Source organism: Thermomicrobiales bacterium (assembly GCA_041390825.1).
Lineage (GTDB): Bacteria > Chloroflexota > Chloroflexia > Thermomicrobiales > UBA6265 > JAMLHN01.
Genome location: JAWKPF010000004.1, coordinates 1 through 57,671 on the forward strand (window position 1 = coordinate 1; position 57,671 = coordinate 57,671).

Genomic DNA, 57,671 nt, shown 5'->3' on the forward strand with positions numbered 1-57,671 from the left:
GCAGCAGCGAGCTCTGCTGGGCGAGATCGACGATGACAACACCGCGGCATTTCTCGATTGGCTGCGCGCCCCGGGAACACGCTTGCCGCTTCTGACCTGGCTCGCCCGATCGAGCGTGCTGGCAGCAATACTGGTGCTTGCGCTTGCGATTGCCGGCCAGGTCGATTCAGGCTGGCTGGCGATACCGCTCATGGCCAATCTCGTGATTGCAACCGCGTTGCATCACAAGGTCGGCCGGCAGATGGATGCCGCCATGGAGCATGGGAGCGCTATCCGTGCCTATGCCGGGTTGCTGGAACTGCTGGACGGCAAGCAACGGCAAGCCGAACTGCTCCGGGAGATCGATGCGCCTCTCCGGACGGACGGAGTTTCCTCGTCCCAGGCGGCGAGCCAGCTCGCGCAGATCCTTTCATTCGGTGTGCCACGCGGCTCACTCCAAAGTTACGTTCTGCAATTCGCCTGCGCCTGGGATGTCCATTTCTACGACCGATTGGAGCGCTGGCGGGAAACTTACGGAGCGCACGTCCCCCATTGGCTGGAAGCGATCGGCTGGTACGAGGCGCTCGGCGCGCTCGCCAACCTGGCGCATGACAACCCGGAATGGGTCTATCCTGATGTCTCCGAGACGCACGATCGTATCGCCGCCGCCCAGCTCGGGCATCCGCTGATTCCCGCGAATCGCCGGGTTTGCAACGATGTCACCGTGGGGCCCCCAGGATCGTTCCTCTTCGTGACCGGCTCGAACATGTCTGGCAAGAGCACCCTGCTACGCTCGATCGGGATCGATTCGGTGCTCGCCAACGCTGGCGCTCCCGCTTGCGCGCAAACACTTTCACTGCCACCGATCTCGCTCTGGACCAGTGTGCGCATCGTCGATTCGCTGGAAATGGGTGTCTCCTACTACATGGCCGAGCTCTTGCGTCTGAAACAGATCGTCGACGCATCGCAAACGGAGCAACCAGACGGACGCATCATCTGTTTCCTGCTCGATGAGATCCTCTCTGGCACCAACACGGCGGAGCGGCAGATCGCGGCCCGCCGGATCATCTCGCTGCTCATCGAGCGCGGCGCGATTGGCGCGGTGTCCACGCACGATCTCGATCTCTTGCTCGCCAGTGAGCTCGCCGACTCTGCGCAAGAAGTCCATTTCGCGGAAACCGTCTTCGAACGTGACGGGCAAATGGACATGACCTTCGACTATACCCTTCGCCCCGGTCTGGCCACCACGACCAATGCGCTCAAGCTGATGGAACTGGTTGGTATCCCCCTGCAAGACGCTGCCGGTTCCACGCTTTAGCAAGCGTGTCCCTCACGCCGCATACTGACGCTGCGAACCTTGGTGACAGCGAACATCGTGGAGGGCCCCTGCAATGCGAATTCGTTCAGAGATCCTGGTCAATCGCCGAACGGCCTTGAAGGGCGGGGCTGGAGCCATCGCCATTGGAGCGCTCGGTCATTCCGGCGCATTGGCTCAGGATGCCACGCCAACGCCCTCGATCCCTGATGTGCCCAGCGATTTCAAAGTCGTGCTGCATGCCGCGCAGGAGCAGGACTGGGTCTATGTCCTGTCCAATCTCGACAACCTGACCGCAGAATGGCCGGCGGCGAGTCTGCGGGTCGTGGTGGACGGAAGCTCGGTGTACACGCTTGCCAGTGACAACGACCTGAGCGCGCATTTGGGTGAGCTGACCGAAAAGGGCGTCGAGGTCTACGTCTGTCCGAACGCGCTCAAAGAGCACAAGATCGATATCGGCGAGATTCCATCCTGGGCCAAGACCGATCTCGGCGGAGTCGTTGCCCTGGTCCAGGCCATGAACCAGGGATTCCGCTACATCAAGCCGTAGTTCGGCCCGAGCCCCAGAGCCCTTCACTCAGCTCAGGACCCTGGACTCCGGACTCCGGACTCTGAACTCCGGACTCCGGACTCTGGACTCTGGACTCTGGACTCTGGACCAAGAATCTCGTCCTACTTCGCCAACCGCTCCAGGTAGGCCACTGTGGCAATAGTGCCGTTGCGGAAGTCTTCGATCCGGAAGAACTCGTTCGGCGCATGGGCGTTGCAGGTCTCCAGGCTGAACGCATAGAAGACCATCTCCGCGCCAAGATGATGCTTGAACACTTCGGCAATGGGGATCGTGCCGCCCGTGCGAACGTAGACCACGTCCTTCCCACCGATCTCGGTCAACGTCTCGGCGGCGGCCACCATATATGGGTTGTCGCGCGAAATCGAGAACGGCCGCGCGGTGCCCGTCTTGAGCTGGAATTCGGCTCGCGCTCCGGCTGGCAGGTGCTGCTCGACATGCAGTCGAATCAGATCGTTGATCTCGTCGGGGTCTTGATCGGGCACCAGGCGACAGGTGATTTTGATGTGCCCCTGCGCCGGAGTGACTGTCTTTGAGCCCGCGCCCTGGAAACCGCTCCAGATGCCGTTGATATCGATTGTGGGGCGCATCCAGAGACGCTCGAGCGTGGTGTAGTCTGCCTCGCCGGTGGGCACCGTGACGCCAATCGAGCCCAGGAACGCCTTCTCATCGAACGGAACGTTCTCGATATCGGCAGCTTCCTGCTCGGTGATGGGCAAGACCTTGTCATAGAAACCTTCGACCGCCACCTTGCCGTTGGCATCGTGGAACGACGAGGCAATGCGGGCGGTGACGCGGGCGGCATTGGCAACACCACCGCCGTAGATGCCGGAATGCGCGTCCGAATCTGCGGTGACGATGTCGATCTGACCGCCGGCCATACCCTTTGACGAGAGGATGAGGGAATACTGATCCTCACCCCACATCATGCCATCGGCGCTGATGACGACATCCGCGGCGAACCTGTCGGCATGCGCGGTCAGATAGGGCGAGATCGATGGGCTGCCAATCTCTTCCTCCCCTTCGTAGAAGAAGACGAGGTTGATTGGCGGTTGGCCGTGTTTCCTGGCGAACGCCTCGATCGCCAGCAGCGTGATGTAAAGACCGGCCTTGTCATCGCCAGAACCACGGGCAAAGATCTTGCCGTCGCGCACGGTTGGTTCGAAGGGAGGCGTCTCCCAGAGATCGATCGGATCAGGCGGCTGGACATCGTAGTGGGCATAGATCAGCGCGGTTGGTTTGCTGTCATCGACATGCCACTTGCCATAGACGAGCGGGTGTCCGCCGGTTTCCAGCACCTCGACCTCAGGGATGCCCGCTGTTTCCATGCGCGCGGCCACCCATTCCGCGGCGCGGCGCACATCGCCGGCGTTCTCCGGCAGTGCGCTCACACTCGGAATGCGCAGGAAGTCGTAGAGCTCCTCGAGATTCGCCTCCTCCTGCTCGGCAAAATAGGCGCGCCAATCGACAGCGGTCATGGAACCTCCAGCTGGGTATACGGCATCGTCGAAACACGACAGAACCGGGGCCCCATGCCCCGGTTCCAAACGATGTCAGGCGAATTGACGGAAGATGAACTGCTCGATGAATTGCAGCAGGATGATCAGAATGATCGGCGAGAAATCGATGCCACCCATCGAGGGCAACGCCCGGCGAATCGGCCCCAGAAAGGGCTCGGTGATATCGACCAGAATTCGCCCGACAGGAGATCGCATCCCGGGATCGACCCAGGAAAGCAGCGCTCGCGCGATGACAATCAGCGTAAGCGCGTTGAACAGATAGCTGATGAGCGTCAGGATGTTATCCGGCATGCTGCGGCCTCATGTGAGAGCAGGAAAGACTACTTCGCCGCGCTCGCCTTCGATTCGAGACAACTGAAAAACTGGCCAACGATCTGCCGGGCAGCCGGCTGGATCATGCGGGCGCCCACGCGGGCGATCGTGCCGCGAATGTTGGCATCCCCGTTGTATCGCACCGTGGTCTGGTCGTCCTGCATGATCAGCTCGAGCGTGCCAGTTCCCGAGACCTGGCCCTGCGGACCGCTCCCCTCGACTTCCATGCGATAGGACGTCGGCTCCACCTTGTCGAGAATCTTCACCTTTCCGGTGAAGGTGCCCTTGATCATCGCGATTCCCACCTTCATGGTGGCGGTGTACTCGTCCGGACCGACCTCGGTCATCCCCTCGGCGCCGGGCAGACAGGCCTCCAGCACGGCCGGATCCATCAGAAAATCCCAAACGACTTGACGCGGGGCATCGAAGGTATATTCCCCAGAGAGTTGCATTGGTTCCTCTTCCTAACCGGTCAAAAACCGCCGGAAATACACAGGTTTGAAGTGTAACAGGATGGGTCATGCGTCCTGCATCATGGGAAGTGAGACGCACCGTGTGACCGACGCAACGCTCGCGACCGATCTCTCAGATCGAGCTGCTCCAGGATATCGATGTCATGTCGAAACGCGAGATCGGGAAGGGCGTCCGTGGGAAACCAACCGAGTTCGATCACATCGTCGGCTGGCGCTTCCGCGCCAGAGACGATCGACCCTGTATAGACGGCGAGAACGACGATCTCGCCTGGCGAGGATATCAGGGCGATTAGCGGTCCAAGCTCGATCGAGTACCCGGTCTCCTCGCGCACTTCGCGGACAGCGGCATCCTCGACCGGCTCTCCCCGTTCGACAAACCCAGCCGGGAAGCTCCACTTCCCGGCGGCGCGCGCGCCCGGACCGCGCTTCCCCAGCAACACCTTTCCATCCCGTTCCAGAACGACCGCAACCGCCAGCTTGGGATCGAGATAGATCACAAGCCCGCAGGCACGGCAGACTGGGCGTGTCCGCCCGTCGGTCAATCGCTCCTCGGTCAATCCGCCGCATCGATGGCAGTGCAACGTCTCTCCGTCCATGATGATGGCAATGGTGCACCATCACCCGGTTGCTATGCTTGCGAGACGCGAAGGGCCCGACGGTCCATGTTCATCTCTCATCAGAATGGAAGTCTTGTGGCGCGCACCATCGACCGTGACGATCTCGAACGCCTCGCAATAGGCGCCGGCATTCTTGGCACTGGCGGGGGCGGCAATCCCTATCTCGGCAAGCTGCAAGCACGAAGTCTCCTCGAGCAAGGCAGGACAATCGAGGTTATCTCCGCTTCCGACGTGCCGGATGACGCACTGGTGACGACGGTTGGCTCGATCGGAGCGCCAGTAGTCAGCAATGAGCGCCCCAAGCAGGGTGAGGAGTTTCTGGTCTCGTTGCGCGCGCTTGAAAGGCACCTCGGGCGCCCGATCACCCATGTCACCTGTGCGGAGATCGGCGGTTCGAACAGCATGTCGCCTATGATCGTCGCCGCGCAGGCGAATCTGCCGGTGGTGGACGGCGACGGAATGGGCCGTGCCTTTCCCGAGCTGCAGATGGACACCTTCATGATTTACGGCATCGAGCCGACTCCGGTGGTGATCTCCGATCCACGCGGCCATGTAGCCATCTTCGACAATCTCGGCGATCCGCTCACATTGGAGCGCTATGCGCGTACCGTGACCGTGCAAATGGGTGGTTCAGCGGGTGCAGCGGGGCCGGCCATGAGCGGTCAAGACATGAAGCGGGTGCTCATCCGCGACACCATTACGCTGGCAATCGAGATCGGCGAAGCGGCGTTGAGCGCGCGCGCCGCCCACACCAATGCCGTCGATGCCGTCCTGAGTGTGGCTGGTGGCCAACGGCTCTTCCGCGGCAAGATCATCGATGTCGATCGTCGCCTGGTGGGTGGATTTGCGCGAGGTGAGCTCTCGGTCGAAGGAATCGGCCCAAACGACGGAGAAACCCTCAAGATCGACTTCCAGAACGAGAATCTGATCGCGCGGACGGGCTCCGGTCAGGTGCTTGCGGTCGTGCCCGACTTGATCTGCATCGTGGATGCGGAGTCTGCCGAGCCGATCACAACCGAACTCCTCCGGTATGGTTTGCGCATCGAGGTCATCGGCATTCCTGCGCCGGAAGCGCTCAAGAGCGCAGCTGCCCTGCGTTTTGTCGGCCCAGCGGCGTTTGGCTACCGGGATGTCGAATACATGCCGCTGCCAGGGTGTTTCGCGAATCGGCCGGGAGCGTTCGACCTGGACGCTGCCATGGAGTTGCGGGCATCGCGTTCGTGAGATAAGCCGCTCCCCGGGGCGTGGTACGCTGGACAACGGTACGAGCACGCCAATTCGTGCCAAGCCCACGAACTATTCGAGGAACGACGAGATGGAAATGACCGAAGCCGCGCAACTGGGCTATGCCCAATTTTGGAAGCGCATGTCGATGCATATTGGCCTGAGTGAAGCTGCGAAAGCAATCGGCGGTATCAAAGCCTCGCAACTCAGCGCATTCGAACAGGGCAAGGAACATGCGCTGACCGACGAGGAAATCCAGCGATACATCGCGTACCTCGACCAGCGAAAGGCCGAGGCGCCGCCCCACATTCCGACGGACGATGAGCTACCCGTCTTCGAGGACGAGGATTAAGTTCGGCAGGCGGCACGCGACTGTCCGGTGACAGAAAGTGACGCACGCAAACGGCTCCGGTACAGACTGGGAGCCGTTTCACATTTCACCCGCGCTCTGGCAATCGCAAGTGCCACACCGGGCGATCGCGGTGTGCAATTTCACTCGTCAAGTTCCGTGTCGTTCGCTGTGTTTTGGTCGTGTCCGGCCGTAGCTGGTTTGCGCTGACACACGCTATCGCTTTCGACAATACGCAGGGCTTGGTCGAAGTTCCACAGAAGTGTCATCCCCGGAAGAAGGCCAGCAAGCCCGGGGTTCGACTCAGCGAGCTTCTCTCCGTCGCGGTCGCGCGAGACGCTCGTCAACCCATACCCCCAGAAATCGACGATCTTGCCGTGGAGGATTTCTGTGCTGATCCTCGCACGGTGTTCAGCACGATCCCGGCAGTTTCCATAGTCCCGCAACGTTCTTGTAACCCTGTAGTTCCAAATTCCGGCGCCATTCTCATGCCGTGTTCCTTATGTTCATAGTGATGAACACGGAACTCACCGCCGTCTAGTCGAAAGGGAGTGGCACGATGAGCACCCGAGCTCCGATTTCTCTGCAACCGACGCGACCAGTTGACCGCTACCGGTTGCCACGGCCACCGGATGCGCTGATTGCATTCTGGAGCCAGCCGATCCTGAGGGTTGCAGGTGCGATTGGCATTGCCCTTGCCATCGCAGTTGCCCTCGGTATCGCAATGCCAAGGGGTCCGGTCGATTCTGGCGAAGCGCTGTTGTTGATGGCCCTGTCAGTATTGGGCGGCGTTGCCGCTGGATTCGTCATGCGCTCTGGTTGGGCAGTCGTTGCTGCGCTACTTGCGTTTCTGCTGGCGTATGAGTTCGTTCGCCGCGGCGAACAGGGGCCGTCGGTCGATGGTATTCACCTCGACACGGCATTCGGCATTCTCGGATTGCTCGTTGGGCGTGGCGTCTTTGTGCTGCTCGGGTTGATTCCGATGGCACTGGGCTGCGCATACGGCGCATGGTTGGCCGGTCTCCTGCTGGAGCAGTCGGGAATCTCGCAGCAGCGTGCTCATACCCGATTCCGGCGGCTGCGTTATGCAGTCACTGGATTGGCGACCTTGGTCGTTGTCGGACTTGCGGTCTGGGTGGCGCTCCCGGCAAGCGTGCCCGCAGTCAAGGGGCCAGATGGCAACCCAGCAGTTGGAGGCATCGCAGAACTGGTAGAGGTCGATCTGAACGGACACCAGCAATGGATCCAGATTCGAGGAGCGAATGCTGAGAATCCGGTCGTTCTTTATCTGAACGGCGGACCTGGTCAGAGCGATCTGGCGATGTCGCGGGTCTTGCTCGAACCCCTGCACCAGAATTTCACCGTTGTGGGTTGGGACCAGCGAGGTACGGGGAAATCCTATGGCTCGCTCGATCCGGAAACCCTCACGCTGGACGGGATCGTAGACGACACCATAGCGTTGACGAACTATCTGCGCGATCGATTCGATCAGGAGAAGATCTTCCTGCTGACGGAGTCCTGGGGTTCGGTGCCAGGAGTGCTTGCCGTGCAGCGACATCCCGAGCTCTATCATGCCTACATCGGCAGCGGGCAGATGGTGGATCTTCTGGAAACCGACCGCATCATCTACGAGGACCTTCTGGCTGACGCCAAGCGGCGCGGTGATGACGGTCTGGTTCGCACCTTGCAGGGATTCGGCCCACCACCGTATGGTGACATCTGGGACTATGCCTTCGTGGTGCAACACTACGAATTGATCGAGGACGACTACGATCCGCCCGCCGCGTATGTGGATCGGTATGAGTCTTCGGGGATCGGATTCTGGGGAATCATGGGCAGCGAATACACCCTCATCGACAAGACCAACGTGATACGTGGCTTGCTCGATATGGCGTCGGTCATGTATCCCCAATTGCAGGAGATCGACTTCCGGCAACAAGCAGCATCGCTCGAGGTACCGGTGTACCTCTTCCTGGGGGAACACGAGCTGCGTGGTCGACAGGAGCTGGCTCAGGAATGGTTTGACATGCTCGATGCGCCGGTGAAACATCTGTACACCTTCGCCAATGCAGGTCATGCCCCTGCGTTCGAGTATGCCGACGATCTGCATCGAATCCTGCTGGAAGAGATTATTCCGCAAACCGCGCTGGCTACCTGAACCCAATCTGGGATTGCAGTTGCGGGAGAGACAATTCAGCCGGTCCCTAGAATCGGGACCGGCTGACGTCCATATCCGAATTTGCGCCGAGACCTCACCTGGCAGGAGCGTCGTAGGGAAGGGCGAGATTCCCGCGTACGCTCGCCCGCTCTTCAGCGCTCATTTGCGTGTGAGCACCGCGTCATACCGGGGGGCTATGCGCCAGGTTCCAGACCGTATTTCACGAGAAATGCATCGATTGCAGCCACGGCATCGGGTGAGAACTCCAGGTCGGGGTTTGCGTAGTCCACAGCCGGGTTCGCTTCTCCTTCGATGATTCGCAAGCTGTGATCGGCCTTTGGCAGCGCCACGAAGGTGACACTCGAGTTCCCGGCTTCCTTAAACCCATCGAGCAAGTGCCGGACTTGATCTCCGGTTATCTGCGCGTCTTTGGCGCCGAGCAGCACCAGCACCGGAATGTCCGACGGTAGCCCAGCCGCAAGCGCGCCGGGATCGATCTGATCGATCTGGCTCAGGAACGCGGTCGATTCAGGATTGAAAAGCGCTGCCAATTGAGGCGACCCAATCGTCTCGGGCAGCTCGCCGGTAGTCCGTAGGCTCTCGACAATTGCCGCCAGTTCATCCGCCAGGGCGGTCGCGTCTGCCTCCGTCATGCTGCCGCTATCGACGGCTGCCTTCAACTGAGCTGTCATCTGATCGGTGATCAGGTCGAGATAGCGCACCGAAAGCGGGGCCACAAGAATCAACCCAGCGGGCGGCGTGCCAGCCTTCGTGAGCTCATCGGCCAGCGCCAACGCGAAAAGCGCCCCTTCGCTGTGCCCGACAATGATGAGCCTGGTGGGATCGACTCCAGGTTGCTCCGCCAGATATGCGGCTGCGTCCGAGGCTTCCTGCAGGAAGAGTTGGTAGTCGACGCTGCTTGGGTCGGCATGAGAACCAAGCCCGGTTTGACCCGAACCGAGTTTGTCGTAGCGCAGTGATGGGATACCAGCTTCCGCGAGCGTGATCGCGAGATTGCGGTTCGTCCCGAGCGGCAATCCGGAGCTGACGCCGTCCCGATCAGTTGCGCCGCTGCCGGAGATGATCAAGGCTGCCGGGGACGATTCACTGGTCGAGAAGCTAGCCGGGGCCATGATCGAACCGTAAATGGTGTCCTCTCCGCTGGTGAAAGACACCTGGGTATCGGTGAGCCCATCTGGGAGATCAGCCGCTTCCGGGGTCGCAGCCGGTGCTCCCGGGGAGACGAGGAATCCGGTCAGCAACTCCGTTTCCGGATCGATCTTCAGTGAAACGTTGAACGTCTCGCCGTTGGCGCCAACGATCGAGTACCGCATATTGGTCGGCGGCTCGTTGGCGGTCATGATCATGGAATCCGGTTCGAGCGTGAAGGGGCCGTACATCTCCTGCAGCTGCACCAAACCGGTAGCGATCTGATCGGCGCTGGCTACCGCGAGCAACGACGGCGCAACATGCGCTTCGATCTCGCTGGCGTCCACGGCGACCCCGCCATTGGTCAACAGCGACCATGTCCAGGCTGCTTGCTGGCCCAGCGCGTTGTCGGGGAAAAGCGCGGCATCGGCTGACTCGACCGCTTCAGGCGAAGCAGCTGGCGATCCCTCAGCCGGCGATGCGATCGGCGAAGCAACATCAGTCGCGGCCACAACAACTGTTTCCGTTGGAGCCTCTGTTGGCGTCTCCGTTGGCACTTCAGTTGGTGTGTCCGTCGGGACCGGAGTCGGCGTCTCTGTCGGGACGTCGGTCGGTGTTTCCGTCGGCGTTTCGGTCGGCGTTTCGGTCGGCGTTTCGGTCGGCGTGTCGGTCGGAACCGGAGTCGGCGTTTCGGTCGGCACTTCAGTGGGTGTGTCCGTCGGGACCAGGGTTGGCGTCTCGGTCGGAATTTCGGTCGGTGTATCTGTCGGCACCGGAGTTGGCGTCTCGGTCGGCACTTCAGTTGGTGTGTCGGTCGGAACCGGAGTCGGCGTCTCGGTTGGAACTGAGGTTGACGTTTCCGTGGGCGGAACCGCGGTGGCAGTATCCGTCGGGAGAGCGGTTGCGGTCTCCGTTGGAGCCACGGTCGCGCTAGCCTCCTGCGTGGGCGCTGGCGCCAGCGGCGCGGAGAACCAGAGCGAACTGATCATCCCGGATACCGGGTCGACCGTCAGCGATGTCGGAATCCGGGTTCCATTAGCGGCGATCAGCGTGAAGTTCGCGACCGTTGGAGGAGCGTCCATCGATGTTGCGATGGCGCTCGAATCGACACTCACCGGTGCGTAAGCCGCCCGGTACTCGCTCAGGATTGCCTGGAGCTGGTCAGCCGGAACATCGGCCAGCACTGCCGGTGTGAATACGGTGGTGAGGTCGACCGCCGCCGCCTCGTCCTCAGGCAGATTGAGGTAATCGACGAGCCATTGAATTCGCTCGCCGAGCGGCCCTTCCGGCAACCCTGCGGTCGTTTCCGGGGTTGCATCCTGCGCAATGATTCCCGTGGGCGCGCCCGTCATGAATCCGGCAAGCGCCAAAATGAGCAGCGCGATGCCGCTTCGTACGAAGAAATTCCGCATCGATCGGGTCCTTTCACGGCGAGCCCGCGGGAGCTCGTTCACCTCGTTCTGATGGCAATTCTAGATTGCAAACGAAGCTGGGATGTGCATGTGAAGAGCTGACGATCAACGATCGGGATCGCCAGGCACTCCGTAGGCGGGCGCCGATGCGGGATCGAGCGCGCGGGTGACGTAGTCGTTTCGCAGTGGCCGCCAGAGACGCCACAACGCCGCGAGATCGTGAATCGGGTTCTCTGACCAGTCGACCCGCAGGTCGGTTTCCGGCCAGGGAACGCGGTCGACCACCTTCATCCCGGCGGAATGCACGGGACCTTCCTCACCACCGAGCGCCAGGGCCGCATTCATTGCCGCCAACAGGCGATCCTCCAGGTCCTTGTCCGGCTGCGCGAGAAACGCTTCCACCATGCGGCTTGGGATCGTCTGATCCTTGAGCAGGTTCCCGGCTGTAACCACATGCGGTCCACGCGCAATGTCGTAGACCCCCAGCACTTTTTCGCCGCTGAACGCCGCGCTGCCGCCGGAACCGTCGACCACGCTGATCTGGCGATATGCGATCAATTCGGTTTCATTCACCACCTGGGCCATCGCTTCGTCGGCGTTGCGGCCCAACGCGACGAGATCGAGCAATCGATCGCCCAGCCGCGGGTCGGTGATATTCTGGCTGCAGGCCGCGCCGATTCCCGCGCGCACGAAGCTGCAACGCGCCGCAACTGCCGGACTGGACGACGAGACTGCTACGCCAAACCGGCCGGTACGAGCGCAATGTCCCGCAATCGAAAAAGTCATGACACAACCCGATCGTCAGGAATCACGGCGGTGACATCGACTTCCACCACCCATTCCGGCCGCGCGAGCGCGGTTACGACGATTCCGGTGGAAACGGGGAACACGCCTTTCAACCAGCGGCCGATGACGGGATAGACCGCATCCCGATAACGCGCATCGGTCAGATAGATGACGATCTTGACGATGTCTCCCAACTCGGCGCCGGCTTCCTCGAGCAGCATGGCGATGTTACGCATCGCCTGTTCGGTTTGCGCCGCCGGGTCGCCGATACCAACCGATTCGCGTGTTTCCAGATCCTGTCCCACCTGACCACGGAGATACACCGTATTGCCAGCGACAACTGCCTGGCACAAGTCGTTGTCGAGCTTTTGCTCGGGATACGTGTCTCTCGTATTGAAGGGCCGGATGCGTCGATGAGTGGGCATTGGGTCACGCTTGCACTTTCTGTCGCTTCTTCGGAAGCACCGACGGCGATAGACCGGCCGCTTGTTGCACCTTCTGCAGCGGACCGTCCCAATCGAACGCGCGATAAACGGCTGCCAGATTGGCAAATGGAGGCGATTGCGCGAAGAGCTGGAAGGTCAACCGGTGTCCGGCGTAGTCGGAATTGATCAGATCGCGCGCAAAGGCAAGCAGCTTGCGGCGATCCTCGGCATCCCAGTCTTCATTGATCGTATAGAACTTCTCCAGCCAGGGGGCAGTGGCCGGGTCTTCGAACGCGGCGACATCCGGGGTCACGCAGATCTGCCCGCCACAGAGCTCACGCGCGATATGCATCATCGCCGGGAGCTGCGATGTCGCCAATACGCGTCCGGTGTAAAGGAGCGATTGATTCGGCATCAGAAGGCCGCCCGGACTCTCCTCCGCCTGTTCGATAGCAGCGGTTAGGTGAGCGTTGATTCCTTCCCGATAGCCTGCCAAAGCTGCCAGTTTCTCCTGCACCGCTTGCTGCTTGTCGAGTCCCGTCTGGCGAACGTTGAAAAGCGCGGCGCCGATCAGCAGATCGGCCATGCGCAGGGCGCGCTGCGTGAAGGGGAAAGCGCTGTAGCGATGCACCGTCGCGCGAATATAGGCGGCGGCGCGGGTGTGCCGGTAGAAGAGCACATTCTCCCAGGGGATCTCCACGTCGTCGAAGATCACGAGCGTGTCGACCTCGTCGAAGCGGTTCGAAAGCGGATAGTCGGCGGCCGGTTCTCGTCCTGCGAACCCGGTGCGGCAAATGTGCTTGATCCCCTTCTGCCCCATCTGCGCGATGAAGCCGACCGCATAGTCCGAGAGCTCGTCATCTCCCCAGTTGGCGATGGTCGGCTTGACGAACGCCTGGTTTGCATAGGCGGCGGCCGTCTCGTATTTCGCGCCCCGCACCACGATGCCGTTTTCCGTCTCCCGCACGACATGCAACAGCATGTCAGGATCCTGATCTTGTGGCCGCTTCGAGCGGTCCCCCTTGGGATCGGTATTCGCCGAGACATGGAACGGATCGGCGCGGACCGCGTAGGCGACGTGGTTGCGAATGTTCTCCGCGAACTGGGGATCGACCTCGTTGAGCACGTCTTGCCCGTCATAGAGCGACCACATTTCGCCTACGGTCTCATCGCCCACGCGGGTAACGATCCCTTTGACATCGTCCAGCACGGTATCGACCGCCAGCCGCTTGGCACGCCAGTCATCGCGTGTGCGCGGCAGTTTGGGACCGACAGCATTGCGCTCGCCGGTGCGCGGATCGACATAGGACATCACGTCCTGGGTCTGCGCCTCGTGCGCAAGGTCGTAGATGCGCGCGCGAATGTCGACGATCGGCTTGAACACGGGGTGCTCTGTCACGTCGGCGATCTTCTCGCCGTTCATGTAGACCTCGCGACCGTCTCGCAGCGACTCGCGATATTCCTCACCAGTGCGGATCATGCGTCGATCTCCTCCCGTGTTTCCGAGTATTCAGTCCGGAGCCCTGCAAAGACTGGCAACCGCCGGCGCCTGAGGCTCTGGCCTCGGTTCACTACAAATCGGGCTCGTCCCAAACAGGTGGAAGCAGCTCGTCTGGCGCCTCATACCTGGCCGGCAACTGCACCAACTCGCCGAAGGAACGCCGCCCATAGATGAGCGGTGTACCCGGTTCGGCCCCGGCCGCGACCACCCGCCCAATGGCGATGGTATGTGTGCCGACATGGTGCGCTGCGATCAGGACGCAATCGAACCAGGCCACTGCCCCACTCAAGAGCGGCGCGCCCGTTTGTTCGAGATGCCAGTTTCCTGCCTGAAAATCATACGGGTTCCCACGGCGAGGCCGCCCGGCAAAGGTTTCCGCCACCCAACGCTGATCAGCCCGCAGGGCGTTGACGCCAAAGACGCCATTCGCGCGGATGGCGGCATCCATCGGGTTGCGCCGATTGACGCACACCAGCAGCGTGGGCGGGTCGGCGGTTACCGACGACATGGCGCTCACCGTCAACCCAAATCTGCCAGCGTCGCCATCGGTGGTGACGATGGTGACACTGGTTGCCACCCGGCTCATACCGTCGATAAAGGCGCCGCGCAGACCGGCATCGGTCACCGTGTTGTCCACCGAGTGCGTCGCATCCTCTCTCACGACGTTGCGTTCGCCTTCTTGCCGCTCGACTCGCGTTCCTCGGCTTCTTTCTCTTGCTGGCGTAGCATGTTGATTTCCGCCAGTTGCGTCTTGCCAAGCGCTTCCAACGAGTTCATCCAGGTCTTCTTGTATGGCCGCAACGCGTCCACCAACTGTTGCGCCACGGCCAAATCGCGATACCACTTGCGATCTGCCGGAACGACGATCCACGGCGCGGCCTTGGTGGAACAATTGGTGAGCGCCGCTTCATACGCTGTCTGGTACTGACGCCAATACTGGCGCTCCACCCAGTCGCCAGCCGAAAGTTTCCAGGCCTTGATCGGATCCTCCTCTCGTTTCATCAGCCGTTCCTTCTGCTCATCTTTGCTGATGTGGAGAAAGAACTTGAGCAGGATGGTGCCCGACTCGGTCAGAAGCTCTTCGAATTCGTTGATCTGATCGTAGCGTTTGCTCCAAACCGCTTTGGGGACGAGCTCCTTCACCCGAACGATGAGCACATCCTCATAGTGCGATCGGTTGAAGACCGTCATCATCCCCTTTTCTGGCACCTTGTTGTGGATGCGCCAGAGAAAATCGTGCGAGAGTTCGAGCGGAGTAGGCGTCTTGAACGGCCAGACCCGGCAACCCAGCGGATTCACGCTCTCCAGCACGCTGCTCACCGTGCCATCCTTGCCGCTGGTGTCCATCCCTTGCAGGACGATGAGCACGGAATTCTGGGACGCGGCGTACATCAGCGACTGCAAGTCGCGAATCTCGTCCTTGAGCGGTTGGAGCAGATCGTGGGCGGCTTCTTTGTTCAGTCCGGCGGTCTCATTGGTGGGATAGTCAGAGAGCTTGACCTTGGTTCCCGGTTTGACGGTCAACGCGTACGGCATCGAGGTCCTTTCCTCCTATCGTCCGGGCACGGCTCCCGGCCTCGGTTCCTGATCGGGAGCTTCGCCCAATGTTTCCCGAGCCACGTCCAATTCGATCGGACGGCCGGGCGAACCTCCGCGCAATGGCCACGCCTGTCAGCGCCACTGCGCCACCGATCACTTGAGCCGCTCCCAGCCGCTCACCGCGGAAAATCACCGAAAAGACTCCGGTGAAGACTGGTATGAGGAAAAGATACGGCACCGAGCGCCCAGCGCCGGCGCGCGCGATCGCCCATCCCCAGAGGGAGTAACCGATCATGACCGAGACAATGGCCGCCCAGGCAATGGAAAACCACTCGAAGCCGGTCACATCGCCCCACTGCTCCTGGCGCAGCGTACTGGCAGTGAACGGCAGGACCGCCACCAGTCCAACCACGACCGCCCAGGCCGTGGTCGTTTCCGGACCGTAACGCAAGACCAGCGGACGAGTGGTCAGGCTGTAGATCGAGAAGCTCAACGCCGCAATCACATTCAGCAGGTCGCCAGTCGCGGGCTCGCCGGCCAGCAGCTTGTCTCCGATGAAGATCGCGACGCCCAGAAAGGAAACGGCCACTCCAATCCATTGCAACCGCTGCACTGGTTCCAATCCGAAGACGGCCGAGAGCAGGAGCATGAAGATGGGCGCGAGCGACACGAGGATCGCCGCGGAGAATGCCGACGTGTGCGAGAGGCCGACGACGTAGAGCAAGTTGTACAGCGCGAATCCGCAGAGTCCACCGCCAACGAAACGGGGAATGTCTGCCCGCCGGATGCGCAGCGAGACACCGCGCGCCCACAGGTACGGAAACAGCAAGACCGCAACCAGCGCGAACCGCAGCACGATGTAGAGCAACGGCTCGAGGCCGCGGTCGAGCGCGGCTTTCGTGATGACGTTGTTGGATGCCCAGAGGACGGCAACGGTGAGCATGGCCGCATCGGCCAATTCGATCGACTTGGTGCGAGATTCGCTGGAACCGGGCATCGATTGCCGGCCCTCGCAGCCGGCAGGGGTGGATCACGCTCGATCGGCGGCGTGTGGCCGTCACGGAGAGTCTACGAGACAAGCACCCCGGATGGGAGCAGCGCACCCTCGATCGTGAGGAGGTCGGCCTTGATATCGACGCCGCCGGTGTACTTGCCAATCGAGTGATCCGCAGGCACAACGCGATGACACGGGAGGATGATGGGGATCGGGTTGCGGCCGAGCGCGTTGCCAACGGCGCGTGAGGCGCCGGGGTTGTCGATCCTGCGCGCGATCTCGGAATAGGTGGCTACTCCTCCGAAGGGAACCGCCGCGGTCGCCTGCAACACGTTCTTCGCAAACGGGCTAAGGCCGGAAAAATCGACCGGAACATCGAAGGTGTTCCGGCTCCCCTGAAAGTATTCAGATAGCTGCTGTACGACGGGCTGGATGGCTGCCTGGTCGGGAACCGGGTCGTAGCCACGGTCGATGACACGGGCCAGGAACGCCTGGGTGGTCGAATTGCGGCCAAAGGAGATTTCGGTCACTCCAGCGTCCGATACAGCGATCATCAGCGGGCCGAGCGGGCTGTCCATCGTGCCGTACCGGGCAACCTCTCGCGTGCGCTTGGCAAAGGCCGGGGCCGTGACGTCGGAGCAGCACTCCTGCTCATACTCGAAGAGGAGATGATCGAGCCGCTGGAATCCGGTGAGCTGCCGCTGGCAATAGGTGCAATGGGCGGTGTGATCGTCGATCCATTGTCTGTCGATGACCTTCAAGTCGCCGCAGACATAGCCTGGCATGGCATCGCAGCAAACATCGCACGGGTCGACATTGGGGCGGCTCGCTTCCTGAGCGAGGTTGACGATTGCGGGAGGCTCGGTATCGTTCGCGTTCACCGCGCCATCGTCCGCTGCTGAAAACTGCTGAATGCCCATTGCTCTTTTCTCCCGCTCACAGGCGGTCTCCGAAACAATTGCGGAGCTTGCGCAGCGCTTCGTAGACATTGGCGCGCGCTGCTTCTTCCGAACTATTCAATGTTTCCGCGATGCCAGCGTAGTCGAGCTCGTGATACTTGCGGAGGATCAACGCAACGCGCTGCTTCTCCGGCAGGTTCTGCACAAAGACCTCGACTTCGGCCAACAAGTCGCGGGCGTCCATCGATGCGGGCTGATCCGGATTGGTAACGGCCAGATGGTCGTCGAGCACCGGATCGAGCGGCCGCTCGCGTTTCTCCTTCCGCTTTTGCGAAAGGAAGGTGTTGGTGGCGATGCGGTAGAGCCAGGCGCGGTAGTTCGAATCTGGTCCGAGCCTGCCAAACGCGCGATACGCCTTGAGCATCGTCTCCTGATAAAGATCGTCCGCATCGGTCGTGTTCCGCGTGAGCTGAACCGAATAGCGGAAGATCTCGTTCTGATACCGTTCGAGAAGTTCGTCGAAGCAGAGCGGGCGCGTTGACACGTCCGGCTCCGCCGTCCTCCCGGATGGGCGCACCTCTGCCTGTACGGCTGTTTGACTCATTCCTTCGACCATCCCAATGGCGCCGTTTCCCCCGCAGCGCCAGAACATCGAACCTCTCTCACCTGGTTCAACGCATGTCGCTAGTTTATGTGAGACGGGGTGTTTTCGAAAGACCTGTGCCGGCTCCCCGACCTTGCCCGTACTCGTCGTAACTCGCTCGAACAACGCGCCACACCCGGTTGCGGATGTGGCGCGCCAAGCGCTATTGGTTGTTCGGCGAAGGAACGCTTCCGGGCGCTCCCGGCCGCGCTATGCGCTCGCAGGATCGAGCGGATCCGTGCCGTTGAACAGCTCGTCGAGATCGTTCACTCCATCGCCATCCGAATCGGCGACATTTGGATTCGTCCCAAATGCCGCTTCTTCATCATCGAGGAGACCGTCGCCATCGGTGTCAGCAGCCACGCCCCCATTGGCCTGCCCGCCGCCTGCATTGTCATCGCTGGGATCGAGCGGGTTCTTGCCATTGCTCCACTCATCTCCATCGCCAACACCACCGCCATCGGTGTCGAACACGGTGGGATCGGTGCCAGCCAACGCGTTCTCCGATTCGTCGAGCAACCCATCTCCGTCGCTGTCGGTCATGGCGCCACCGGTTGTGTTGCCAGCCTGGCCCGTCTGCCCATTGCCAGTGGTTCCGTCTTGACCAGGTTGCCCTGCCTGGCCGGCTTGTCCGGCTTGACCGGTCGTGGCGCCCTGCGTCTGGCCGCCAGCACAGGCAGCATCCACCACATCGCCAAACGTGGTCGTCCAATACCAGCCAAAGTCTGAGTTTGGATCGAATGCTCGGCCGATGCCGATCGCGGTGAAGGCCGGGTTGAGCATGTTCGCGTTGTGCCCCGGACTGTTCCGCCAGGACTCCATCGCGCCGGCGGCGCTTTGGTCGCCCGCGAAGATGTTCTCCGCCGTCGTGCCGCCGGGATATCCGGCCGCCGCGATTCGCGATGCGAAGGTGGAACCGTCCTGCCCCACGTGGTCGAAATAGTTCTTGGTCGCCATATCCTGGCTGTGCCCTTTGGCTGCTGACGTCAACGTCGGGCTCATTGCCAACGGCGGTACGCCATTGGCCGCCCGGTACTCGTTGATCGATGCCAGGAACGCCAGTTCCTCCGCGTCTCCGCACGCCGGGGCGGCGTTAGCGCCAGTCGTCGTAACCGCCGCTTCACCGCCGATCGTGGCATTCCCGTTGCCGTTTGCGGGCGCAGGCTGCGCTTCCGGTTGCGTGGTGTTGCCAACGGTATCCGCGGGCTGCGCTTCCTGATCGGCGGCCGGCGGTGCTGCGCCAGCGTCTGCTGGAGCCGCTTCCTGACCGGCAGCTGGCTGATTCGTGGCGCCAGCCGGGTCCGCGGGCTGCAATTCCTGGCCAGCGGGTTGTTGCGGTGCGTTCCCGGTCGCGCCGGCTGGTTGCTCTGCCGGTGCGGCAGCTACCTGGGGCGCGCCCTGAACAACCGCGGCAACGCCATCGCCGGTGCAGGCGGCGCCGTCGACAGTCGCTCCGAAGGTCGTCGTCCAATACCACTTCCAGGTGGAGTTAGGGTTGTTGACGCGTGCGATGCCGATCGCCTTGGCGGTTGGGCTCAGCATGTTGGCGTTGTGCCCCGGGCTGTTGCGCCAGGATTCCATCGCGCCTGTGGCGACGTCGCTTCCCGCAAAGATGTTCTCTGCAGTGTTGCCAGGATCGGGGTACCCGGCAGCCGTGATCCTGTCGACGAAGGTCGAACCGTTGGACCCCGTATGGCTGAAAAAATCGTTGGTCGCCATATCGAGGCTCAAGGTTTCCGCGGCGACGCTCAACGTCTGACTGAACGCGAGGGGAGGCAATCCGTTTTGCGCGCGATAGTCATTGATGAGTTGCAAGAATGCAGATTCTTCGCCATCGGCGCAGGTTTGCGCCGGTCCAGCCGCTGCCTGATCTTGCGCTGAAAGACGGTCGGAATGAGAGACGAGCATGCCGAACGAAAGGGCCATGCTCAGCAATATCGCCAGGGTCCGTTTCATCTCGCGAGTTCCTCCTGATCATACGGACGAGAGTCGAACGGGCAGATGGGCGGTGGCGACGCCATGAGGCAGCGTCAGGCGTAGATCTCGATGCGCGGTTCGCCTTCGACCCCAGCACGCTGCATGGCAGCCTGAACTTCGCGATTGGTCAGGAAGCCCTGCGCCTGGGCAACCGTCGCGAAGTGGCGAATGATGAGGACGACATCTGGCGCGTCCGCCAACCGATGCACCGATGCATCGGTGACACCCCAGTCCCGCTGCACGTCATCCAGGGTTTCGTAGATCGCCTGCCACACCCCAAAGTCCTGAACGGTGTGCTGAACCGTGAGGAGCGCCATCGAGGAATCTCCGCCGCCAATTTGCCCAAATACCTGAGATCGACGGTAGGCGAGCGAGAATCACGGCGCATCGGGGGAACACCGCATTTCCGGCGAGATCCAGAGTACGGATGACTACGGAGTTTTCCGAGGGGCGCGACGTTAGCGTAGTCCGCGTTCGAGCGCGATACGAATCGCCGCGCCTCGCGTGGTGACACCAAGCTTGGCGTAGATGCTGGTGAGGTGCGTGTCGATCGTGCGCGGGCTCACGCAGAGTTCCCAGGCGATCTCGGCATTGGAGGATCCGGTTGCCAGCAGCCGGAGCACATCCGTCTCCCGGCGGGTAAGTCCGGCAAACACCGCTGGTGACGAAGGCTGGGAACTTGCCGAATATCGCGCGGCGAGCTCGTCAGCCCGGCGCAGCGTTCGCACCGCGTTCATTGCGAGGCACGACGCTCGCACCGATTCGAGCAGCTCATGAGCAAGCTGGGGCTCGTCGCGGGCGAATCGCAGTTCCGCTTGCCCCAGCAGGGTAAGCACTCGTTCGTGCGCCGCGCCGGTCGCGTCGGCCAGCGCTAACGCCGTGACGAATCGCGCTTCCGCGTCGGAAAGCTGCGCGTTCTCGAGATCGAGTTCACCGAGCAACCGGTTCGCTGCCAGGAGCACCAACGGTTGTCGTGGTTCGGTGCCGGCAGCCAACGCTTGCTCGGCGAAATCGCGTGCCAATTCATCCTCACCCTGGGCATGGTGGTAGGTCGCCCAGGACAGCAGTGCGTCCGCCCGCCCCAACACGCTTCCGCTCCAGGTCAGCCAGCCATCGAACGCATCGAGCCAACGACGTGCCAGCACGTGGTCGCCTGCATCGAGCGCGAGCGCAACCGCCAATGACCGCAGACTCACTGTATCCAGAGCCGCGTCTTCTGGTTCGGTGTCTGCCCCGGCGGGAAAGTGCTGTCCGATCAGCATCCACGCCAGCGCCACATCGCCCTGACATCGAGCAATGGGAGCGAGCAACATCGGTGCGTTCCGTCGAAACGATCGCCATGTGCTCTGTTCCAACCGGGCCGAAGCGTCGATCCAGTCCCCCCTGAGTAGGCTCGACACCACGTCAGCGCTCGGCGCGGAGCCCTCACCGGTGATGTCTTCCAAATCCGCAAGAGATTCTGCAAGCGCGGACTCGATTCGCTGGCGTTCTGCCGGTCGATCGACCTGATACGGTAGGACGACCATCATCAGCTCATCGAAGAGGGAAGTTGCCACCATGCTACGGTGGTCGCTGGCGGCAAAGATGTCACGGGCTCGGCGAAACGCCATCCGCGCCTCATCTGGCCGTCCCAGCCCGGCGTAGGTGTACCCAAGTCCGTACCAGGCATCACCCTGGGAGCCGGCGGTTTCGCCGGGCGGCAAGTCAACGATGCGCTCTCCCAATTCAAGCGCTCGCTGCAGACGCGCATTTTCGGCCAGTGCCAGTGTCAGCTCCCCTCTCCCATTTTGAGCATCGAGGGGATCGGCGGTTGTTTCGATCGCGAGCAACCTCGCTCGCTGCTCGGGAGCGAGCGCATCGAGCATCGCCACGCCAGACTCTTCTGCCGCAATGCCGAGACGGAACTCATCCGCCTGGCATCGGAGCATGCCCTGGAAGAACCGTGCGTATGCCTCCAGCGCGGGATCTCCCGCTTCCCGACCAAGCCGCTCGGCGGTTTCGAGAAGCTTTACACCGCCCGGTGGATCCTCGAAGCGGCCGAGCATCGCCACTCGAAATCGCAGCCACCCCCGTTCGCCGGCATGGCCACTCTCTTCTTCCAGGATTCTCAGCGCCGTCTCGAACCGCTGGCGCGCGGTTCGCCAGGCAAACGCGCGCTGCGCCCGCTCGCCCGCGCGCGCCAACCACTCCACCGCGCGAAGATCACCAGCCTGCTGGAAGTGATAGGCAACGTGATCCGGGTCCGCCGCCACACGTGACGCGAGCACATCTCCGATCTGCCGATGCCACATACGCCGGCGCGGTGGAAGAACGCTGTCGTAGAGCGAATCGCGAATCAGGGCGTGCGTGAACGCCACTGACGTCCCGTCCGGCGTCGCGTCGAGCACGCGGGCATCGATGGCGCGTTCGACCACATCGAGCAACTCGTGCCCCGATACCCCGCTGACGCTCTCCCATACATTCAGCGGTACGATCTGGCCGATAACGGCGGCAATCGCCAGCAATGCTTCCGCGTCATGCCCGAGTCGGGAAAGCCGCTGGTCGATGACTTGTCGGAGCAGTGTCGGAATTGCTGCCTGCTCGAACGCGCCGAGTGTCCAACCGCCATGCCCGTCTGGCAGCAGGACGCTCCCTTCCAGGGCACGCAAGAGCTCGACCACGAAAAAGGGATTGCCGTCCGCGCGCTGTTGCACGTGGCTTGCCAGGCGATCGGCGGCCGCTTCGGGCAACCGATAGGCATCGTCGATCACGCCACGAACATCGTCTCGCGTCAACAACGACACGTCGATGCGCACTGCCAGCGCTTCACGCACCAGAATCGGCAGAAGCCTGTGAAGCGCATGCGCGCGCGTGACATCCGTACTGCGATAGGTCATCAGCAGCAGGATCGGTGTAAAAGCGAGCTGGCGGGCGAACAACCGCAGCAATTCGAGGCTTTCGTCGTCTGCCCAGTGCAGATCCTCCAGCACGATCACCAACGGCCGATCACGTGCCAGCGAGAAGAAGAAATCGCGCATCTCACTTATGAAGGCGGTTTGGCTGGAACCCTGTGCGAGTTGCGGAACAGGGAGCAGTGGGCTGTCCGGAAATCTCGCCGCAGCGAGGGGGTAATGCTCGATCAACTCCACCCACGGACCGTAGGGAGGTGACACCGCAACGTCATAGCAATGCCCGGTGAGGACGAGCGCTCCGACGCTGCTCGCTTCCCTGCTGAGCGTCTCGGCCAGTCTGGACTTGCCAATACCCGCCTCCCCGCCAAGCACCACCATGCTGCCGTTTCCGGCCAATGCCTCGGTAAGCTGCGCGCGCAGCACATGGAGCTCCCGAGACCGGCCCACCAATAGCGGCGGACGCCCTCCGGACAATGCGGGCCACGTTCGATCCTCATGCTGCTCTGACGTAAACATGACTCCTTCAGACCGCCGAACTGCTGCATTATGACCACCAATGGTATCTGGCGATACCCGCGCCCGAAACCCTCGGTCGCGGTGATTCGAACCCGACCTCGACTCCAGCACCCAGTTGCGCAAAATGCGAAGGACGTCACAAGCTTCTGTCAAGACAATACGGAATTTCGGGAAACATCAAAACATAAAACCAAATGCCGTCCTTGTACGTACGAGGCGATTGGGCTACCATCCACCTACCCCCGCTCGAAGGAAGAGAAGATGGAAGACACGCCCCGGACACGGACGCGCTCTATTCGCGCGCTCGGCCGGCTTACACCACCCAAAGTCGATGACGTTCTGCTCGCCCAATGGGTGGGCTGTCCCTCGGACAAAGCATTCCTGGACGATATTGCGCTCTCGACTGACTGGGCAGGCCAACCCGAATCGCCCGCAGCGTTTCTCAACGCGGCGCCGATGCCACCCGCCCATCACAAGGCAACCCTGAAAGCGTTCGAGCACCATCTGAGTGGTTCGGTGCAGCGATTGCTCGACGCGATCGACGCAGACGTCAACGGCGGCCAACGGCTACCGCTTTCGTATGAGGCTCCGCCAGTCACCAAGGATGCCGCGTTCGATTCGATCACGGCGTTGTCGCTTGCCGGAGAGATGACCGTGCGCCGGGCCGGCAACCGGCGCAAGAAGATCACGGCGCTTTCTGAGGCGTCGGCGCGTCTCTGGGTGCTGGCCGATCTCTTTCGATCGGGGCACATTACGGTCGAAGAACTCTGCCGCAAGCGGGACGAGATCGCCGGTCAGTTGGGGTAGCACGCGGCACGCGGCACGCGGCACGCGGCACGCGGCACGCGGCACGCGGCAGCGAAAACGTAAGCGAACGTTGGCGCAAGAACAACCCACCGTTGCAAGTCGTCAGTTGTCAGTCGTCAGTCTTCAGTCGCCTGTTTCCGTTGCCTGTGCCTCTTGCCCGTTGCCTCTTGCCTGTTGCCTCTTGCCTATTGCCTATTGCCGTTGCCCGTTGCCTGTTGCCCGTTGCCTACTTCCTGATCCCTTCCTGAAGGTCAGGCGAACCGCCGAACTGGTACCATCTGCCGTCGAAACGCGCAGAAGTCGCTGAGCGTTCTCGGTTCGACCGGCAATCCTCGCGCCCGGTGTCGATTCTCCTTCGAAAGGTCCTGATCGTGAGCACGTTGTCCGGATCGCCGCCCGATCCTCGCCGCATTGCGGCAGGGCAACGCGCGCGACGCAACGCTGCCGGCAAGAAGAAGCTCCCGCCGAACATGTTGCCGGGTATTGCCCGGCGCCGCAAAGAACAGTTCACGATGACTCGCCGATTCCTGCTGGTCGGTGTGCTGATCTTCATCGGGCTCTTCGTGTCGACTTCGCTGGCCATGGTTTTGTCGACGGTGGCAGCCGTGGCCGGCACGGTCGAGGCATATCGCCGGGTCAACGCCAAGCTGCCCAATGCGGCGGTGGTAACCGTCGATACCTTCCAAACATCGCGCATCTACGATCGAAACGGGAACCTGCTGCAGGAGATCGAAGCGCCAGACGGCGGATGGCGCACCTTCGTCACCCTCGATCAAATCTCACAGTACATGATCGACGCGACGGTAGCCGCCGAGGACGCCACCTTCTGGAGTCATCAGGGTGTCGAGCCGATGGCCATCCTGCGCGGCGTCACCATCAATATCAGCGGCGACGGTTCGTCTGGTGGCTCGACTATCACGCAGCAATTGGCGCGCGGACTCTACCCGGAGGAGATCGGTTTCGATATCTCGATCACGCGCAAGTTCAAGGAGGCGCTCGCCGCGATCGAGCTCGACCGGAAGTATTCCAAGCAGGACATCTTGATGATGTACCTGAACCAGATCTTCTACGGACAGCGTTCCTACGGCATCGAAGCTGCCGCGCAGACCTACTTCAACAAACACGCCAGCGAGCTGACGCTGGCGGAGGCCTCGCTGCTTGCCGGTCTCCCGCAGGCGCCGTCCTGGTACGACCCAACCGTGCGGCTCGACCAGGCCAAGCTCCGGCAGAAGTACGTGCTCGACCAGATGGTCAAGTACCACTACATCACGCGGGAAGAGGCAGACGATGCGTGGAATACGCCGCTGCAACCGCAGACCCGCACCAGCGAAATCCAGGGCGCCAATCACTTCACCCAATATGCCAAGGACTACGTGCGCCAGAAATATGGCGAGGACGCATTCGTAAAGGGCGGTTTGCAGATCTGGACGTCGGTCGATCTCGACCTGCAAGCACAAGCCCAGTTGATGATTCAGGAAAACATGCCGTTCCTGAACGCCTACCGACGCAACAATGCCTCGATGGTGGTCCTCGTTCCGCACACCGGCGAGGTGTTGGCGATGGTCGGTTCGGCTGATTTCAACGACCCCACGATCGGCGGTCAGATCAACTACGCATTGGCGAACCTGCAGCCGGGCTCGTCGATCAAGCCAGTCATCTATGCGGCCGCGTTCGAAAGCGGGTGGAATCCGGGCACTGTTGTCATGGATGACACCATGAAGGTCGAAACCCCTGGCGCGCCCAATCCGTATTACGAACCGAGGAACTACACTGGGCTTTCGTACGGTGCAGTTCCCGTTCGTACCGCGCTCTCGAATTCGCTCAACATCCCGGCAGTCAAGGCAATTCAATACGCCGGTGTGGACCATGCCTACGATCTGGCGCGCCGGATGGGCATCAAGACCGGGATGCCGGAATCGCCCGAAAACTACGGGCTCTCCCTCGCGCTTGGTTCGGGTGAGGTGCCGTTGCTGGAGCACACCAACGTCTACGCAACCTTCTCGAATCAGGGCAAATACGTCGCCGCCAATCCAATTCTGAAAATCACCGATTCGAACGGTCAGGTGCTCTATGAGCTCGATCGGAATACCGCGCTGCAAAACGCGCCCCAGGTGCTGGCGCCAGAGATCTCCTACCAGATCACGTCGATTCTGACCGACGACGAGGCCCGCTCGATGGTTTTCGGCCGCGGGAACCTCTTCGAGGACACGGGAGATCGGTTGGGACGTCCAGTCGCCGCGAAATCAGGGACGACCGACAACTGGAAAGACATCTGGACCATGGGCTACACCACCGATGTGGCGATCGGGGTCTGGACCGGGCAAACAACACAATCCGGCGATGCGGAAATCGAGCTTCCCCAGCTCGACGGTATCCAGGGCGCCGGTCCGATCTGGCAACAGATGATGGAGCTGATGCATAGCGACCCCACCTTCTCGTCCTACCTGTCCGGACCAAACGGCCAGCCGATGGCCCACGACTGGAGCATCCCGCCCGGTTTGGTCCAGACCCAGATCTGCTCCCCCACCGGGCATCAGGCATCGGGCAGCGAGGATTCCACTACCGAGTGGCTGATCAAGGATGCGGGTCCGTCACTTCCATGTGACCGGCTGTCTGCCTACGAGATGGCCGAGCTGGAGCATGCCATGGAGGACCTGCAGAAGAACGGCGGCAAGTACGCCGATGGTGGCGAGTCGCGCATTCTGCGCTATGCCAGCACCGTTGGGGTCTACGACGGCTATGTCGACTTCGATGAAGATGACGGCTCCGACTACGAGGATTACGATCCGGACGACGGGGAAATCCCAATCGAGCAACGAGCAGACTAGCCCGGAGCCTCGCGCGTAGTCACAGCGCTCGGGCATACTTTCACCCCAGGCAATATCCAAATTGGCGCAGGCGGGTGAAGGCATGAAGCTCGAACTGTTCGACGGGGAAGAGACGGTCCGCCAGATCGGGGCGGTGGTTGTCAAATCGCTCTCCAACAGCGAAGTTCAGGTCGATTTGGGTCCGGCTGACGGAGCGCCCAATGTGCGAATCGTTATGAGCCGCGACGAGGCCTTCGAGCTCGGTTCCGCCCTCCACGGAATCGACGGGGAACGTGTCATCCTGGTGGATGACTAGCCGGCGCCTTGCTTCGTACGTACGCGTCGCCTTGCTGGCACAGAAATGAAACCATTCGCCCTGGTTTCGCGTTTACACTAGTGATCGGCGGCATGTTTGCAGCAGCGTCGCCGATGATTGCCGGGCACCCGGGGAAACTCGGGGTCGACCAGGGTGCGAATTTCGAAAGGGGGACCACCCAATTGAGCACCAGGAGGCATTCAACTGAGCGGGCCTAGCCACCCGTTCTGCTTCTTTCCTCCTCTTTTTCACCTCAGTACCGTTGCAGCGGCAGTTGCCGCGCAACGCTCCCAAATACGCCTCACCGTCTTATGGAAAGAATCGTTCGCGACCATAGGACGAACACCTCGGCAGCGAACTCCTTTGCAACGAGCGCCCGGCGAGAACGGTTTCCAACCGCGCCGGGCGCTCGTATGTTCGAAGGGGACCGCTATACTTGGCCAGATTTTCCCATGCCGGAGTCCGTTACAGGCAGGTTGACCGGCGGATTCGTCCAGTTGCAGCCCGTATTCGCACACCATTCAGGAACACCGTATGACGTTCGATCTCACTTCCCCGACCTCGTGCCCGGTTTGTGGCGCCCCGGTCTCTGAAACGCAACTCTTCTGTGGAACCTGCGGTAGCGGGCTGCGAGGCCAACGTGCCCGTACCCGGCGCCGGGTCGTTGTCACCGGATTGGGCGCAGTGAGCGCAGTGGGGCTCACCGCGAAAGCGTCATGGGAAAACATCCTGAAGGGGAAAAGCGGTATCAAGCGCATCCCCTATCTCCAGGAAGGCAACTACTCATGCCAGGTGCGCGGCGATCTCGAAATGGACGATCTCCCGCAACGCTTCCTCGACTCCAAGACCGCGCGCAATACCTCGCAGTTCAGCCTCTGGTTGATGGAGGCCGCCGGCGCCGCGCTCATTTCCGCCGGCCTGGTCGATGAAGCGGGCAATCCGCTCATGGATCTGCTGCCCGGCGGTTCGGTCATCGGGACCTGTGTTGGCGGATGCTATGACGATCTGCTTCCTGCCTATGACACCTTCAACACCCGGGGACACGACAAGCTGTCTCCCCATCTGCACGTCAAGTTCCCGCTCAACATGGCGTCCTACACCGTGCAGTGGCGTTTTGGCATGGGAGGACCGAGTAACACGGTTTCCACAGCCTGCGCCACAGGCACGCAGGCCATTGGCGAGGCGTTTCATGTCGTCCAGTCCGGCATTGCGCCATTGATGCTGGCGGGAGCCTCTGAATCGACCGTGCATCCGATGGGCGTCGCGGGCTTCTCGGCGATGCGCGCGCTGGTGACCGACTCGAACGAGCATCCCGAAGAGGCGCTGCGTCCCTTCGACGCTACCCGCTCTGGTTTCGCGCTCGGCGAAGGGGCCGGCGCGCTTGTGCTGGAGGACTACGATTTCGCCATGGCGCGGGGCGCGCGAGTGTTTGCCGAGATCGTCGGCTTTGCCTCCAGCAACGATGCCTACCATCCGATCGCGCCACAGCCAGAAGGAATTGGCGCGGCCCGAGCCATCGTGGCCGCATTGGCGGACGCAGGTGTGACTCCCGACAAGATCGGGCACATCCAGGCGCATGCCGCCTCGACCCCCGCGGGAGACGTAGCCGAAGCCCGCGCGATCCATCATGTCTATGGCGAACACACCGCATCGATTCCGGTGATGTCTGTGAAAGGCAACATCGGGCATTGCATGGGCGGGGCTGGGGCGATCGAGACTGCCATGGGTATCCTCTCGATCGCCGAGCAGGTGATTCCGCCGACCGCCAACTACAAGAACCCTGATCCCGAAGTCAATCTCGACGTCGTGCATGGCGCGGCGCGGCCGCATGAATTCGAATACATGGCCAAGCACGGATTCGGGCTTGGCGGTCAGAACGCGGCGCTCGTGCTGAAACGACCACCGGCAGAGTTCGCGCATCAAACGAGCAAGGATCTTGAATGAGCAGCCATTACGCCCAACTTGCCGACTGGAACAACGCCATGACCGAGTTCGTCATGGTCTATCGCAATGTGCCGGCAGACAAGCGGATGCAGCCAATCGACGGCGGTTGGAGCCCGCGACAGCTGCTGCAGCACCTGCTCGAATCCGAGATCGTTTTCTCTACCCGAATGCGTACCGCCATTGCCAATCCGGGCGGCAGTATCCTGCCGTTCGATCAGGATCTCTACGAGGAGCGCATCCCGGTAGCGGAGATCCCCGACGAGTTGTTGCTGGACGCGCTGGCCGCGTTGCGCGCGGTCAATCTCGCCATTCTGCGCGCGCTGCCTGACGAGGCATGGGAACAAAGCGTTCAGCATCCCGAAGCGGGACCGCAAACGCTCGATCGGATCGCCAACATCTTCGGAAATCACGTCACCGACCACTTGAACGACATGAAGAACGCCGGGCTGGGAACGCGCAGCCTTTGATCGGGACCTCCAGGAGCTCGTCGTCCGGGCACAGCGTGACGTTGCCCGATGTCTTCATGTTCCTCCTGGAAATCGGGATGTGGGCATCCTTTGCCTGGATCGGCTGGCAGGCCGGATCCGGCGTCACCCGGTGGCTCCTGGCCGCCGGACTTGCCACTGCGGCTATCCTCTTGTGGGGCATCTTCCGCACACCCGGGATGCCACCGGCAGGCAAACCCGGCGTATTCCCGACACCGGGACCGGTCCGTCTCGTACTGGAAGTCAGCCTCTTTCTCCTGGCCGGCTATGGACTCTGGGTGACCGGCTATCGCTGGATCGCCGAGACGCTTTGGACCTTTGCGGCCCTGATCTACGTTCTTTCGTTTTCGCGCATCCGCTGGCTGCTCGATCACTGACTTCGAGGTGCAAACCTATGACATCGCTCGCCACTGATTTCACCAGCCTGGCCGGCATCGACCTTCCCATCGCCCAGGCGCCGATCGGTACGGCGACCACGCCGGAACTAGCCGCCGCCGTGAGCAACGCCGGAGGGCTTGGAACGCTCTCGCTCACCTGGCGCTCGCCCAACGAGGCGCGCGAGCTGATCCAGCAGACCAAGGCGCTCACGAACCGACCGTTCGGCATCAACCTGGTGCTTGCATGGGATCCCGGAGACCGGCTGGCCATCGCGCTCGAGGAAGGGGTCCCGGTGATCTCGCTTTCCTGGGGTGATCCGTCTCCCTGGGTCGAGCAGATTCACGACGCCGGCGCGCTCCTGGTGCATATGGTCGGTTCCACGTCGGCAGCAATCGCAGCGAAGAACGCGGGTGTGGACGTGATCGTGGCACAGGGCTACGAAGCGTCCGGTCACGTCGAGGGGCAAACGAGTCTCCTGGCGCTCATTCCCGAAATGGTCGACGCCGTTGCGCCCACCCCCGTGCTCGCCGCGGGTGGCATTGGGGATGGCCGCGGGCTTGCCGCCGCGCTCTGCCTGGGCGCGTCTGGCGTCTGGCTCGGCACCCGCTTCGTTCTTTCATCAGAAGCGGATGCCCACGCCGACTACCAGGGACGCTTGATCGACGCCGGCGCGAGCGACACGATCCATACCACGCTCTTCCGCGGTGGCTGGCCAGCGAACACCCCATTGCGCACGTTGCCGAACAAGTCGCTTCAGCTCTGGGAAGACGCCGGCCGCCCCGAACCGGGCCGCGGCCCCGGGGAGGGAGACGTGATCGGGCACACCAGCCGCGGCATTCCCATCATGCGCTACCACGACGACTTCCCCGGAGCTCGGACCACAGGCGACCTGGAAAGCATGGTGCTCTACGCTGGTCAGAGCGTCGGCGTCATGCACGACGTGCTTCCTGCGGCTGAGATCATGGAGTCCATCGCGGACCAGGCACGTTCGGTGCTTTCCCGGTTGGGAGGCGCCCGTTGAGCGATCGAGCGACGAGCCAACTTGGAGGGATGAGCAGTCTGCACGCGTCGCCCCGCCGCCCTCCACAGCGGGCCCGACTCCCGGTACCCTTGCGGAAGCTGTGATGAACGGTATCGTCGTCGCCTGGACGCACTGGAGGGGGATTGGATGAACGGAATTCGGGACACACAGGCATTCTTGCGGAGCATGGGACTGCCCGATCACGATCTGCGCGATCTGCCATCGTCCGATCAGCGCTTCCCCGACGGCGGCCAGTGGCGCATCGAGATTCCTTCAGTCGAGGGTCCGAACGCGCTGCGCACCGTCTACCAATATGCCGACGAGTACGGGGTGCCGATTCATCGGGTAAGCCAGGGCAGCGGCGTCATGCTGCTGACCGATGACGAACTGGACGAAATGGCCGCGCTCGGACGCCAGCGCGGCATCGAGATCAGCCTGTTCGTCGGACCTCGCGCCGGCTGGGATACCGGCGCCATGGCCTATTCCACTGCTGGCAAGATCGTCGGACCGAAAGCGCGTGGCGCGGACCAGCTCGTCCATGCGGTCGAAGACGTGAAGCGGGCGCTCGAGCACGGTATCAACAGCGTGCTCGTCACCGATGAAGGACTCCTGCTCGTGCTCGGCAAGATGAAGGAGGCCGGGGAGCTGCCGAAGGACCTGATTCTCAAGGGTTCGGTCATGCTCGGCGCGTCCAATCCGGCCTCGGTACGGTTGCTGCAGGACATTGGCTTGACGACGTTCAATACCCCAACCGATCTCTCGCTGGCGCATTTGGCCGCCATCCGCGCGGCAACCACCATGCCGCTCGATATCTATGTCGAGGTTCCCGACGATATCGGTGGGTTCATTCGCCACTACGAGATCGCAGAGCTGGTGCGCGTTTGCGCTCCGGTCTATCTCAAATTTGGTTTGCGCAACGCGCCGAACATCTACCCGGCCGGAACGCACCTGGAAGCAACCGCCATTGCCCTGACCAGGGAACGCTTGCGCCGCGCCCGAATCGGCTACGACATGCTCAAGCGGCTCGACCCTGACGCGATCATGTCGCCACTGCCTGAGGCAGTCTCGGTCTAGCACGGTCGCCGATATACGTGTCTGCCGTGCGAGTGTCGTCATCCCGACTGAGGCGGAGTGGAGGGATCTCCTCGCCACAGCGAGGGCAACAAGGTAACGCTTCATTGAAGAACCGATCTGGCGAAGGCCTCCGGGGGAAAGCGTCGACACGTATCCGGCACGCATGGCACGAAACACGGGGCGGCTCAGGCCGCCCCGTGTTCACATGCCTGCGTCAGATTCGCGGATGTCCGCCGAAAACCCTACTCGGCCTCCGGATTGAGCATGATGACCACGATTCCGCTGCCCGGTGAACTACGTGACAGGAAAGTGATCGTGCCAGAGCGGCCCTCATACGGTCCAGCCGTTGCGGTAACCGGAATCACCAACGTGGCTGGGCGCAGGGCCGGATCGCCCTGGTAGTAGATCCAGTTGAAGACCGATTCGGGATCGCCTTCGAACATCTCGGTGCCGACAAGAATGGTGTCGCCCAATTCGATGTACGGGAGGCCGTTGTTCTCCTCGCTCTCCAGGTCGGCAGTGCCAGTCAGCGTGCTGGTCGGGTCGCCAGGACCGGCCACCAACTGGTCGGTCGTCTGTACCGGGCCAATTTCGATGAACTCGCCGTTGGCGGCATTCTGATACCAGCCAACCAGCGTCACCACGCGCACCGGCTCAGCCACCGGCGTCGCTGCCGTTTCGGCCAACGGCGTGGCCGACGTTTCGGTTTGTGGCGTCGTCGCGGCGAGCGGCGTGGTCTGCGCCGCCGGAGTCCCCGTTTGCGCCAGCACCTGTGGCGCGCCCAGGAGATACCCCATCATCCCGAGGACTGCGGTCAGGAGCGCCGCCGCTCCAAGAAATCGAATACGCATGCTTCCCCCTCCGCACAAGCAGATGAGCTCGAAAAACGCTCTTCGGTCGGTTGGCGGGGGACGTACCGTACGTCGGGGATGTACGGACACATCGTAGCAGGTTTGCGAGCGAAAGCCTAGTCCCCCGCAATGGCTCCAGAGGGCTGCGCGAGCAGGTGGCTTGCGATCAATTCTGCGACACGCTGCTCCACGATCTCCGCCTCTCCCGGTTGCAACATGTGCGGACTGAAGGCAATCGTCGATTCGTTTTCGGCCACGACCTCGATCGGCGGCTTTCCGGCGCGCAGATCGGCGATCAGATCGTCACGGGTCAATGGCGCATCGAGCGTAACCTGCATGAGGATGCGCGGGATCGGTTCCCCAGCCTCGCCGGTCTCCGATCGCCTGATCGACAGCCAACGCGGCGCCAGCCGCTGCCATGCGGCATCCCAGCTCGACACGACGGCGTCCCACTCCATCGCCTCAGCGACATGGTCGGCTTCCAGATACGTCTCGACCGCGGTCAGCAACCCGATCATGGCTTCTTTGGACATCTTCATCGCGCGGCCAATGCGCTGCACCGGCGGTCCGTTGAGCCGCATCGCTTCGATCATTTTGGGAGTTCCGACCGCCAGCCCGCTGTTCTGCGGTCCGCGCAGCATCTTGCCCCCACTGAAGATGGCAACATCGGCGCCGAGATTCCGTGTGAAATGCCAGAGATTCGAGACTGGCGGGATCTGCGCCGCGGCATCGACGATCACCGGCACACCACGCGCGTGCGCCCGTTCGATCACGAACTCGAGCGGCAGCGTGTTGCGGTTCAAGTGCGTTCCTGCGAAATAGACCACGGCCGCCGTCCGCTCGTTGATGGCATCATCGAGCTCCCACTCATAGGTCTCGTATGTGTGACCGATCTCCACCAGTTCCACACCGGTCATGCGCACTGCGATGTCGTACCAATTGCGCTGGTAGCGGTGGACGACGACCTGGTTCTTCAGCCCATCGAGCCGGTTCGGGAACCGCGCCATGAGCGCAACATCGTCGCCGGTCACGGCAGCCGCGGTCGCCAACGCCAACGCGGCTGCGGCGCCATTGCTGACATAGGCAGCTTCGTTCCCGGTCAATTCCGCCAGGCGTTTGCCAACCGCCTCCTGCAGTTCGAAGATGTTGACGAAAGCCCCTGCGCTATCGGCCATCGCCTGCGCTACATGTGGCGCCATGATCGACCCGCCAAGCCGCGTGTAGGTGGTCGCGCAATTGATGACTGGCTGCACACCGAGTTTCTGGTAGATGTCCATGTTCGGTCGACCTCGCTCCTGAACCACTTCGGCATCTCTTCCGGCATGGTAAGCAATTCACGTGGTAGTTTGCCTGCGTTGACAGACAATCTGGATCGCCCCACAATGCCAGGAGATTCAATCGATAGCCTAAGAGGGTGACCGCCACCTCCGCGCTCGACCCGGAGCTGGTCGGCGAAGTGCTGGCGGTCATGACCGACCTTGCCGAATCGCACGGTGTGACGATGATCGTGGTGACACACGAAATGGGCTTTGCGCGTGATGTGGCCGACCGTATCGTCTTCATGGACGGTGGCGTGGTGGTCGAGCAAGGCGAGCCGCGCAAGGTGCTCGACCATCCGGAAAGCGAACGCCTGCAAGCCTTCTTGCGGCGGTTGCATTAGGCTGGGACTGAGTCCAGGGTCCAGGGTCCAGGGTCCAGGGTCCAGGGTCCAGGGTCCAGTGATGTTGACGACTCTCAGGTTGCGGTCAACATCTGCCGACTGACAACTGCCGACTAACAACTGACAACCGCAAACTGCCAACCGCCGCGTGCTGGATAATGTGCCCAGAACGACCCATTGCGCAGCGTCTGCGAGAGGACGACACCGATGACCGATCCGACGATTCCAGCCCAGCCGTATGCCTTCGTCTTTCCCGGCCAGGGAAGCCAGTTCGTGGGGATGGCCGGTCCGTTGCTCGACGCAAGCGAAATGGCGCGCGCCATGATGGCGCTGGCGGATGACACGCTTGGGTTCGGCCTGACCGAGCTGATTCAGAACGGCCCGGCCGAGGTGCTGGAAGATACGGTCAACGCGCAACCCGCCATTCTCGCGGTGAGCATCGCTGCGCTGGCGGCCCTCAACGAGAATGCCGAACAAGCGGGCGTGACCCTGGCGCCCGACTATGTGGCCGGGCACTCCCTCGGCGAGTTCACCGCGCTGGTGGCGGCGGGGATCATGCAATTCCCGACCGCCCTTTCGCTGGTGCGTGAACGTGGTCGTCTGATGAAGCAGGCTGGCGAGGACAATCCCGGTGGCATGGCCGCGGTGCTGGGATTGGACGATGAAGCAATCGCGGAGGTCTGCCGCGTAGCGTCGGCTGACGGGATCGTGGTGCCGGCCAATCGCAACTGTCCGGGGCAAACGGTCATTTCCGGTGAGGTCGGCGCGCTCGAAGCGGCGATGGAGCTGGCCAAAGGTAAAGGCGCCCGCCGGGTGGCGCGGCTGAACGTCAGCATCGCCTCTCATTCACCGCTGATGGCGAACGCCAACGCCGAGTTCCAAAAACTCCTACAGGACGCCGCGTTGACGTTGCCCGAGTTCCCGGAAAAGCCAAGCGGCATGGTGATCGGCAATACCACCGCGCAACCGATCTACACCACGGGCGGACTCTACGCGGAACTCGACTTGCAAATGGAACGCCCGGTCGACTGGACCGGTTCGATGCAAACCATCGCGGACGCCGGAATCACGTCGTTTATCGAGATCGGACCGGGGACAGTGCTCTCAGGTCTGATCAAGCGTATCGTCCCGGACGCGCAGACGATCAACATGGCCGGCCTGGGTCTCGGGATTCCGACGTTGAGCAGCCGCTAGTTTGTCCATCCTGGTTCGAAAATCTCCGGGTAGACATTGAGCGCGAGCTGGCCGCCAAGGTGCGCATACAGCACGGTCGAATCCCGGTCGATGCGTCCATCCTGGACCAGATCGATCAGCCCGGCCATCGACTTGCCTTCATAAACCGGATCGACAATCACGCCTTCCAACCGGCCCAACGTGGTGATGGCGTCGACCGTGCTCCGGTCGGGGATTCCGTAGGCGGGCCCTTCCCAACCAGGGAGGATGACGATCTCGTCATCGCGGATCGCGCGGCCGAGCCCGATCAGCTTGGCAGTGTCGTTCGCAATGCGGGTCACCTGTTCGATGGTCTTGGGCAACGTGGCCGATGCGTCGATGCCAATCACCCTTCGCGGAACCCCACCGGCGTCCTCGAGCGCGGCAAATCCCGCGATCATGCCAGCGTGCGTCGAACCCGTAACCGTGCAAACGACAATCGTGTCGAAGAAGACTCCCAGTTCCTGTTCCTGCGCAACGACTTCGAGCGCCCAATTGGCAAATCCGAGCCCTCCCAGCGGGTGCACCGAAGCGCCCGCAGGAATGGGGTACGGCTTGCCGCCATTGGCCTCGACTTCGGCCAGCGCTGCTTCCCAGCTGGAACGGATCCCGATATCGAACCCGCCGGGATCGAGCCGGACATCGGCGCCCATGATGCGCGAGAGCTCGATATTGCCCACCCGGTCGTTGCCGGGATCGCTCCAGTCGACCCACCGTTCCTGCACGAGCCGCGCCTTCAGGCCGAGATGGGCAGCCACCGCAGCCACCTGTCGAGTGTGATTGGACTGATACCCGCCAATCGAAACGAGCGTGTCCGCCCCCGAGGCAAGCACATCCGGAACGATGTATTCGAGCTTGCGCACCTTGTTCCCACCGAACGCCAGTCCGCAATTGCAGTCTTCCCGCTTGGCCCAGATTTGCGCGCCGCCAAGGTGGTCGCTGAGCCGTTGGAGTTTGTGGACCGGGCTCGGGCCAAAGGTCAGCGGATACCGTTCGAACGAGGCGAGACCCGGCAGAGACGAGACATGAGAGGCGGCGGACATGGGTTGCTCCTGTGACTGCGCGACGGCGCGGGACTTCCAACGGAGAATGTATGGCACACGAACCTGGGAAGCACAATGGCGCGCATTTGCTGATCACCTACGACCGAAGGCATCTTTCCCGTACACTAGCGCGTTGACTGGCCGCTTTATCGCCAGTTCGTACGCATGTCGAAATATTCCTGGGCCGATCCAATGGCAAACCGCCCTCCGCCCGGGATTCCAATCGAGGAGTAGCACGTGAAGCGAGTGGTCGTGACCGGCGCAGGAGCTGTTTCCCCACTCGGCATCGGAGCCCCCACCCTTTGGGAAGGGCTGCTCGCCGGCAAGTCGGGCATTGCGGAGATCGAGGGCTTCGATGTCTCCGATCTCGAGGTCCGCATCGGCGGCGAGGTCCGCAACTTCGATCCGAAAGACTATATCGACGCCAAGCTGGCCAAACGCATGGACCGCTTCTCGCACTTCTCGGTCGCTTCCGCCACCGAAGCGCTGAAAGATGCGGGCTACACCATCGATCCTGAGAACAGCGAACGGGTCGGCGTCATCATGAACAGCGGCGGCGGCGGCATTCCGATCATGGAGTCGAATGTCGAGGCCATGGTCGAGAAGGGCCCGAAATGGGTGCACCCGCTGACCATCGCGCTCTTCGCGCCGAACATGGCCAGTTGCCAGATCTCGATGGCGTTCGGCATCCATGGCCCCACCGTGACATCGTCGGCGGCGTGTGCCTCCGGAGTGCAAGCCTTCGTCCAGGCAGCGCAGATGATCCAGCGTGACGAAGCGGACATCATCATCGCTGGCGGGGCGGAATCGGGCCTGCGGCGCACGTCCGTCACCGCCATGGCGAACATGGGCGCGCTTTCGAAACGCAACGACGATCCAGAAGGAGCCAGCCGGCCGTTCGACAGCGGGCGTGACGGTTTTGTCTTTTCCGAAGGGTGCGGATTGCTGATTGTGGAGTCGGAAGAGCACGCGCTGAACCGAGGGGCAAACATCATCGCCGAGCTCACGGGAGGCGCCTTCACCTCGGACGCTTTCCACATTACGGCGCCCGATCCCAATGGCAAGCATGCCGCCAGAGCCATGACCCTGGCCGTGCAGCGCGCTGGTCTGCAACCGGAAGATGTGGATTACATCGCCGCGCATGCCACCTCCACCAGCGTGGGAGACATTGCGGAAACCGATGCCATCAAGACCGCATTTGGAGACCATGCCTACAAGCTGGCCGCCTCGGCCAACAAGTCGATGGTCGGGCATCTGCTCGGCGCGGCTGGTGGCATTTCGGCCATCGCCTGCGTCTACGCCATTCGCGATGGGATCGTCCCTCCGACCATCAACCTGACCGACCCCGACCCCAAGTGCGATCTCGACTACGTGCCGAATGTCGCGCGCGAGATGCAGGTCGATGTGGCGCTGGTCAACGGCTTTGGATTCGGCGGCCAGAACGCGGTGGCGCTCTTCAAGCGATACGACTAGGTCGCGGGAACCGGGGGTGCGGAGTCAGTGAATTCTCCACCCCCCCGTCCTTCCAAACGCTGAGCCAAATGGCCGAATTCGGCGAACTCGCTCCCCCATTTGCCGCAACTCGTGATTGCCCCAAACCCCGCGCTTGGGCTACCATCCCCCTTGTCCCCTGCGTCGATCCTGCCAAATTGGGGCGATTTCGCTCGATTTGGATGTGACCGTAGGGCACAAAACTCCATTCCTGGGAATCCGGTTTGCGTTTCGTTACGTAGACTCGGACAGGGATGAATCAACGGTTTGCCTATTGCAGCGGCATGCCGTCGAGCTGGGGGGAATTCGTGGCTTCGAAACGTACGCATACAGGCGTTGTTTCCGGTCGTGCCGCGCGGGTGCTGAGCCGCGTCGCCGCGGAACGCCGCCGCTTCCGATCTCGTTCGTTCTCCATTCCAATTGCCATTTTGACGGTTGCCTGCCTGACACTCACGCCGATACTCGATGTCTCCGAGACGGCCGCGCAGACTGCAACGCGCACTCCCACCAGAGTACCGACCAACGTTCCACCAACTGCCACGCCTTTCCCATGCAATACCGGCGATTCGACTGGCATGACCTGGACCTATGCCGATTTGCACCGGTGGAACAGCGACATTCTGAGCGTTTCGAATTCGACTGGCGTGCCAGCCAATGTGCTCAAGGCCATCATGTGGATCGAATCGCGCGGCATGCTCAATGCCCGCTCTCCGCTCACGGCGTATGGCTACTTCTTCGGTCTCATGCAAGTCGGACCGACTTCTTCTGTGCCTGAGTACATGAAGAGCGTCACCTGGATGTGCAACAACAGCTACAACCAGGTGCTGGCCGGCGGCACCGAGATGGTCAACAAGTCCATCTACATCAACTCACAAAACTGGACCGAAGTGGCCGGGGCCTATTTCGGCTATGGCACCGATGTGACTGGCACGACGACGAACTCCTACATGCAAATGTTCGTCAATCACGCGACCGCGCTCATCGGCACGACACCCGGCGGCACAGACTGGACTCCGGCTCCGCTGCCAACGCCAACCACCGCCCCCACGGTCACCTTTGCCATCGGCTCGACCATTAGCGTCGATTCCGACACGCTGAACATGCGCAACAACCCCGGTCTTTCGACCTCGATCATCCGGGTTCTGACGATGAACACCAGCGGAGTGGTGCTCCAGGGTCCCAACCGGGTCGATAACTTCGATTGGTACCAAATCCGTCTTGGCGATGGAACCACCGGCTGGGTGGCAGGTCAGTACATGCGTAGTGGCGGCTCGACGACCGGCAGCACGACACCCACACGCACGGTCACCCCGGGAACGCGCACCCCCACCGCCACACCGTCGCGCACCGGCACAACCACCAGTGGAACCTGGGCAGTCGGCGACAGCTTCCAGGTCAACACCTTCGTCAACTTCCGCGCAGCGCCGGGCTATTCCGGTGGCATCATCGGCACGCTCTCGGTCGGAACCACCGGCGTCATCATCGGCAACTCGCAGACCGCTGACGGGCTGGAATGGGCGAATGTCCGCACCAGCGGAGGTCAGGCAGGCTGGGTGGCCGCCGAATATCTGACCAAGACAGGGTCGGCGCCGACCGCAACGCGCACTGCGACCAGAGCAGCGACATCGACGCGCACACCCACGGCGTCTGTCACCCGATCCGTCACCACTGGGGCCACCGCGAGCTCGGGACGCCTCTACCGCACCACCACGCGCGTCAATCTCCGCCAGGCGCCGTCGACGTCCGGCGCCATCATGAGCACGTTGCCAAGCGGGACCGTGCTGACATCGATGGGAAACTCTGTGGACGCGAATGGGTACACCTGGCTGCGCGTCAGCACGGGATCGTTGACCGGCTGGATCGCGACCACCTATATCGCTGCAACCGGCGGAACCAATTCCACACCGACCAGTGTCGCATCCGCGACGCGCACCCCAACCACGATCTCACCCGGCGTCACATCGACGTCCGGATCGCTCTATCGCGTCGATGTCCGGGTCAATATGCGCTCCGCGCCATCGACCTCCGGACGGATCCTCACCACGTTGCCAAGCGGCGCGGTCGTCACGTCGTTGGGCGATACCGCAACTGCCAATGGCCATACCTGGCTGCGAGTCAGCTCCGGATCGCTGGTTGGCTGGATATCGACCAGCTACCTGACCTCCACCGGGACGCGAGTCAATACGCCCACCGGCGTGGCGACCGTGAGCCGGACGCCGAGCCGCACTGCCACCATCACCCGCACACCCGAGCGGACTGCAACGTCTCAAGCGACTGGTACGCGGGCCGCAGGCGTCTTCATCGCAGGGGACACTGTGCGCGTCGCGGATGGGCCGTTGAACTACCGCAGCACACCGGGCACCTCGGGCTCCATCATCGGCACGCTGCCAACCGGCACGCAGGCGTTGGTGATCGGCGGACCGGCCGCGTCTGGAGGCATGACCTGGTACCAGCTCCAAGTCAGCGGCCGTGCAAATGGCTGGGTCGCTGGTGATTTCCTGGGTCTTGTTACCGGCGCTGTGGTCAACGGTTCAGTGGGTGGCGAAGAGCCGGTCGGTTCGACGAGCCAGCTGAATGCCACCGGCACTGCAACCGCTACACCGACATCCACGCCGGAATCGCCAGCCAGCGAGGCTTCGCCAAGCGAGATCGCCACCGGCGAACCGACGTTGGCCGCCACAGACACGCCGCTGGCTCCAACGGAAACTGCGGTTCCGCCGACCGAAACTCCAGTGCCCGCCACAGAGACGCCAGTGCCGCCGACCGAGACTCCGGTTCCGCCGACGGAAACGCCCGTTCCGCCAACCGAAACGGCGACCGTGCCTCCGGACTCCGACGGCGACGGTATCGCGGATGTAGTCGATGCCTGTCCAGGGGTCGCCGATAGCGGACTGGACTCCGATGCCGACGGCATCGACGATGCCTGCGATCCCACCCCGTTGCCACTGGTCGAGCGCACATTCGAGGCCTATGCGGCCGCCGACGCCAGCCTTCTCTCGTTCGATCCCGGCACGGCCGTGGCGATCGACGTGATTGGTTCGCTGCCAGTCGGCGGCGAGGCAGGCGGGGTGGCCTACATCACCTTCTATCCCGACCAGATCGGCTATGGACAGGTGACCAGCGCGGTCCTCTACCTGACCGGTGTGAGTGGCAGTGGCTCAGTGGGCATCGCCGTCGCCAATGGCGTCGCTATCGACGAGTACTCGCTCACGGTGGACTCCGCGCCGGGCGGCGCGGACGCATCGGGCGCCTGGATCGACGCCGGCGTGGCCGTGCCGATCGACCTCACCGGTTGGATCACCGCCGATGGCCCCGTCACCATCATCGTCTATGGTGACGGAGTGGCGCTCGGTAGCCGCGAGGGCGGTTCACCGGCGTATCTCTCCATCACGGTGCTCGATACCCAGTAGTCGAGCCCTCTCCCTCGGGAACGCGCGAACAGGACGCCGCAATCGGCGTCCTGTTTCGTTTCCACGTCACATCCATCAGTTTCGGGCTACGCAAATGCGGGTACCGGTCGTTCTTCCGCTACCCGGCCGGTTCAACCCGCGTCTGCGGGCGGGCCCTCGCGGCCGAGCGGAGGGTGTTTGGGCAAGAGAAACGACAGCAGAAACGCCGCCAAACAGAAGATGACGCTGACTTCCATTGCGCGGGTTGCGCTATGGTCGAACGCTTCGGCGACGGCATTGGGACCTTCGCTGAAATGCAATGTACCGAAGAAAACGCTGCCGATGATGGCGATCCCGACCGCGCTGCCGACGCGCTGCATGGTCCCGAGCACCCCGCTGGCCGCGCCCGCATCCGCTCTGGGAACCATCGCCACGATGAAGCGCGCGTTTGGCGCGATGAACATTCCGCTCCCGATCCCCGCAATGAACAATGGCGGCAGGAAGTACCAGCGACTCAAGTCGAGCGGCTGCACCCACATGAGAATTCCGAGCACGACCGACATCCCGCCAAGCACAAACCCGAGACCCGTATTGAGCGCCGCGCGGCCGTAGCGATTCGCCAGCTTGTCGCTCTCGGCCGCGCCAAAGATGCTGCCAACCGCGAACGGCATCACGAGCAGCCCGCTTTGCAGCGCCGAGTTGTTCAGTCCCGCCTGCCAGAGCAGTGAGAGCGTGAAGAAGACGCTCGTAAACGCGGCGAAGTAGACCATCGCCAGCAGCGTACCTCCGGAAAACGACGCGCTCCGGAAGAGCCGCGGCGGCACGAGCGGCACGCCGCCATGCCGTGTCAACCGCACCTCCCAGAAGCCAAACAGCGTGAGCAAGAGACCGCTACCGGCGAGCGAAAGAAACGTCCAGGCAGGCCATCCTTCGTCCTCTCCGAGGATGAGGGGCACCAAGAGCGCGATCAACCCCGACGCAAGCAAGATCAGCCCGATGGGGTCAGCCGCAAGCTTGTCGCTGTTCGCTCCGCCTGGCAGCAAACGGAACGCGGCTACGATCGCAACGACACCCAGGGGCAAGTTGACCCCAAAGATCCAGCGCCATCCGTTCTCATCACCCGCAAACTGAATGATGAGTCCGCCGACCAGCGGACCCAGCGCGGTCGCCAACCCGATGACCGCGCCCTGCACCGCGAACGCCCGCCCGCGCACCTGGGGCGCAAACATGAGCTGGATCAGCGCCGTGATGGCGGTATAGAAGATACCGCCGCCCAATCCCTGCAGCACCCGCGCGGCGATGAGCTGATTGCTGCTCTGAGACAAACCGCAAGCCAGACTGCTCGCGGTGAAGATGGTCAAACCGGTGATGAAGATCCATTTGTGTCCAAATCGGTCACCGACGCGGCCAGCGGGAATGAGCATCAACCCGAACGCCAGCGCGTAGCCTGAGATGATCCACGACAGCGTCGCCTCCGATGCGGCCAGATCGGACCGAATAGTGGGGATCGCGACATTGACGATGGTCGTGTCGAGCAACGCCATGAACGCCCCGGAGAGCAGAACCGTCAGCGCGAGCCAGCTCTTGCGCGGGATGGACGATTCGGTCATCGGGAGTCCCCGGTCGTACGCGCGCGCTCATCCTCGATAACGATCGCCAGCCGATCGATCAGCAGTGAATGCCAGTCGATCTCGGCGCGCAGCCGATACGCGCGATGGTTGGTGGCCAGCTTCTCCGCTTCGGTCAGATACCGTTCGATAGCTGCATAGTGCGCCTCCAGATCGGCCAGCATGGCGCGCAGCGCAGCCAGACGCGCGTCGAGCAGCCGCGGCAAGTCGTCCAGATGGTCGGGGTCCAGGCGAGACAGCGCGAGGTCGAACGGATCCGGTTTGAGCACGATCTCGCGCAGGGCGGCCATACGCAGCACACCCGCCGCCACACGGCCCTCCTGGGTGATCCCCCAAACCTGCCTCGGTGGGTAGGAGCCTTCCCGCTCGACGCGCAGTTCCTCGATCAACCCTTCGGTGGCCAACCGCTTGATGGCGCCATAGAGACTCCCGACCGAGATATCGGTCCACGTATCGACGTGTTCCTCCTCGGCCAACAGCCGGAGCTGATGCCCGTGCATGGGCCCGTGTAGTTCGAGTGATCCAAGAATGAACAATCTGATCGCTGACATGCGACTACTCTTACACGAGTAGTCGCGCATGTCAAGCCGTCTGCTGCGCCGCTCGCTCTCAATCGGCCGATTGACGCATGGCCACCGGCAGCGCATCATGGAATATCGACATCGTCACATCGACAGAGCAGGTCCGTGGCACTTCCGCGATCGCACCAGTTCGACCTTGGCCTCGATGTCCAAAAGCGTCTGCCATCAGATCTGACGCCGCTGGTTGGCAGAGAACTCGCCCTGCGCGAGATCCAGCGCCAGTTTCAGCAACCCGACCTTCGTCTGTTGACCCTGGTTGGCCCTGGCGGGGTCGGCAAGACGCGCCTCGCAATCCGCGCCGCGGCCGAACTTGCCAGTGATTTCGACGAAGTGGTGTTTGTCGACTTTTCGCCGATTGCGGACAGCGCGCTTGCGCTGTCACTGCTCGCCCGCACGCTTGGGGTGCTCGAAGATGGCGAAGCTCCGCTGGCGCATCGCCTGGCAACTGCGATCGGGAACCGCCAGTTGCTGCTGGTGCTCGACAATCTTGAGCGAATCCTGCCGTTCGGGTCGGACGTGGCCATGCTCTTGCGATCGTGTCCCGGCACGAAAGCGCTCGCCACCAGCCGGGCGCCACTACGTGTTTCGGGCGAGCAGGAATACCTGGTGCCTCCACTCGATCTGCCGGCGGCAATCGAACTGTTCGTTGCGCGGGCCCGCGCAGTGCGGCCGTCCATTTCGGCCACTGTTGAGAACGAACCAGTCATCGTGGCAATCTGCCGGGAACTGGACATGCTGCCGCTCGCGATCGAGCTTGCCGCCGCGCGCGCCAAAGTCCTGTCGGTCGATGCGATTCTTGCACGGCTGGAGCACCGACTTGCCTTGCTCACCGGAGGCCCGCAGGACTCCCCTGAACGCCAGCGATCGCTGCGAGACGCGATTGCTTGGAGCGTGGAACTGCTCGACGAGGCGGATCGTCGCCGGTTTCGCAGCTTGGCTGTCTTCACCGGTGGCTTCACGATCGACGCCTACGAGTACGTGGTCGAGGGCACACTCGGCACGGGCGCCGACCCGCTGGATGCCATCTTCTCCCTGGTCGACAAGAATCTGGTGCGCGTGCTCGATCAACCCGACGGTGATCAAGAGATCGAGCGCTTCGGACTGCTCGAAACGGTGCGCGAATATGCGTCCGAACTCCTGGCCGAAAGCGACGATGCGGCCGAGCTTCGCAATCGGCATGCAATGTGGTGTGTGGAGTTCGTCGAATTGGCTGCGCCGATGCTGGTGAACGGAGCGGCGGAACGGTGGGCGCGGCGGATCGACGCGGAGTTTCCGAACCTGCGGTCTGCACTGGACTGGCTGCTCGAACAAGAACGAACGGACGAAGCGCTCCGCCTCTCGTCGGAGCTCTGGACCTATTGGATGACGTTCGGCGGTCTTGGTGAGGGGCGCCAATGGCTCGACAATGCGCTCATGCTCCCGGGTGGTACCCCCAGTCTCCGGGTACGAGCGGTTGGGATCGCCGGGCACTTCGCATCCAACCAGGGGGACTTTGCCTATGAAGCTCAGGTTCAGGAAGCATTGACCACGAGCCGCCTGATCGGCGACCCGGTCGGCGAAGCGATTGCCTTGTACGCCCTGGGAGATCTGGCAAACGAGCAGAACGACTTTCAGCGAGGACCCGAGTATCTGGAAGCGGCGATTGCGCTTTGTGACCAGGTGGGCGACGAAACCCGAGCGACGATGGCCATGGTCAATCTCGGCTCCCTCGCCCGCCGCATGGGCGACGACGAACGTGCCGCCGAATTGATCGGGCAGACGGTCGAGCGAGCTCGCGCCCAGCAGTTTGGGGTCGCGCTCACGTTCTCGCTCAATTTGATGAGCCGCGTCGCGCGCGCGCGAGGTGACTTGCGGACGGCACGTGCCCTGTACCAGGAGAGTCTCGAAACCGCCTGGAAACTGGGACAACGTGTGACTATTGCATTCATCTTGCTCGACGGCGCCGCCCTGGCGGCCGCTGGGGATCAGCCCGAACGAGCCGCCCGACTACTCGGGGCAGCCGAGTCGTTGCGGGAAACGATTGGCATGCCACACGAACCAAGCGTGAGCCATGCGTCCGGCTCCGGATATGACGCTGTGGTCACCAAGATCCGGGTAGCGTTGGGAGAGCAGAAGTTCGAGAGCGCATGGAATGCCGGCCGCTCGCTGCCGATCGAGCAGGCTGTGGAGGAAGCGATTTGGGATGAGACTGCCCAAGCGCATGCCACCCGTTCCCAGTTCGGTCTGACGGCGCGGGAGCTCGATGTCCTCCGCCTGCTCGTGGCGGGGAGGAGCGATCGGCAGATTGGCGATGCGCTCTTTATCAGCCCACGAACCGCGCAGGTGCATGTCGCCAATATTCTCGCCAAACTGGACGTGCCCACCCGGGGAGCAGCGGCCGCCACCGCGCTCCGTTTTGGCGTGATCGACGACGCTCCGCTCTCCCAGTAGATTCGCTCGCTGACGACGGTCGATCCATCACGTACGTAGCTGGATTTCTCACTCTCTCGAAATAGGTAATGGCGTTACGTCATCTCTCCGATGACGGTCATCTTCACGCCGCGCACCATGCATCCATGACCGGCGGCTCGCCGGGAGCGCAATGCTCACGATAGAGGCAATTGGGTACGCGGATGAAACCAACGGCATGCACGTTCGAGAGCAGCCACGAACAACCCGGCAATCGATCGGACGCGCAAACGAATCCGGCGGGAACCGGAATTCAGCCCGACCCGTCGAACGCCGAACTCGTCGTGCGGCGCTTCATGAGCAACGTGTTGGAAAGGGGAGACGCGTCAGATACCTGAACTGGTCGCTGCGGACTACGTTGGACATCTGGGGCACGGCGACTATTACGGTCCGGAAGGTGCGCGCATCGTTGTTGCCATGTTCCGGAACGCGCTCCCCGATCTCACGGTTCATCTCGACGACCTCTTGACCTGCGGTGACCGCGTCACTCGCCGATTCACCATCACCGGCACGCACCTGGCTCCGCTGCTCGGCCATCCACCAACGGGTGAGCAAACCGTTCTGCGCGGCATCGGAATCGATCGGGTTGCGCAAGGGCGGCTCCAGGAAAGCTGGCTGTTGGTCGAAATCGTTCCACGCGCTCCGCCCACTCACCCCTGATCCAGGATTCTGCCTGGAACACAAGCCCCCACGTTATGCGGAATAGCACCTAATGGTTCGGAAACTCACGTCGAATACGGCCAAATAAGTAGGAGGGCTGTCTCGATGGCTCGCATCGTTTTCTCAGGATTGATCTTTGCTGCAATCGCACTCGCCGAAGTGACGGTCGTCGCTCACTACACAGGTCTCGCGGCAGCCGCGTGTGCCGCGCCAAACGTAGCGGCCTCCAGCGCATCTCCCATTTCATCAGCTACCGAAGACGGCGATGCCACGTTGGCGACGCCGGCCGATCCCGCAACGACCGCCCGGGTCATCGCCGGCATCGAGAACTTCGTCGCCTGCCGCAACGCGGGCGATTACGCCGCATATGCCGCTCTGCTGACGCCGGACCGGATGATTGCCGAAGCTGGCACGACGAATCCAGCGGATGTCGTCGCCGGGCTCGAGGCATTCAACCTTCCTATCACGATTCTTTCGCTCGGTGATGTCCGTACCTACTCCGACGGTCGCCTGAGCGCCGAGTTCGTGCATCTCTTCGGCGACCACCTCTACTACCGGTCGCGCATTTTCGTGATCGAAGAGGATGGCTACATCAAGTTCGACGAGGAGGTCTATCTCCCGGAGGAACCGCAGGGAACTCAGGAGGTGGTGGAGGTGGGGTTGGATGACTTCGCGTTCCAGCTCGACCGGGATGTGGTGAACAACGCGCAGTACGTCGTGCTGCGAGGCCACAACGAAGGCGCCGTGCCGCACGAGATCATCGTGGTTCGACTTCCAGTCGGAGCAACTGCCGAGCAAGCCATCGCCGGCGAAGTGGATGAGTCCCAGATCGACTTCATCGGGCAAGTCGCGATCGCTCCCGGCGAATCGGACGATCTCGTGCTGGCCAACCTGGAACCGGGCGAATACACCCTCCTGTGCTTCCTGGACGAGCCGGACGGCGTTCCGCACGCGGCGCTGGGGATGATCGGTCACCTGACAGTCGAAGGCATGTCCACCCCAATAGCCGGGCTGCACTGAACGGCACGGCAAGCAAATGGAGTCATTGCTCGATGCATATGAACAACGCTCACGATATCGGCAATTCGAACGCCACCTGGGGTATCACCGCCCTGCGCGATCGCGTCATCACCGTGATGATCGAAGACGCAACGCGACACCACATCTCGGCCGGGCGGGGTTGAAGCGGTTCCCGCTCCCCAACAGGGGGCCGCATGTGTCGCAGAACACACCACACCTGTAACGGGCGACACTGCCAGGGCGTCCGCGCGCATACGCTCGTAGGCGAACGTCAGGAACCAGCTCCGACTTGGTCCCAGCCCGGCCAGTCGCGCTCCGTTCACGGGCCGTGCATCCTCGCACGGCCCGTTTTCCATTGCCGCACATTGACGGTCGAAGCTGGTCGCAGGCTCGGGCAAGGTCTGCTGGAACGTCGTTGCCGCAAAGAAGACGACGGTGAAATCGCGTCTCCGGCGTCGCCTGTTGAAGATTCCGAGCATCTCGGAAATCTGGCGGCACCCAGGACGTGGCGGTCGTGCTCGTCCACACCGATGAGGGAATCACCGGCATCGGTGAGGCGGAATCGCAACCGCACGTCGCCAAGGCGATCGTCGACGCGCCCCGCTCCCACTCCGTCATGGTCGGCCTCAAGGAAGTGCTGGTTGGCGAGAACCCACTCGATATCGAACGGCTCTGGCGCAAGATGTACCAGGCGACCATCTACATGGGCCGCCGCGGCGCGGTGATCCACGCCATTTCCGGTGTCGATATCGCCCTCTGGGACATCAAGGGCAAAGCCTACGGTCAACCCGTCTGCGACCTGCTCGGCGGATCGACCGATGCCAAGGTGCGCGCCTACGCTTCGGCGCTCTTCGGCAAGGACGGCGTCGAGACGGCGGAAAAAGCCGCGCGCTTCAAGGAAGCTGGCTACCGCGCTTCAAGTTCGGCTGGATGGACTTCGGTTTCCATGAGAAGTCGGACCGCGCTCATGTCGAAGGCGTGCGCAACGCGGTCGGCCCGGATGCGCCGATCATGTTCGATGTCGGGTGGGCGTACGATTCGGGCGGACCGGAATGGGACCACACCACCGCCCTGCGCCGAGCCAAGATCTTCTCCGACTACGACATCTACTGGCTCGAAGAGCCGCTGCACCCAGACGACTGGGACGGCTACCGCGAGTTGTGCGACCGGTCGCCGGTGCGCATTGCCGCCGGTGAGCAGATGCAGACCATCGGCGACTTCCGCGACCTGGTGGAACGCGCCAACCTGGATGTGATCCAGCCGGATGTGGCCCGCGTGGGCGGCATCACCGAAACGATGCGCATCGCCGCCTATTGCTACGCGCACCGCAAGCCTTGTGTGCCGCATCATTTCAGCACCGGCATCCTGGGCGCCGCGTCGATTCACGTCAACGCGTCGATCCCGAACAGCCTCTTCCAGGAAACACCGGCCCCCGGAGAAGGTTCCATTCTCAACACCGATCTGGTCTATCCGGCCGTCCAGCTCGATGAAAACGGCTGCATCGTCATTCCGAAGGCTCCCGGTCTCGGCATCGAAATCAACAAGGACGTCTTCGACAAGTACCGCGTGGAGTAACCCATGACTGTTTCCAGCCGCGAGCGTTTCCTACGCGAGGTGAAGGAGCTTCACCGGCTCTGGACCCTCTCCACCAACGATCTGACGGTCGAGCAAATGAACTACCGGGAGCGCGACGGCGTGCTCCCGATTGCCTTCACGCTGCTTCACTATGTGCGCGGCGAAGACCGGCTCATCTGCCAGGCGGTGCTCGACGAGCCGACCCTCTGGGAGGCGGGCAACTGGCAGGAGCGCATCGGCGGAAACCCGCTCGATATCCGCCGGGGTGACAAGGTGGAAGAGGCGCAAACCGCCAGCATCGGCAACGCCGCGACCTGGAATGACTACCAGCACACGGTCTTCACCCACACCGAATCGATTCTGGCGTCACTGCCGGATGCCGACTTCGAAGCGGAGAAGTACCCAGGTGTGCCAGCCAACTATCAGGCAAGCTTCGTCGGGCGCGTGGTGCAGGACGGCGAGGGAGTTCCCCTCTCCGTCCTGTTGCATTCGGTCATCTTCCAGCACGGGATCCGTCACCTCGGCGAGCTGGATCACGCGCGCGCGCTCATCGGTTTGAAAGGCGTCAGCTAGATCAACGGGGAAGCGCGGCCATTGTCATTCTGAGCGCAGCGAAGAACCTCTCTCGTCGCCGCCACCCTCCAGCTGACTGTCGCGCCGAAGCGATGCTCCAACGGAAAAGAGATCCTTTACCTGGTTCAGGATGACTGCGCAGGAGTCGAGACGCGAATGTCACTGGAACAACAGATCCTGGAACTGAAGGTCGACAACGGCGCTGTGGCCATCGTCTGGCTGGGACAGGCTGGGTATCTGCTCAAGACCTCGGCCGGCACGATCGTGATGATCGATCCCTATCTCACTGACTGGGCTGAGACCCAATGGGGTCTCGCGCGGCAGATCCCCTCGCCGATCGATCCCGACATGCTGCAACCCGACCTTCTCCTGATCTCTCATTGGCATGAAGATCATTTCGACGTGCCGTTGGTGAAGCACTGGGCAGCGAGCGGCGCGACCGGGACATTCGCTGGACCGATTACCTGTGCGTCGCGCGCTCCCGTTTGGGGCTGGCCGGTCGAGAAGGTGGTGGGTATCGACGAGGGCGAGCGAAGAACCTTTGGTGAGATCGACGTGCTGGCAACCTTCGCGCGACACGAAACGCCGACCGCTCCCGCACCGGAAGCCGTGGGCTATCTCCTCGAAGTCGATGGGTTGAAGATCTGGGATGTGGCCGATACCGAATACGATGCCCGGCTCCGGCCGCTTGCAGATGAGAACATCGACGTCATGATCGTGCCGATCAACGGCGTCGGCGGCAATCTCACCGCGCACGAGGCCGCGCTGCTGACCTGGTATGTCGAGCCGAAGGTCGTCATTCCCATGCACTACAACATGTGGACACCGGAGGAATTTGGTCCGGGCGCCACGCTCGATCCACTGGAGTTCGCGGCCACCTTCGCCAAGCTCGGCGGAACCTCCGAAGTCCGGATACTCGACGTCGGCGAGATCGCGATCTTCTCGAACAGCTAATTCCGAATTGCCGGCTGTGGCATGATCCCAACAGACGGTTTTTGCGGGTTCGACCCGAACTCGAATGGAGAAACGAAACGATGCAATTCGACGGAAAACGCGCGCTGGTGACTGGTGGCGCGCGCGGTATTGGCGCGGCAATCGCCACTCGCCTGGCGGCCAACGGCGCGAAGGTGGTCATTGCGGACCTCGATATCGAGAAAGGCAAGGAAACGGCGGCGAACATCGGCAACGGCGCGATTGCGGTGAAGCTCGATGTCACCTCGCCTGAGTCGTGGGCAGCGGCGAAGCAGCAAGTCGATGCCACTTTCGGCGGACTCGACATTCTGGTCAACAACGCCGGCATCGCCGGACGCGCCGCGCCGACCTGGGAACTTTCGTTCGACGAGTGGAAGCAGGTCATCGATATCGATCTGACCGGCGTCTTTCTCGGATGCCAGACCTTCGTCACCGGTATGATCGATCAGGGGTATGGCCGCATCGTCAACATCGCGTCGATTGCCGGCAAGGAAGGCAATCCGAACGCCGTCCCCTATTCGGCCGCGAAGTCGGGCGTGATCGGACTCACCAAGGCGCTGGCCAAGGAAGTCGCCACCAAAGGTGTGTTGGTCAACGCCATCACCCCGGCGGTGATCGCGACCGAGATCCTTTCCCAGCTCACCGATGAGCACATCAACTACATGACCAGCCGCATCCCCATGGGGCGCGTCGGTCAGCCTGAGGAAGTCGCCGCCCTGGCCGCGTTCCTCGCCTCGGACGACCTCTCCTTCAGCACCGGCGCCGTCTTCGACCTCTCCGGCGGCCGCGCAACGTACTGATTCATCTCACTGGTACAGACGATTGACACGAAACGCCCCGGTCCAGATGTGGACTGGGGCGTTGAGCGGTCGGACGATCCGAGAACTATGCAAAACCCCAGGGTCGTCAGCATCGCCCGAAGACGAGTGATGGATACCCTGGGGACTACGCCAGCATCATACCATTTCTCGACTTCGAGAACAAAAGGAGTGGACCGTGGTAGCTCAGTTTCTGGCTGAACTTGAGCGCGGCATCTCACCGGCGAGATTCGCTGCGTACGCTGCGGCCAGCTCTGGGCAGACAACAAGTTTTCACTTCTCTACACGGCTTTCCCGAACCTTCCGGCAATTCCCAACCCCCGACATGCGGTGCACGACCGATGCAACGACATCCGCCTCTTGCGCAATCGGGTCATGCATCACGAGCCGATACTGAGAGGGATGACATTTCAGCGACGGCAGAACCGACCCGTTGCATTCTCAATCGACCAACTCCACGCTCAGATCGTCGAGGCCATAGGTTGGATGAGTCCCATGGCAACGAGGGCTCTGGGACGCATTGATCGTTTCAATGATGTGTTTCTGACTGGCCGTGCAACCATCGAGCGCGAAATCAAGGACGAGCTTCAGGTTCCCTGATGATCACTCTGGGGGAGAGACAGCCTCATTCTCGTCAGCCGAACACAAACGAGGCGGGCTCTTGCGAACCCGCCTCGTAGAGGTAGTGAAGTATCCCGCGATTACGCGGCCGGAGAAGCTTCCGGCGACGCGCCGGCGTCCGCCGGGATTTCGGAGCAGTCCGAGACGTAGAGGTAGCGGGCGATCTCGGGATCACCAATGTTGTCGCGGGTGACCACTGAATAGCCAGTGGTGTAGACCTTCTCGGCCGGCTCGGTGCCGTCGAGCAGGTAATCCGCGGCCAGATTCACGGCCTGGTACCCGATGTCGTACGGGTGCTGCGCGATGAGCGCGTCCACCACGCCAGCCTCGAGATCGGCCACCTGCTGCGGACCGGCATCGAAACCGACGATCTTGATCTCACCCGTCTTGCCGGCGTCCTTCACGGCCGCCGCAGCGCCCTGGGCGCTGAACAGGTTGGTGCCGAAGATACCGGCAAGGTCCGGATGCGCCTGCAACTGCGCGCTGGTCTGCGACGCGGCGGTGGTCGGGTCGTTGTTGTTGTAGTCGAGACCGATGTACTCGATGTTCGGGTACGTAGCGATCTGCTCCTCGAAGCCCTGAGCGCGCTGGTCGGTAGTCGACGTGCCCGCGATGGTGTTCGAGACGTAGACCTTGCCAGTTTCGCCGATCAACTCGGCCAGCGCATCGGCGGCCATACTCCCACCGAGGACATTGTCCGAGGCAACATTGGCGAGCGCCACACTGTCATCCTCGATGAAGGTGTCGACTGTGATGATGGCAATGCCAGCATCCTTGGCATCCTTCAGCGGTGAAATCATCGCGACGCGGTCGTTCGGAGCGATCAGGATCGCATCCGGGTCCGACTGCACCACAGCGTTGAGCAGCGTGGTCTGGATCGCAGGGTCCCACTTCTCACCAGCCTGAACCGTGAGTTCGATTCCGCGCTCGTCAGCGGCTTTTTGGGCGCCGCAGGCCATGGAGATATAGAACTGATCGTTCTGGATCCCCTGGATCAACGTGACTTTCTTGGTCTCTTGCGCACCCACCGGGGTGTAGTTGAGACCACCGAGCGCCGCCACGGCTGCCGTTGCCGCACCGGCCTTCATCAGATCACGCCGGTTGAAACACATGTCCGACCGCTTGGTCATGCGAACTCCTTTCATCGAGAGCTTGGCCTACGTGGCTACGGTTGCCACAAAGCACACACAATCGGGCCTCGGCTTACGGCGCCGAGGAGCCTCCTACATCCGCTCCGACGCTTTACGCCGGCGCTGGTCGAAATAGACAGCCACGATCAGAATCGCGCCAATCGTCACTTGCTGCCAGAATGGATTGATGCCACCAATGATGAGACCGTTGCGCAACACGGTCGGGATAAAGGTCCCGATCACCGAACCAACGATGGAGCCCATCCCTCCGAAGAGACTGGTGCCACCAATGACGACCGCCGAAACGGCGTTCAGATTGTCTGCCGAGTGAGAAGCGGTCGATGCTGTTGCGAAGCGCGCCACCTCGAATGCGCCGGCCATCCCGGCCATGGTGCCACTCAGCGCATAGACCTTTATCAAATGCCGATCGACGTTGATACCAGCGCGTCTGGCCGCTGCCTGGTTCGACCCGATGGCGAAGGTGTAGCGACCGAACTTCGTCATGCTCAAAAGGATCATCGCCAGGATGACCACGATAGTCGTGATGACCACCAGTAACGGCAACCATCCGAAGAAACGGCGAGCGCCCACCCATGTCTGAACGTCGATCGGAACATAGGCAACGGTCTGGCCACCCGAAATAATCTGGCCGAGCCCGATCGCCATTCCGAGTGTGCCAAGCGTGACGATGAACGGTGGAAGACGAAGCTTGGTGATCAGAACTCCGTTGACGATCCCCCAAACGAGCCCACACAAGACCGCCGCAGCCAGGCCGACGGGAATCCCAATATCCTGGTTCGGAAAGTCGTACTGCTTGACCTGCTCCGGGCTGCCAGAGAGCCGCGACATGACCTTCGCGCCAACCACAGCCGAGAAGACCAAAACCGCGCTGCAGGAGAGATCGATGCCAGCGGTGATGATGACGAAGGTCATGCCGATCGCCAGCAGCATCAGCTGAGACGAGTCGAGCGCGATATTGCGGAAGTTCGTCCGGTCGAAGAACTTCGTGCCATGCCAGAGCGTGAAGATCACGATCAGCGCCACCAGCACAACGAAGATATAGGTCCAGGCGAAATCGAACCGTTCCTGGAGCTGTTGGCGGAACGAAAGTTTGGGCAGCGGTTCGGGCGTGGGATTCTGAATCTCCTGGAGTTGCGACATTTACGCTGCCCTGTTTCCATTCGACGACTCGGAGAACGATCCGGTCATCCATCCAACGGCCTGGTCGATGGTATCGATTTTCGGATCGAGCTCGGTCACAACGGTTCCCAGCCGAAGCACCACGATACGGTCGGCAACCTCGAAAACGTGGGGCATATTGTGGCTGATGAAAATGACCGGAATGCCCGAGTTGCGCACCTCACGCATCAGATCGAGCACCATCTGCGATTGCGCCACGCCCAATGCGGCAGTCGGTTCGTCCATGATGACGACATTGCTCGCCCATTTCACCGAACGAGCGACCGCGACACTTTGGCGTTGACCGCCGGAAAGCGTGAAGACGCGCCGGCGAGGATCGGGGATGCGCACCCGCAGGCGTTTCAGTTCGCCGGCGGTTTCCTCCATCATCAGCTTGTTGTCGAGGAAGCCGAGTTTGCCCAGAATGCCGGACTTCATCGCCTCGCGGCCGAGGTAGATGTTCGCAGCTGAATCGAGATGCGGCGCCACAGCGAGGTCTTGATACACCGTTTCGATGCCAAGATTGCGGGCGTCCTGCGGTGAATGCATCGTCACGGCTTTGCCATGGAAAAGGAACTCGCCCGAATCCTGCGGGAAAACCCCGGTCATGCAGTTGATCAGCGTGCTCTTGCCAGCGCCATTGTCGCCGATCAAGGCAACGATCTGTCCCGGGAAGATCGAGAGGTTGACGTCGTCCAGAGCGCGCACGGCGCCGAACGATTTGGAGATGCCTCGCGCTTCGAGGACCGGAGTCGGAGCGCTCATCCTTGAGCCTTTCGTTGGCAATGTCACCAGGGCGGGCTTGCCTTGGTCCGCCTGCTCGTCTGCCGGGGTAGGATACCAAAGCGTTGGAATGGACCAACAATGACGTATACAGCGATGCCCGGATATCGATAGGAGGATTCGTGAAAATTGGATTGATTCTCTTGCTGGGTGAAGATGAAGCTGTTGGCGCTCCACCGCCCTATGCGCAGATTCGCGCGCATGCCGTGGAAGCGGAAGCGTCTGGCCTCGACTCCGTTTGGATCTACGATCATCTTCTCTATCACTTTCCCGGGAAGCAGCCACAGGGTGTTTGGGAAGGCTGGACGATCGCATCGGCGCTGGCCGAGGCAACCAATCGAGTGGAACTGGGCACATTGGTGCTCTGCACCGCTTTTCGCAACCCGGCGGTGACCGCCAAGATGGCGGTCACGCTCGACGAAGTCAGCAACCAGCGTCTGACACTCGGTATCGGCGCCGGGTGGCACCCTGCCGAGTTCGACGCCTTTGGGCTGAACTTCTCGCACAAGGTCGATCAGTTCGAGGAAGCGACCAAAATCATTGCCCCGCTGGTGCACGATGGCGCAGTCGATTTCGTTGGCGAGTACGTTTCCGCGCCGAACTGCCTCATGTTGCCGAAACCGTCCCGGCGCATTCCCGTGCTGATTGCTGGCAAACAACCGCGCATGATGAGCCTGGTGGCGCAGTATGCCGACGCTTACAACACGGCATGGTGGGGCGATGTTGCTTCGATCGAGACTGACCGCAACAACCTGAAAGCCGCCTGTGATGCGATCGACCGCGATTTCAGCGAGATCGAGTTCACGGCCGGGGTCGCCATCCGCTTTGACGAACTCTTGGGACCGCCTGAGGAGCAGCCCGATCCCGCCAAAGTCCTCTCCGGCACGGTCGAGCAGATTGCCGAAGGACTGCGCGCCTACCGCCTGGCCGGGGTCGATCATGTCATCGCGAACATCGATCCGTTGAACGCTGAAGGCATCGCATCGCTCGCTCGCGCTCGTGAGCGTGCTCTGGCCGGATAGGCGCGCGCTACGTTCCAAAACGCCTGCAGACCAGACCGCGCGGTTTGGTCTGCTTCTGCGTGTTTGGCAGATGACCGGGATTTCACAGGGGAAACTGTGTCGCGTCCTACCTGCGTGGGGTGCGCGTGGATACTGCAGCCGCAGCGGGCTCTACGCAACTCTATGGAGAGGCGGCTACATAACGGCTACGTCATCGAATACGTGATTTTACCGATGGTCATGACGTAGTCCCGCCGGCAGAATGTGTATACAGAACTGACGGTCCGGTCGCCCGGGTAGCGGGCGATAGTCGAGCCGGGAGGTCAGGGATAAGCGAAACCGGGTGGCTCGGTAATGGTGAGGTGAGCTGCCCAACCGTAATGGTCCGTCGTGATAGTTGGTGAGGATAGGTTCCTATGGCAGTAATGGTTCAGGATCTCATGCGTATGCGCGGTGGGGCTGTCCAGCGTCCCGCGCTTGGCATCAGGCGGCTGCATGTGGCAGTCGCGATGTCCATCTTCTTCGCGATCGTGCTCCTGGACGCCATGGTGCGTCCATTGGCCGGTTTCGATCTCCCGCTGATGACACGGGTGCAGGCGGTCGGCCTTCCCGGGTTGGCGGAGTATCTGGATCGCATCAGCCAGCTGACCGGCTCGACCGGGGCGATCGCGGTCTGGGCGTTGGCCACGGTGGCGTTCGCCACCCGACGGATCTGGTCCGCCGCGCTGGCAATGGTCCTCATGCCGATCGGCGGTGTGCTCAACACGGTCATCGGCGAACTGCTGGTCACCCGCACCCGCCCCCATCTGGCGGAGTTGGAGCGCACCAGCCTGAACTTCGAGGAGCGCTCGTTCCCAAGCGGCCATGTCGAAGGCGCCATGCTCTTCTATGGGCTCGTCTTCCTGCTGGCACGCCGCATCGAGCACCGCGCGCTTCGATTGGCGATCCAGACCGGAT

51 protein-coding genes (1 of these 51 running past the window's edge) are annotated in these 57,671 nt (G+C 62.1%); 26 read left to right on the top strand and 25 right to left on the bottom strand.

What is annotated here, in order from left to right:
* Both R2855_00035 and R2855_00040 read left to right on the top strand, forming a co-directional pair.
* Window positions 1-1,297: hypothetical protein (locus R2855_00035; protein ID MEZ4529388.1), on the top strand; the 1,297-nt coding region annotated here is incomplete at its 5' end.
* A 73-nt stretch (window positions 1,298-1,370) separates the two neighbouring features.
* A complete protein-coding gene (locus tag R2855_00040) occupies window positions 1,371-1,844 on the top strand; it encodes a DsrE family protein (protein ID MEZ4529389.1) in 474 nt (157 codons plus the stop codon).
* A 122-nt stretch (window positions 1,845-1,966) separates the two neighbouring features.
* Here the strand turns inward: R2855_00040 and R2855_00045 are convergent, their stop codons facing one another.
* From R2855_00045 to R2855_00060, 4 genes are all read right to left on the bottom strand, one after another.
* Window positions 1,967-3,340, bottom strand: a complete 1,374-nt coding sequence (locus R2855_00045) for a dipeptidase (GenBank protein ID MEZ4529390.1) — start codon at window positions 3,338-3,340, stop codon at window positions 1,967-1,969.
* A 75-nt stretch (window positions 3,341-3,415) separates the two neighbouring features.
* Window positions 3,416-3,673 carry a YggT family protein gene (locus R2855_00050; protein MEZ4529391.1) on the bottom strand — a complete coding sequence of 86 codons (258 nt, stop codon included), beginning with the start codon at window positions 3,671-3,673 and terminating at the stop codon, window positions 3,416-3,418.
* A 29-nt stretch (window positions 3,674-3,702) separates the two neighbouring features.
* Complete coding sequence (locus R2855_00055; protein MEZ4529392.1) at window positions 3,703-4,146, bottom strand: carbon monoxide dehydrogenase subunit G; 444 nt, start codon at window positions 4,144-4,146, stop codon at window positions 3,703-3,705.
* Window positions 4,147-4,226: 80 nt separating this feature from the next.
* Window positions 4,227-4,724 (bottom strand): NUDIX domain-containing protein, encoded by a 498-nt coding sequence (locus R2855_00060; GenBank protein ID MEZ4529393.1) that lies wholly within the window; start codon window positions 4,722-4,724, stop codon window positions 4,227-4,229.
* A gap of 135 nt (window positions 4,725-4,859) precedes the next feature.
* Here R2855_00060 and R2855_00065 point away from each other — a divergent pair, with 135 nt between their 5' ends.
* The 3 genes from R2855_00065 to R2855_00075 all read left to right on the top strand — a co-directional run bounded on the left by R2855_00065 (window position 4,860) and on the right by R2855_00075 (window position 8,515).
* Window positions 4,860-6,008, top strand: coding sequence for a DUF917 domain-containing protein (locus tag R2855_00065; protein MEZ4529394.1), 1,149 nt, complete (start codon window positions 4,860-4,862; stop codon window positions 6,006-6,008).
* Window positions 6,009-6,099: 91 nt separating this feature from the next.
* Window positions 6,100-6,360 carry a helix-turn-helix transcriptional regulator gene (locus tag R2855_00070; GenBank protein ID MEZ4529395.1) on the top strand — a complete coding sequence of 87 codons (261 nt, stop codon included), beginning with the start codon at window positions 6,100-6,102 and terminating at the stop codon, window positions 6,358-6,360.
* Window positions 6,361-6,916: 556 nt separating this feature from the next.
* Window positions 6,917-8,515 carry an alpha/beta fold hydrolase gene (locus tag R2855_00075; GenBank protein MEZ4529396.1) on the top strand — a complete coding sequence of 533 codons (1,599 nt, stop codon included), beginning with the start codon at window positions 6,917-6,919 and terminating at the stop codon, window positions 8,513-8,515.
* Window positions 8,516-8,709: 194 nt separating this feature from the next.
* On the opposite strand, the gene R2855_00080 is transcribed toward R2855_00075, so the two are convergent.
* From R2855_00080 to R2855_00135, 12 genes are all read right to left on the bottom strand, one after another.
* Window positions 8,710-11,076 (bottom strand): alpha/beta fold hydrolase, encoded by a 2,367-nt coding sequence (locus R2855_00080; protein ID MEZ4529397.1) that lies wholly within the window; start codon window positions 11,074-11,076, stop codon window positions 8,710-8,712.
* Window positions 11,077-11,181: 105 nt separating this feature from the next.
* Window positions 11,182-11,862, bottom strand: a complete 681-nt coding sequence (locus R2855_00085; GenBank protein ID MEZ4529398.1) for a DUF1028 domain-containing protein — start codon at window positions 11,860-11,862, stop codon at window positions 11,182-11,184.
* The gene (locus R2855_00090; GenBank protein ID MEZ4529399.1) at window positions 11,859-12,287 is read right to left on the bottom strand and encodes a Rid family hydrolase; all 429 of its coding nucleotides are present in this window, start codon (window positions 12,285-12,287) and stop codon (window positions 11,859-11,861) included. Before R2855_00090 ends, R2855_00085 begins: the two co-directional genes overlap by 4 nt.
* 4 nt (window positions 12,288-12,291) lie before the next feature.
* Window positions 12,292-13,767, bottom strand: a complete 1,476-nt coding sequence (locus tag R2855_00095) for a 4-hydroxyphenylacetate 3-hydroxylase family protein (protein MEZ4529400.1) — start codon at window positions 13,765-13,767, stop codon at window positions 12,292-12,294.
* 91 nt (window positions 13,768-13,858) lie between these two features.
* The gene (locus R2855_00100; GenBank protein ID MEZ4529401.1) at window positions 13,859-14,425 is read right to left on the bottom strand and encodes a flavin reductase family protein; all 567 of its coding nucleotides are present in this window, start codon (window positions 14,423-14,425) and stop codon (window positions 13,859-13,861) included.
* Between the two features lie 20 nt (window positions 14,426-14,445).
* A complete protein-coding gene (locus R2855_00105; GenBank protein MEZ4529402.1) occupies window positions 14,446-15,324 on the bottom strand; it encodes a polyphosphate kinase 2 family protein in 879 nt (292 codons plus the stop codon).
* Window positions 15,275-16,324 carry a DMT family transporter gene (locus R2855_00110; GenBank protein ID MEZ4529403.1) on the bottom strand — a complete coding sequence of 350 codons (1,050 nt, stop codon included), beginning with the start codon at window positions 16,322-16,324 and terminating at the stop codon, window positions 15,275-15,277. The genes R2855_00105 and R2855_00110 overlap by 50 nt, the downstream gene beginning before the upstream one ends.
* Window positions 16,325-16,395: 71 nt before the next feature.
* Window positions 16,396-17,241 (bottom strand): methylated-DNA--[protein]-cysteine S-methyltransferase, encoded by an 846-nt coding sequence (locus R2855_00115; protein ID MEZ4529404.1) that lies wholly within the window; start codon window positions 17,239-17,241, stop codon window positions 16,396-16,398.
* Window positions 17,242-17,257: 16 nt separating this feature from the next.
* On the bottom strand, window positions 17,258-17,764 hold the full coding sequence (locus tag R2855_00120; GenBank protein ID MEZ4529405.1) for an RNA polymerase sigma factor: 507 nt from the start codon (window positions 17,762-17,764) through the stop codon (window positions 17,258-17,260).
* Window positions 17,765-18,073: 309 nt separating this feature from the next.
* A complete protein-coding gene (locus R2855_00125) occupies window positions 18,074-19,819 on the bottom strand; it encodes a CAP domain-containing protein (protein MEZ4529406.1) in 1,746 nt (581 codons plus the stop codon).
* A gap of 74 nt (window positions 19,820-19,893) precedes the next feature.
* On the bottom strand, window positions 19,894-20,157 hold the full coding sequence (locus R2855_00130) for a hypothetical protein (GenBank protein MEZ4529407.1): 264 nt from the start codon (window positions 20,155-20,157) through the stop codon (window positions 19,894-19,896).
* A gap of 141 nt (window positions 20,158-20,298) precedes the next feature.
* On the bottom strand, window positions 20,299-23,247 hold the full coding sequence (locus R2855_00135) for an AAA family ATPase (protein MEZ4529408.1): 2,949 nt from the start codon (window positions 23,245-23,247) through the stop codon (window positions 20,299-20,301).
* Window positions 23,248-23,508: 261 nt separating this feature from the next.
* Here R2855_00135 and R2855_00140 point away from each other — a divergent pair, with 261 nt between their 5' ends.
* The 8 genes from R2855_00140 (at window position 23,509) to R2855_00175 (ending at window position 32,079) form a co-directional block, all read left to right on the top strand.
* The gene (locus R2855_00140) at window positions 23,509-24,054 is read left to right on the top strand and encodes a hypothetical protein (protein MEZ4529409.1); all 546 of its coding nucleotides are present in this window, start codon (window positions 23,509-23,511) and stop codon (window positions 24,052-24,054) included.
* 371 nt (window positions 24,055-24,425) lie between these two features.
* Window positions 24,426-26,882, top strand: a complete 2,457-nt coding sequence (locus R2855_00145; GenBank protein ID MEZ4529410.1) for a transglycosylase domain-containing protein — start codon at window positions 24,426-24,428, stop codon at window positions 26,880-26,882.
* Between the two features lie 82 nt (window positions 26,883-26,964).
* A complete protein-coding gene (locus tag R2855_00150) occupies window positions 26,965-27,177 on the top strand; it encodes a hypothetical protein (GenBank protein MEZ4529411.1) in 213 nt (70 codons plus the stop codon).
* 534 nt (window positions 27,178-27,711) lie between these two features.
* Entirely contained in the window at window positions 27,712-29,121 is a 1,410-nt protein-coding gene (locus R2855_00155; protein MEZ4529412.1) for a beta-ketoacyl-ACP synthase II, read from the top strand.
* Window positions 29,118-29,588, top strand: coding sequence for a DinB family protein (locus R2855_00160; GenBank protein ID MEZ4529413.1), 471 nt, complete (start codon window positions 29,118-29,120; stop codon window positions 29,586-29,588). The genes R2855_00155 and R2855_00160 overlap by 4 nt, the downstream gene beginning before the upstream one ends.
* On the top strand, window positions 29,585-29,983 hold the full coding sequence (locus tag R2855_00165; GenBank protein ID MEZ4529414.1) for a YrdB family protein: 399 nt from the start codon (window positions 29,585-29,587) through the stop codon (window positions 29,981-29,983). Before R2855_00160 ends, R2855_00165 begins: the two co-directional genes overlap by 4 nt.
* A gap of 17 nt (window positions 29,984-30,000) precedes the next feature.
* A complete protein-coding gene (locus R2855_00170; protein MEZ4529415.1) occupies window positions 30,001-31,005 on the top strand; it encodes a nitronate monooxygenase in 1,005 nt (334 codons plus the stop codon).
* A 147-nt stretch (window positions 31,006-31,152) separates the two neighbouring features.
* Window positions 31,153-32,079 (top strand): U32 family peptidase, encoded by a 927-nt coding sequence (locus R2855_00175; protein ID MEZ4529416.1) that lies wholly within the window; start codon window positions 31,153-31,155, stop codon window positions 32,077-32,079.
* Window positions 32,080-32,321: 242 nt separating this feature from the next.
* Here R2855_00175 and R2855_00180 read toward each other — a convergent pair whose 3' ends face one another.
* Both R2855_00180 and R2855_00185 read right to left on the bottom strand, forming a co-directional pair.
* A complete protein-coding gene (locus R2855_00180; protein MEZ4529417.1) occupies window positions 32,322-32,930 on the bottom strand; it encodes a hypothetical protein in 609 nt (202 codons plus the stop codon).
* Window positions 32,931-33,046: 116 nt separating this feature from the next.
* Window positions 33,047-34,207, bottom strand: a complete 1,161-nt coding sequence (locus tag R2855_00185; protein ID MEZ4529418.1) for an aminotransferase class V-fold PLP-dependent enzyme — start codon at window positions 34,205-34,207, stop codon at window positions 33,047-33,049.
* A gap of 137 nt (window positions 34,208-34,344) precedes the next feature.
* Between R2855_00185 and R2855_00190 the strand changes: the two genes are divergently transcribed.
* Window positions 34,345-34,590, top strand: a complete 246-nt coding sequence (locus R2855_00190; GenBank protein ID MEZ4529419.1) for a hypothetical protein — start codon at window positions 34,345-34,347, stop codon at window positions 34,588-34,590.
* Between the two features lie 207 nt (window positions 34,591-34,797).
* Entirely contained in the window at window positions 34,798-35,784 is a 987-nt protein-coding gene (gene fabD / locus R2855_00195) for an ACP S-malonyltransferase (GenBank protein MEZ4529420.1), read from the top strand.
* Here fabD and R2855_00200 read toward each other — a convergent pair.
* The gene (locus tag R2855_00200) at window positions 35,781-36,845 is read right to left on the bottom strand and encodes a 1-aminocyclopropane-1-carboxylate deaminase (protein ID MEZ4529421.1); all 1,065 of its coding nucleotides are present in this window, start codon (window positions 36,843-36,845) and stop codon (window positions 35,781-35,783) included. The genes fabD and R2855_00200 overlap by 4 nt on opposite strands.
* Window positions 36,846-37,082: 237 nt before the next feature.
* Here R2855_00200 and fabF point away from each other — a divergent pair, with 237 nt between their 5' ends.
* Window positions 37,083-38,318, top strand: a complete 1,236-nt coding sequence (gene fabF / locus R2855_00205; GenBank protein ID MEZ4529422.1) for a beta-ketoacyl-ACP synthase II — start codon at window positions 37,083-37,085, stop codon at window positions 38,316-38,318.
* Between the two features lie 326 nt (window positions 38,319-38,644).
* Entirely contained in the window at window positions 38,645-41,746 is a 3,102-nt protein-coding gene (locus R2855_00210; GenBank protein ID MEZ4529423.1) for an SH3 domain-containing protein, read from the top strand.
* A 131-nt stretch (window positions 41,747-41,877) separates the two neighbouring features.
* Here the strand turns inward: R2855_00210 and R2855_00215 are convergent, their stop codons facing one another.
* Both R2855_00215 and R2855_00220 read right to left on the bottom strand, forming a co-directional pair.
* The gene (locus R2855_00215; protein ID MEZ4529424.1) at window positions 41,878-43,335 is read right to left on the bottom strand and encodes an MFS transporter; all 1,458 of its coding nucleotides are present in this window, start codon (window positions 43,333-43,335) and stop codon (window positions 41,878-41,880) included.
* On the bottom strand, window positions 43,332-43,904 hold the full coding sequence (locus R2855_00220) for a PadR family transcriptional regulator (GenBank protein MEZ4529425.1): 573 nt from the start codon (window positions 43,902-43,904) through the stop codon (window positions 43,332-43,334). Before R2855_00220 ends, R2855_00215 begins: the two co-directional genes overlap by 4 nt.
* Before the next feature lie 135 nt (window positions 43,905-44,039).
* On the opposite strand from R2855_00220, the gene R2855_00225 reads away from it, so the two are divergent.
* Window positions 44,040-46,364, top strand: a complete 2,325-nt coding sequence (locus R2855_00225) for a LuxR C-terminal-related transcriptional regulator (protein MEZ4529426.1) — start codon at window positions 44,040-44,042, stop codon at window positions 46,362-46,364.
* A gap of 312 nt (window positions 46,365-46,676) precedes the next feature.
* Here the strand turns inward: R2855_00225 and R2855_00230 are convergent, their stop codons facing one another.
* Window positions 46,677-46,976 carry a hypothetical protein gene (locus R2855_00230; GenBank protein ID MEZ4529427.1) on the bottom strand — a complete coding sequence of 100 codons (300 nt, stop codon included), beginning with the start codon at window positions 46,974-46,976 and terminating at the stop codon, window positions 46,677-46,679.
* A 171-nt stretch (window positions 46,977-47,147) separates the two neighbouring features.
* Here R2855_00230 and R2855_00235 point away from each other — a divergent pair, with 171 nt between their 5' ends.
* The 6 genes from R2855_00235 to R2855_00260 all read left to right on the top strand — a co-directional run bounded on the left by R2855_00235 (window position 47,148) and on the right by R2855_00260 (window position 51,982).
* Entirely contained in the window at window positions 47,148-48,062 is a 915-nt protein-coding gene (locus R2855_00235) for a hypothetical protein (protein ID MEZ4529428.1), read from the top strand.
* A 32-nt stretch (window positions 48,063-48,094) separates the two neighbouring features.
* Window positions 48,095-48,226 carry a hypothetical protein gene (locus R2855_00240; GenBank protein ID MEZ4529429.1) on the top strand — a complete coding sequence of 44 codons (132 nt, stop codon included), beginning with the start codon at window positions 48,095-48,097 and terminating at the stop codon, window positions 48,224-48,226.
* A gap of 646 nt (window positions 48,227-48,872) precedes the next feature.
* Complete coding sequence (locus R2855_00245; protein ID MEZ4529430.1) at window positions 48,873-49,637, top strand: enolase C-terminal domain-like protein; 765 nt, start codon at window positions 48,873-48,875, stop codon at window positions 49,635-49,637.
* Window positions 49,638-49,640: 3 nt separating this feature from the next.
* Window positions 49,641-50,210 (top strand): hypothetical protein, encoded by a 570-nt coding sequence (locus tag R2855_00250; GenBank protein ID MEZ4529431.1) that lies wholly within the window; start codon window positions 49,641-49,643, stop codon window positions 50,208-50,210.
* Between the two features lie 156 nt (window positions 50,211-50,366).
* Window positions 50,367-51,164, top strand: coding sequence for an MBL fold metallo-hydrolase (locus tag R2855_00255; GenBank protein ID MEZ4529432.1), 798 nt, complete (start codon window positions 50,367-50,369; stop codon window positions 51,162-51,164).
* Between the two features lie 80 nt (window positions 51,165-51,244).
* Window positions 51,245-51,982, top strand: a complete 738-nt coding sequence (locus R2855_00260; protein ID MEZ4529433.1) for an SDR family NAD(P)-dependent oxidoreductase — start codon at window positions 51,245-51,247, stop codon at window positions 51,980-51,982.
* Between the two features lie 719 nt (window positions 51,983-52,701).
* Here R2855_00260 and R2855_00265 read toward each other — a convergent pair.
* The 3 genes from R2855_00265 to R2855_00275 all read right to left on the bottom strand — a co-directional run bounded on the left by R2855_00265 (window position 52,702) and on the right by R2855_00275 (window position 55,695).
* Window positions 52,702-53,751, bottom strand: a complete 1,050-nt coding sequence (locus R2855_00265; protein ID MEZ4529434.1) for an ABC transporter substrate-binding protein — start codon at window positions 53,749-53,751, stop codon at window positions 52,702-52,704.
* A 93-nt stretch (window positions 53,752-53,844) separates the two neighbouring features.
* Window positions 53,845-54,912 (bottom strand): ABC transporter permease, encoded by a 1,068-nt coding sequence (locus R2855_00270; protein MEZ4529435.1) that lies wholly within the window; start codon window positions 54,910-54,912, stop codon window positions 53,845-53,847.
* Window positions 54,913-55,695 (bottom strand): ATP-binding cassette domain-containing protein, encoded by a 783-nt coding sequence (locus tag R2855_00275; GenBank protein ID MEZ4529436.1) that lies wholly within the window; start codon window positions 55,693-55,695, stop codon window positions 54,913-54,915.
* A gap of 140 nt (window positions 55,696-55,835) precedes the next feature.
* Here R2855_00275 and R2855_00280 point away from each other — a divergent pair, with 140 nt between their 5' ends.
* Both R2855_00280 and R2855_00285 read left to right on the top strand, forming a co-directional pair.
* Window positions 55,836-56,735, top strand: coding sequence for an LLM class flavin-dependent oxidoreductase (locus tag R2855_00280; GenBank protein MEZ4529437.1), 900 nt, complete (start codon window positions 55,836-55,838; stop codon window positions 56,733-56,735).
* 395 nt (window positions 56,736-57,130) lie between these two features.
* Window positions 57,131-57,671 carry the 5' end (the start) of a phosphatase PAP2 family protein gene (locus R2855_00285; protein MEZ4529438.1) on the top strand. Its footprint extends 1,487 nt past the window's final position, so the window shows 541 of its 2,028 coding nt (coding positions 1-541); its start codon is at window positions 57,131-57,133; its stop codon lies off the right edge, out of view.

Bases quoted from the DNA above. Each gene is read 5' to 3' on its own strand.
- R2855_00160 (MEZ4529413.1), top strand. From the start codon at position 29,118: ATGAGCAGCCATTACGCCCAACTTGCCGACTGGAACAACGCCATGACC.
- R2855_00075 (MEZ4529396.1), top strand. From the start codon at position 6,917: ATGAGCACCCGAGCTCCGATTTCTCTGCAACCGACGCGACCAGTTGAC.
- R2855_00045 (MEZ4529390.1), bottom strand. From the start codon at position 3,340: ATGACCGCTGTCGATTGGCGCGCCTATTTTGCCGAGCAGGAGGAGGCG.
- R2855_00240 (MEZ4529429.1), top strand. From the start codon at position 48,095: ATGCATATGAACAACGCTCACGATATCGGCAATTCGAACGCCACCTGG.
- R2855_00135 (MEZ4529408.1), bottom strand. From the start codon at position 23,247: ATGTTTACGTCAGAGCAGCATGAGGATCGAACGTGGCCCGCATTGTCC.
- R2855_00040 (MEZ4529389.1), top strand. From the start codon at position 1,371: ATGCGAATTCGTTCAGAGATCCTGGTCAATCGCCGAACGGCCTTGAAG.
- R2855_00080 (MEZ4529397.1), bottom strand. From the start codon at position 11,076: ATGCGGAATTTCTTCGTACGAAGCGGCATCGCGCTGCTCATTTTGGCG.
- R2855_00115 (MEZ4529404.1), bottom strand. From the start codon at position 17,241: ATGGGCATTCAGCAGTTTTCAGCAGCGGACGATGGCGCGGTGAACGCG.
- R2855_00050 (MEZ4529391.1), bottom strand. From the start codon at position 3,673: ATGCCGGATAACATCCTGACGCTCATCAGCTATCTGTTCAACGCGCTT.
- R2855_00150 (MEZ4529411.1), top strand. From the start codon at position 26,965: ATGAAGCTCGAACTGTTCGACGGGGAAGAGACGGTCCGCCAGATCGGG.
- R2855_00170 (MEZ4529415.1), top strand. From the start codon at position 30,001: ATGACATCGCTCGCCACTGATTTCACCAGCCTGGCCGGCATCGACCTT.
- R2855_00270 (MEZ4529435.1), bottom strand. From the start codon at position 54,912: ATGTCGCAACTCCAGGAGATTCAGAATCCCACGCCCGAACCGCTGCCC.
- R2855_00185 (MEZ4529418.1), bottom strand. From the start codon at position 34,207: ATGGACATCTACCAGAAACTCGGTGTGCAGCCAGTCATCAATTGCGCG.
- R2855_00235 (MEZ4529428.1), top strand. From the start codon at position 47,148: ATGGCTCGCATCGTTTTCTCAGGATTGATCTTTGCTGCAATCGCACTC.
- R2855_00255 (MEZ4529432.1), top strand. From the start codon at position 50,367: ATGTCACTGGAACAACAGATCCTGGAACTGAAGGTCGACAACGGCGCT.
- R2855_00105 (MEZ4529402.1), bottom strand. From the start codon at position 15,324: ATGCCGTACGCGTTGACCGTCAAACCGGGAACCAAGGTCAAGCTCTCT.
- R2855_00260 (MEZ4529433.1), top strand. From the start codon at position 51,245: ATGCAATTCGACGGAAAACGCGCGCTGGTGACTGGTGGCGCGCGCGGT.
- R2855_00175 (MEZ4529416.1), top strand. From the start codon at position 31,153: ATGAACGGAATTCGGGACACACAGGCATTCTTGCGGAGCATGGGACTG.
- R2855_00140 (MEZ4529409.1), top strand. From the start codon at position 23,509: ATGGAAGACACGCCCCGGACACGGACGCGCTCTATTCGCGCGCTCGGC.
- R2855_00155 (MEZ4529412.1), top strand. From the start codon at position 27,712: ATGACGTTCGATCTCACTTCCCCGACCTCGTGCCCGGTTTGTGGCGCC.
- fabD (MEZ4529420.1), top strand. From the start codon at position 34,798: ATGACCGATCCGACGATTCCAGCCCAGCCGTATGCCTTCGTCTTTCCC.
- R2855_00250 (MEZ4529431.1), top strand. From the start codon at position 49,641: ATGACTGTTTCCAGCCGCGAGCGTTTCCTACGCGAGGTGAAGGAGCTT.
- R2855_00095 (MEZ4529400.1), bottom strand. From the start codon at position 13,767: ATGATCCGCACTGGTGAGGAATATCGCGAGTCGCTGCGAGACGGTCGC.
- R2855_00180 (MEZ4529417.1), bottom strand. From the start codon at position 32,930: ATGCGTATTCGATTTCTTGGAGCGGCGGCGCTCCTGACCGCAGTCCTC.
- R2855_00090 (MEZ4529399.1), bottom strand. From the start codon at position 12,287: ATGCCCACTCATCGACGCATCCGGCCCTTCAATACGAGAGACACGTAT.
- R2855_00220 (MEZ4529425.1), bottom strand. From the start codon at position 43,904: ATGTCAGCGATCAGATTGTTCATTCTTGGATCACTCGAACTACACGGG.
- R2855_00070 (MEZ4529395.1), top strand. From the start codon at position 6,100: ATGGAAATGACCGAAGCCGCGCAACTGGGCTATGCCCAATTTTGGAAG.
- R2855_00130 (MEZ4529407.1), bottom strand. From the start codon at position 20,157: ATGGCGCTCCTCACGGTTCAGCACACCGTTCAGGACTTTGGGGTGTGG.
- R2855_00085 (MEZ4529398.1), bottom strand. From the start codon at position 11,862: ATGACTTTTTCGATTGCGGGACATTGCGCTCGTACCGGCCGGTTTGGC.
- R2855_00215 (MEZ4529424.1), bottom strand. From the start codon at position 43,335: ATGACCGAATCGTCCATCCCGCGCAAGAGCTGGCTCGCGCTGACGGTT.
- R2855_00200 (MEZ4529421.1), bottom strand. From the start codon at position 36,845: ATGTCCGCCGCCTCTCATGTCTCGTCTCTGCCGGGTCTCGCCTCGTTC.
- R2855_00110 (MEZ4529403.1), bottom strand. From the start codon at position 16,324: ATGCCCGGTTCCAGCGAATCTCGCACCAAGTCGATCGAATTGGCCGAT.
- R2855_00125 (MEZ4529406.1), bottom strand. From the start codon at position 19,819: ATGAAACGGACCCTGGCGATATTGCTGAGCATGGCCCTTTCGTTCGGC.
- R2855_00055 (MEZ4529392.1), bottom strand. From the start codon at position 4,146: ATGCAACTCTCTGGGGAATATACCTTCGATGCCCCGCGTCAAGTCGTT.
- R2855_00275 (MEZ4529436.1), bottom strand. From the start codon at position 55,695: ATGAGCGCTCCGACTCCGGTCCTCGAAGCGCGAGGCATCTCCAAATCG.
- R2855_00265 (MEZ4529434.1), bottom strand. From the start codon at position 53,751: ATGACCAAGCGGTCGGACATGTGTTTCAACCGGCGTGATCTGATGAAG.